This is a genomic window from Arthrobacter sp. zg-Y750 (genome assembly GCF_020907365.1).
Taxonomy (GTDB): Bacteria; Actinomycetota; Actinomycetes; order Actinomycetales; family Micrococcaceae; genus Arthrobacter_B.
Genome location: NZ_JAJJOC010000013.1, coordinates 56,209 through 113,879 on the forward strand (window position 1 = coordinate 56,209; position 57,671 = coordinate 113,879).

46 protein-coding genes, 1 tRNA gene and 2 pseudogenes are annotated in these 57,671 nt (G+C 66.1%); 15 read left to right on the top strand and 34 right to left on the bottom strand.

Annotation, left to right across the window (positions count from 1 at the left end; translation table 11 throughout):
• Positions 1-489 precede the first annotated feature (489 nt).
• From LOC57_RS08140 to LOC57_RS08220, 17 genes and pseudogenes are all read right to left on the bottom strand, one after another.
• Positions 490-2,148 carry an amidohydrolase gene (locus tag LOC57_RS08140; RefSeq protein ID WP_229959074.1) on the bottom strand — a complete coding sequence of 553 codons (1,659 nt, stop codon included), beginning with the start codon at positions 2,146-2,148 and terminating at the stop codon, positions 490-492.
• 48 nt (positions 2,149-2,196) lie between these two features.
• A complete protein-coding gene (locus LOC57_RS08145) occupies positions 2,197-5,046 on the bottom strand; it encodes a DEAD/DEAH box helicase (protein WP_229959076.1) in 2,850 nt (949 codons plus the stop codon).
• A gap of 65 nt (positions 5,047-5,111) precedes the next feature.
• Positions 5,112-5,939, bottom strand: a complete 828-nt coding sequence (gene tatC / locus LOC57_RS08150) for a twin-arginine translocase subunit TatC (protein WP_227911397.1) — start codon at positions 5,937-5,939, stop codon at positions 5,112-5,114.
• A 5-nt stretch (positions 5,940-5,944) separates the two neighbouring features.
• Complete coding sequence (gene tatA / locus LOC57_RS08155) at positions 5,945-6,247, bottom strand: Sec-independent protein translocase subunit TatA (RefSeq protein ID WP_227911396.1); 303 nt, start codon at positions 6,245-6,247, stop codon at positions 5,945-5,947.
• Positions 6,248-6,280: 33 nt separating this feature from the next.
• Positions 6,281-6,616, bottom strand: coding sequence for a hypothetical protein (locus LOC57_RS08160; protein WP_227911395.1), 336 nt, complete (start codon positions 6,614-6,616; stop codon positions 6,281-6,283).
• A gap of 43 nt (positions 6,617-6,659) precedes the next feature.
• Positions 6,660-8,624 carry a helix-turn-helix transcriptional regulator gene (locus tag LOC57_RS08165; RefSeq protein WP_227911394.1) on the bottom strand — a complete coding sequence of 655 codons (1,965 nt, stop codon included), beginning with the start codon at positions 8,622-8,624 and terminating at the stop codon, positions 6,660-6,662.
• An 89-nt stretch (positions 8,625-8,713) separates the two neighbouring features.
• The gene (locus LOC57_RS08170) at positions 8,714-9,109 is read right to left on the bottom strand and encodes an FKBP-type peptidyl-prolyl cis-trans isomerase (protein ID WP_227911393.1); all 396 of its coding nucleotides are present in this window, start codon (positions 9,107-9,109) and stop codon (positions 8,714-8,716) included.
• 53 nt (positions 9,110-9,162) lie between these two features.
• The gene (locus tag LOC57_RS16510; protein WP_227911392.1) at positions 9,163-10,107 is read right to left on the bottom strand and encodes an FKBP-type peptidyl-prolyl cis-trans isomerase; all 945 of its coding nucleotides are present in this window, start codon (positions 10,105-10,107) and stop codon (positions 9,163-9,165) included.
• 125 nt (positions 10,108-10,232) lie between these two features.
• The gene (gene pafA / locus LOC57_RS08180) at positions 10,233-11,594 is read right to left on the bottom strand and encodes a Pup--protein ligase (protein ID WP_227911391.1); all 1,362 of its coding nucleotides are present in this window, start codon (positions 11,592-11,594) and stop codon (positions 10,233-10,235) included.
• Positions 11,594-12,334: a proteasome subunit alpha gene (gene prcA, locus LOC57_RS08185; RefSeq protein WP_227911390.1), complete on the bottom strand. Its 741-nt coding sequence runs from the start codon at positions 12,332-12,334 to the stop codon at positions 11,594-11,596. The genes pafA and prcA overlap by 1 nt, the downstream gene beginning before the upstream one ends.
• A 2-nt stretch (positions 12,335-12,336) precedes the next feature.
• On the bottom strand, positions 12,337-13,161 hold the full coding sequence (prcB, locus tag LOC57_RS08190; protein ID WP_227911389.1) for a proteasome subunit beta: 825 nt from the start codon (positions 13,159-13,161) through the stop codon (positions 12,337-12,339).
• Between the two features lie 3 nt (positions 13,162-13,164).
• Positions 13,165-13,362, bottom strand: a complete 198-nt coding sequence (locus LOC57_RS08195) for a ubiquitin-like protein Pup (RefSeq protein WP_227911388.1) — start codon at positions 13,360-13,362, stop codon at positions 13,165-13,167.
• A 40-nt stretch (positions 13,363-13,402) separates the two neighbouring features.
• Positions 13,403-14,998: a depupylase/deamidase Dop gene (gene dop, locus LOC57_RS08200; protein WP_227911586.1), complete on the bottom strand. Its 1,596-nt coding sequence runs from the start codon at positions 14,996-14,998 to the stop codon at positions 13,403-13,405.
• Positions 14,999-15,012: 14 nt separating this feature from the next.
• Positions 15,013-16,704: pseudogene (gene arc, locus LOC57_RS08205) on the bottom strand (proteasome ATPase); the annotation flags it as partial.
• Positions 16,705-16,873: 169 nt separating this feature from the next.
• Positions 16,874-17,929 carry a tRNA (adenine-N1)-methyltransferase gene (locus LOC57_RS08210; protein ID WP_227911386.1) on the bottom strand — a complete coding sequence of 352 codons (1,056 nt, stop codon included), beginning with the start codon at positions 17,927-17,929 and terminating at the stop codon, positions 16,874-16,876.
• Between the two features lie 81 nt (positions 17,930-18,010).
• A complete protein-coding gene (locus tag LOC57_RS08215; RefSeq protein ID WP_229959078.1) occupies positions 18,011-19,165 on the bottom strand; it encodes a site-2 protease family protein in 1,155 nt (384 codons plus the stop codon).
• Complete coding sequence (locus LOC57_RS08220; RefSeq protein ID WP_227911384.1) at positions 19,162-19,890, bottom strand: HAD family hydrolase; 729 nt, start codon at positions 19,888-19,890, stop codon at positions 19,162-19,164. Before LOC57_RS08220 ends, LOC57_RS08215 begins: the two co-directional genes overlap by 4 nt.
• Before the next feature lie 103 nt (positions 19,891-19,993).
• On the opposite strand from LOC57_RS08220, the gene LOC57_RS08225 reads away from it, so the two are divergent.
• On the top strand, positions 19,994-20,878 hold the full coding sequence (locus LOC57_RS08225) for a PAC2 family protein (RefSeq protein WP_442860713.1): 885 nt from the start codon (positions 19,994-19,996) through the stop codon (positions 20,876-20,878).
• Positions 20,879-20,884: 6 nt separating this feature from the next.
• Here LOC57_RS08225 and mshC read toward each other — a convergent pair whose 3' ends face one another.
• The 3 genes from mshC to LOC57_RS08240 all read right to left on the bottom strand — a co-directional run bounded on the left by mshC (position 20,885) and on the right by LOC57_RS08240 (position 23,419).
• Positions 20,885-22,165, bottom strand: coding sequence for a cysteine--1-D-myo-inosityl 2-amino-2-deoxy-alpha-D-glucopyranoside ligase (gene mshC / locus LOC57_RS08230; RefSeq protein WP_227926285.1), 1,281 nt, complete (start codon positions 22,163-22,165; stop codon positions 20,885-20,887).
• Between the two features lie 62 nt (positions 22,166-22,227).
• Complete coding sequence (locus LOC57_RS08235) at positions 22,228-23,052, bottom strand: undecaprenyl-diphosphate phosphatase (RefSeq protein ID WP_227911382.1); 825 nt, start codon at positions 23,050-23,052, stop codon at positions 22,228-22,230.
• A gap of 49 nt (positions 23,053-23,101) precedes the next feature.
• Entirely contained in the window at positions 23,102-23,419 is a 318-nt protein-coding gene (locus LOC57_RS08240; RefSeq protein ID WP_227911381.1) for a hypothetical protein, read from the bottom strand.
• A 41-nt stretch (positions 23,420-23,460) separates the two neighbouring features.
• On the opposite strand from LOC57_RS08240, the gene LOC57_RS08245 reads away from it, so the two are divergent.
• The gene (locus tag LOC57_RS08245) at positions 23,461-23,694 is read left to right on the top strand and encodes a DUF5703 family protein (protein WP_227911380.1); all 234 of its coding nucleotides are present in this window, start codon (positions 23,461-23,463) and stop codon (positions 23,692-23,694) included.
• 3 nt (positions 23,695-23,697) lie between these two features.
• Here LOC57_RS08245 and LOC57_RS08250 read toward each other — a convergent pair whose 3' ends face one another.
• Positions 23,698-24,846 (bottom strand): acyl-CoA dehydrogenase family protein, encoded by a 1,149-nt coding sequence (locus tag LOC57_RS08250; RefSeq protein ID WP_229959080.1) that lies wholly within the window; start codon positions 24,844-24,846, stop codon positions 23,698-23,700.
• A gap of 36 nt (positions 24,847-24,882) precedes the next feature.
• The gene (locus LOC57_RS08255) at positions 24,883-26,247 is read right to left on the bottom strand and encodes a M20/M25/M40 family metallo-hydrolase (RefSeq protein WP_229959082.1); all 1,365 of its coding nucleotides are present in this window, start codon (positions 26,245-26,247) and stop codon (positions 24,883-24,885) included.
• Positions 26,248-26,440: 193 nt separating this feature from the next.
• Between LOC57_RS08255 and LOC57_RS08260 the strand changes: the two genes are divergently transcribed.
• The 4 genes from LOC57_RS08260 to LOC57_RS08275 all read left to right on the top strand — a co-directional run bounded on the left by LOC57_RS08260 (position 26,441) and on the right by LOC57_RS08275 (position 29,977).
• Positions 26,441-26,523: transfer RNA gene (locus LOC57_RS08260), tRNA-Leu, on the top strand.
• A gap of 205 nt (positions 26,524-26,728) precedes the next feature.
• Positions 26,729-28,027, top strand: a complete 1,299-nt coding sequence (locus tag LOC57_RS08265) for a hemolysin family protein (protein WP_227911377.1) — start codon at positions 26,729-26,731, stop codon at positions 28,025-28,027.
• A 98-nt stretch (positions 28,028-28,125) separates the two neighbouring features.
• Positions 28,126-29,529 carry an APC family permease gene (locus LOC57_RS08270; RefSeq protein WP_229959084.1) on the top strand — a complete coding sequence of 468 codons (1,404 nt, stop codon included), beginning with the start codon at positions 28,126-28,128 and terminating at the stop codon, positions 29,527-29,529.
• A gap of 52 nt (positions 29,530-29,581) precedes the next feature.
• Positions 29,582-29,977: a universal stress protein gene (locus tag LOC57_RS08275; protein ID WP_227911375.1), complete on the top strand. Its 396-nt coding sequence runs from the start codon at positions 29,582-29,584 to the stop codon at positions 29,975-29,977.
• A gap of 1 nt (position 29,978) precedes the next feature.
• On the opposite strand, the gene LOC57_RS08280 is transcribed toward LOC57_RS08275, so the two are convergent.
• From LOC57_RS08280 to LOC57_RS08295, 4 genes are all read right to left on the bottom strand, one after another.
• Positions 29,979-31,196 carry a kynureninase gene (locus LOC57_RS08280; protein WP_229959085.1) on the bottom strand — a complete coding sequence of 406 codons (1,218 nt, stop codon included), beginning with the start codon at positions 31,194-31,196 and terminating at the stop codon, positions 29,979-29,981.
• A gap of 144 nt (positions 31,197-31,340) precedes the next feature.
• On the bottom strand, positions 31,341-32,282 hold the full coding sequence (locus LOC57_RS08285; RefSeq protein ID WP_229959087.1) for a MaoC family dehydratase: 942 nt from the start codon (positions 32,280-32,282) through the stop codon (positions 31,341-31,343).
• Positions 32,279-33,619, bottom strand: a complete 1,341-nt coding sequence (locus tag LOC57_RS08290; RefSeq protein WP_229959089.1) for a 3-oxoacyl-ACP reductase — start codon at positions 33,617-33,619, stop codon at positions 32,279-32,281. The genes LOC57_RS08285 and LOC57_RS08290 overlap by 4 nt, the downstream gene beginning before the upstream one ends.
• 2 nt (positions 33,620-33,621) lie before the next feature.
• Positions 33,622-34,953, bottom strand: a complete 1,332-nt coding sequence (locus LOC57_RS08295; protein ID WP_227926293.1) for an acetyl-CoA C-acetyltransferase — start codon at positions 34,951-34,953, stop codon at positions 33,622-33,624.
• Positions 34,954-35,049: 96 nt separating this feature from the next.
• Here LOC57_RS08295 and LOC57_RS08300 point away from each other — a divergent pair, with 96 nt between their 5' ends.
• Positions 35,050-35,748, top strand: a complete 699-nt coding sequence (locus tag LOC57_RS08300) for a TetR/AcrR family transcriptional regulator (protein WP_229959091.1) — start codon at positions 35,050-35,052, stop codon at positions 35,746-35,748.
• 31 nt (positions 35,749-35,779) lie between these two features.
• The gene (locus tag LOC57_RS08305; RefSeq protein ID WP_227911369.1) at positions 35,780-37,891 is read left to right on the top strand and encodes an acyl-CoA dehydrogenase family protein; all 2,112 of its coding nucleotides are present in this window, start codon (positions 35,780-35,782) and stop codon (positions 37,889-37,891) included.
• 86 nt (positions 37,892-37,977) lie between these two features.
• Here the strand turns inward: LOC57_RS08305 and glgA are convergent, their stop codons facing one another.
• Positions 37,978-39,174 carry a glycogen synthase gene (glgA, locus tag LOC57_RS08310; RefSeq protein WP_227911368.1) on the bottom strand — a complete coding sequence of 399 codons (1,197 nt, stop codon included), beginning with the start codon at positions 39,172-39,174 and terminating at the stop codon, positions 37,978-37,980.
• Positions 39,175-39,256: 82 nt separating this feature from the next.
• On the opposite strand from glgA, the gene glgC reads away from it, so the two are divergent.
• Both glgC and LOC57_RS08320 read left to right on the top strand, forming a co-directional pair.
• Positions 39,257-40,513, top strand: a complete 1,257-nt coding sequence (glgC, locus tag LOC57_RS08315; protein WP_227911367.1) for a glucose-1-phosphate adenylyltransferase — start codon at positions 39,257-39,259, stop codon at positions 40,511-40,513.
• Between the two features lie 152 nt (positions 40,514-40,665).
• Entirely contained in the window at positions 40,666-42,129 is a 1,464-nt protein-coding gene (locus LOC57_RS08320; protein WP_229959093.1) for an SDR family NAD(P)-dependent oxidoreductase, read from the top strand.
• On the opposite strand, the gene LOC57_RS08325 is transcribed toward LOC57_RS08320, so the two are convergent.
• Positions 42,118-44,874, bottom strand: a complete 2,757-nt coding sequence (locus tag LOC57_RS08325) for a cation-translocating P-type ATPase (RefSeq protein WP_229959095.1) — start codon at positions 44,872-44,874, stop codon at positions 42,118-42,120. The two genes, LOC57_RS08320 and LOC57_RS08325, sit on opposite strands and share 12 nt — an antisense overlap.
• A 105-nt stretch (positions 44,875-44,979) precedes the next feature.
• On the opposite strand from LOC57_RS08325, the gene LOC57_RS08330 reads away from it, so the two are divergent.
• The 3 genes from LOC57_RS08330 to pepN all read left to right on the top strand — a co-directional run bounded on the left by LOC57_RS08330 (position 44,980) and on the right by pepN (position 50,400).
• The gene (locus LOC57_RS08330; RefSeq protein ID WP_229959096.1) at positions 44,980-46,053 is read left to right on the top strand and encodes a YeiH family protein; all 1,074 of its coding nucleotides are present in this window, start codon (positions 44,980-44,982) and stop codon (positions 46,051-46,053) included.
• Between the two features lie 67 nt (positions 46,054-46,120).
• The gene (locus LOC57_RS08335) at positions 46,121-47,782 is read left to right on the top strand and encodes a hypothetical protein (RefSeq protein WP_229959098.1); all 1,662 of its coding nucleotides are present in this window, start codon (positions 46,121-46,123) and stop codon (positions 47,780-47,782) included.
• Positions 47,783-47,790: 8 nt separating this feature from the next.
• On the top strand, positions 47,791-50,400 hold the full coding sequence (pepN, locus tag LOC57_RS08340) for an aminopeptidase N (protein ID WP_229959100.1): 2,610 nt from the start codon (positions 47,791-47,793) through the stop codon (positions 50,398-50,400).
• A 68-nt stretch (positions 50,401-50,468) separates the two neighbouring features.
• On the opposite strand, the gene LOC57_RS08345 is transcribed toward pepN, so the two are convergent.
• The 5 genes and pseudogenes from LOC57_RS08345 to LOC57_RS08365 all read right to left on the bottom strand — a co-directional run.
• Positions 50,469-50,807, bottom strand: coding sequence for a cupin domain-containing protein (locus LOC57_RS08345; protein WP_227911361.1), 339 nt, complete (start codon positions 50,805-50,807; stop codon positions 50,469-50,471).
• 77 nt (positions 50,808-50,884) lie between these two features.
• Positions 50,885-51,964 carry a lipoate--protein ligase family protein gene (locus tag LOC57_RS08350; RefSeq protein WP_227911360.1) on the bottom strand — a complete coding sequence of 360 codons (1,080 nt, stop codon included), beginning with the start codon at positions 51,962-51,964 and terminating at the stop codon, positions 50,885-50,887.
• A gap of 113 nt (positions 51,965-52,077) precedes the next feature.
• Positions 52,078-52,335 carry a type B 50S ribosomal protein L31 gene (locus tag LOC57_RS08355; RefSeq protein ID WP_227911359.1) on the bottom strand — a complete coding sequence of 86 codons (258 nt, stop codon included), beginning with the start codon at positions 52,333-52,335 and terminating at the stop codon, positions 52,078-52,080.
• A 131-nt stretch (positions 52,336-52,466) separates the two neighbouring features.
• Positions 52,467-53,174, bottom strand: coding sequence for a hypothetical protein (locus tag LOC57_RS08360; RefSeq protein ID WP_229959103.1), 708 nt, complete (start codon positions 53,172-53,174; stop codon positions 52,467-52,469).
• Between the two features lie 383 nt (positions 53,175-53,557).
• A pseudogene (locus LOC57_RS08365) lies at positions 53,558-53,969 on the bottom strand (TrmH family RNA methyltransferase); the annotation flags it as partial.
• A gap of 199 nt (positions 53,970-54,168) precedes the next feature.
• On the opposite strand from LOC57_RS08365, the gene LOC57_RS08370 reads away from it, so the two are divergent.
• Together LOC57_RS08370 and LOC57_RS08375 are read left to right on the top strand one after the other, a co-directional pair.
• On the top strand, positions 54,169-54,786 hold the full coding sequence (locus LOC57_RS08370; RefSeq protein ID WP_231700652.1) for a recombinase family protein: 618 nt from the start codon (positions 54,169-54,171) through the stop codon (positions 54,784-54,786).
• 127 nt (positions 54,787-54,913) lie between these two features.
• Positions 54,914-55,510, top strand: coding sequence for a hypothetical protein (locus LOC57_RS08375; RefSeq protein WP_229959107.1), 597 nt, complete (start codon positions 54,914-54,916; stop codon positions 55,508-55,510).
• Between the two features lie 188 nt (positions 55,511-55,698).
• Here LOC57_RS08375 and LOC57_RS08380 read toward each other — a convergent pair whose 3' ends face one another.
• Positions 55,699-57,546, bottom strand: coding sequence for a DUF4209 domain-containing protein (locus LOC57_RS08380; RefSeq protein WP_229959109.1), 1,848 nt, complete (start codon positions 57,544-57,546; stop codon positions 55,699-55,701).
• Between the last annotated feature and the right edge of the window lie 125 nt (positions 57,547-57,671).

The following is a 57,671-nucleotide window of genomic DNA, read 5'->3' on the forward strand; positions in this document are numbered from 1 at the left end:
GTTGCTCCCCCGGCTGACTACCTAGTATATGGGAGCGCGCGGCCGGCGTGCTCCGGCGGGAGCCCGGTCACCGCCGGGCCCGGACCGGGGACAGGCGGTGCGGCACGCACAATCGGGCGGGTCCTGCCGTCTTCGGGCCAGTACCGGACGGCGCCGGGCCTGTTTTCTACTGACGGTTGAACCCACCCGATTGCTGTGGTGCAAGGCCCTGTCACCAGCCGCCCGCGGAACTTTCGCCCCGGCACGCGCTGAACGGGGCCGTGGCAGCCGAAGAACCGGAAACGCGTAGGGGCAGTGCACAGGGCCCGGGCTGGAACAGGTCCAGCGCCGTGCCCGGCATGTCCCCCAAACGGCCGGTCCCGACTGCAGTAGTCATAGCCTACGTCCTCGCTTCCCGCTGTCAATGCGGCCGCTGACTAGGACGTTTCCGGTATCACCGCAGGTCAGGGCCGGGTCGGCCCCGCCCAGGCGGGACCGTGAATTTACCGCCTAGGCCAGGTCCGGGGCGCGGTAGAGCTCGTTGCCGTTATGGACCGTCTGCAGGCACCGGGGTTCGTCACCGTTGTCCAGTGCGGGCAGCAGCGGAGTTCCGGCCCGCGGATCGGTGCTCCAGGCCGACACATTGGCGTCCGGGGTCTGGACCATCAGTTCCTGCACCTCCCACAGCGCGAAGGAAGCCGGTGCGCCGGGAGCCAGCTGGCCGCGCATGAAGTTCTTCTCCCCCGCTGCACGCCAGCCGGCACGGGTGTGCCCGATGAATGCGGCCCGGGCGGAAACGCGTTCACGCGGATTCGAGTGCGCCACGGCAGCACGGACCCCGGACCACGGATCGAGAGGAAGGACGGGAGTGTCGGAGCCCAGTGCCACCGGCACTCCTGCCGACAGCAGGGAAGCCAGGCGGTTCATGCCCTCACGGCGCGGACCCACCCGCTGCTCGTAGAGGCCGCCCGGGTGGCCCCAGGCGGCGTCGAAGCCGGGCTGCAGGCTGACCGTGACACCGAAGCGCAGCAGCTCGGCGATGGCCGCGTCATCAGTCATTTCAGCGTGCTCGAGCCGATGATGGGCGGCGCGCAGGGCCGCTTCGCCGCCGGCGTCGGACAGTGCCTCGGCGGCCAGGCGCAGGCCTGCCAGCGCGGTATCCATGCCCGCGTCTCCGATCACGTGGAAGCCGCCCTGCAGTCCGGCCCGCGTCATCAGTTCCAGGTGCCGGCCCACCTGTTCCGGTGTGAGGTACAGCGTCCCGCGGGTATCGGACCGGTCGGTGTACGGCTCCCGCAGGGCCGCGGTGCGGGCACCGAAGGACCCGTCAATGTTCAGGTCCCCGGCCAGGCCCAGCAGCCTGCCCTCGAAGAACTCCATCAGCCCGGTGGCCTGGGCTTCTGTTTCCACCAGCTGGCCCCAGTAAGGCAGCACCTGCGGCATCGGCTCCTCGGACGGGGCACCGTCCAGGCCCAGCAGTTGCCGCAGGTCCTCCGGAGGAGCAATGTGCGGTGCGGCCATTTCAGTGACGGCCACCACGCCGCGGGAAGCGGCGTGCTTCAGGGCAGCCCGCTGGAACGCCGAGCGCTGGGCCGGGTCGGCGCTCCGCGACACGGTGCGCGCAGCCTCATGCGCGGCGCGGACCACAAAACCGTTGTCCCATCCGTCGTACTCCTGCAGGCGCAGATTGGCCGCCAGGGTTCCGGATACGGCGGCGCAGTGCACGTCGCTGCGGGAAAGATAGACGGGCCGGTTGCCGGAGGCGGCATCCAGTTCCGCCGCCGTGGGGAAACGGCGTTCCGGCCAGCGGGACTCGTCCCAGCCCGCACCCAGGATCAACCCGCTGCTGGCCGAGGCATAGCGGCTGACGGCCTCCAGCAGGTCCGCCAGCGATGTGCAGCCGCTCAGGTCAAGGGTCGCCAGGGACATGCCCAGTTCGGTGGCGTGCACGTGGGAGTCCACAAAACCCGGGGCCACCAGCGCTCCGTGCAGGTCCACCACATCCATCTTGCTGTCCTGGATGGAGGTGGCGGCCTGCTCGGACCCCACCCAGGCGATGGTGTCGCCGTCCACGAGCATGGCGGTGGCAAAGGGATCGCCGGCACTGTAGACCGAGCCGTTGCGGTAGAGCGTCAGCTTCGGGGCGCTCGGGATGGTACTGCCGTTCAAGGACTCACCTGTTTTCTGTAGAAACTGTTGGGGGAAGCGGAAAGGAGGCTAGTCGCCGACGTTTGAATAGGCGACGACGCCGCGGCGCACCAGGCCAATGGCCTCGCGGAGGCGCCGGTACATTGCGGAGGGAAGGTCGGGCACCTTGGCGAGCTGGTCGAGCAGGTCGATCACCTGCTTGGCCCAGCGTACAAAGTCACCTGCCGCCAACTCGGTGCCGTTCAGGGCCACCTGGAGGTGCTTGCCCTTGACCCACTTGTACATGGGCCAGACCAGGCCCAGCTCGGGCTCGCCCGTGAGCGGCAGCTTCGAGGCTTCTTCCAGGTCCGTCAGCTCAGACCACTGCCGGATGACGGCATCCACGGACACTTCGAGCGAGACGCTGGGCATTTTCGGGCGCAGGCCGCGCTCCTCGCGCTTGGCCTGGTACACCAGCGCGGTGGCCAGGCAAGCCAGCTCTGCAGCATCCAGTTCGTCGAACGCGCCGTTTTCCAGGGCGAGGGCAACCAGGAGGTCCTTTTCACCGTAGATGCGCCGCAGTTTCTGCCCGGCGGGCGTGACCCCGGCGGTCCCGGATCCGTCCACCGCCACGTATCCGTACCGGCTCAGCACATCGCACACCCGGTCGAAGGTTTTGGCGATGGTGTTGGTGCGTCCGCGGATCTGTCCCACCAGGTTGTCCGTCTCCCGGCGCAGCTTCCACCAGCGCTCGGCCCAGCGGGCATGGTCTTCGCGTTCGCTGCAGCCGTGGCAGGGGTGGGCCCGCAGCTTCCGGCGCAGTTCGGCGATGGCCTTCTCCTGCCGTTCCGTTCCGGCCGTGCGCAGCTCGTTGGCCCGGGCGGCGGCGGGGCGCGGCGGCCGGTGGTCATGCAGGGCGTTCCGCAGCGACGCGGAGAGGTCCCGGCGGTCCTTGGGTGAGCGGGAGTTGAAGGACTTGGGGATCCGGATGTGGGACACGGATTCGAGCGGACCATCCAGGTCCCCGGAGCTGATGCGCCGGATCTGCTTGTCCTCGGTCAGTACCGCCGGCCGTACCTCGCGGGCGGAAGCATCCACGTCCAGCACCACGGCATGGCCGAAATTACGCCCGCCGGGGATGTATACAATGTCGCCGGGCCGCAGGTTTTCCAGCGACGCCGCGGCGGAGCTGCGCTTGTTCCGCGCCCGGACCTTGGACGCCGCGTCTTCCAGGTCCGACAGCTGGCGCCGCATGGCAGCGTATTCGCTGAAGTCGCCCAGATGGCAGGTCATGGCTTTTTCGTAGCCGGCCAGCGACTCCTCGCGGGAGCGCACCTGCTTGGCCAGGCCCACCACGGAACGGTCCGCCTGGAACTGTGCGAAGGAAGACTCAAGGATCTCCCGTGCACGTTCGCGGCCGAACTGGGCGATCAGGTTGATGCTCATGTTGTAGGTCGGCCGGAAGCTGGAGTTCAGCGGATAGGTGCGCCGGGACGCGAGGCCGGCGACGGCGGCCGGGTCCGTGCCGGGCTGCCACAGCACTACCGCGTGGCCTTCAACATCGATCCCCCGCCGCCCTGCGCGGCCCGTCAGCTGGGTGTATTCACCGGCGGTGATGTCAACGTGCGCTTCACCGTTGAACTTATCCAGTTTCTCCAGCACCACGGACCGGGCGGGCATGTTGATGCCCAGCGCCAGGGTTTCCGTGGCGAACACGGCGCGGACCAGGCCGGCGGCGAAAAGGCGTTCCACCACTTCCTTGAACGTGGGCAGCATCCCCGCGTGGTGGGCGGCGAACCCGCGGACCAATCCCTCGCGCCAGGTCCAGAAGCCCAGCACCTCCAGATCGTCTTCGGGGATGTCCTGGGTGGCTTCATCCACCACCCGCGCTATCTCGTGGCGCTCTTCTTCATCGGTGAGCCAAAGGCCCGAGTCCACGCACTGCCGGACGGCGGCCTCGCAGCCGTTGCGCGAAAAAATGAAGGTAATGGCCGGCAGCAGGCCGTTGCGGTCCAGCTGGGCGATGACCTGCGGGCGGGAGGCACGCTGGATCCGGGTGATCGGGGGTCCGGCCTGCCCGTGTGCGCCGGGACGGCCGCCGCGGTGCCGGTCGCTGCGCCCGCCGCGCGCGCGGGCTCCGCCCCAATGGCCGCGCTGGCTGACCCGTGACTCAGCCCGGGCCAGCTCCATCAGCTCGGGGTTCACCCGGTAGCGTTCCTTGATGCCGGGTGATTCGTCTGCCGCCTCGTCAAAGGACACGTCGGATTCGAACAGGTCGAAGATCTCCCGGCCCACCATCACATGCTGCCACAGCGGAACAGGACGGTGCTCGGAGACCACCACATCGGTGGAGCCGCGGACGGTGTCCAGCCAGGCGCCGAATTCCTCCGCATTGGACACGGTGGCACTGAGCGAGACCACCTGGACGTCGGAGGGCAGGTGGATGATGACTTCCTCCCAGACCGCGCCGCGGAACCGGTCGGCGAGGTAGTGGACCTCGTCCATGATGACGTAGCCCAGGTCCATCAGGGTCTCCGAGTTGGAGTAGAGCATGTTGCGCAGCACTTCGGTGGTCATCACCACGACGTCGGCGTCGGGGTTGATGCTGGTGTCACCGGTGAGCAGGCCCACCCGTTCGCTGCCGTACGCTGCTGCCAGCTCGGTGTATTTCTGGTTGCTCAGGGCCTTGATGGGGGTGGTGTAGAAGGCTTTCAGGCCCTTCTGCAGGGCAAGGTAGACGGCGAACTCCCCCACCACCGTCTTGCCGGCACCGGTGGGTGCAGCTACCAGGACCCCGCGGCCGGCCTCGAGGGAGCGGCAGGCCTCGGACTGGAAAGCATCCAGTTCGAAGCCCAGCGACTGCTCAAAGACCCCCAGCTCCGTCTTGGCGTGTTCGGAACGTTGTTTTGCGGCAAGGTACCGCTCCGAAGGAGAAGTCATGTACCCAGCCTATGCTCTATGCAAACTGCCCGATGCCATATCGCCGGTGGGCGAACACGGCGGCCCTACAGTTTGTCGATGGGGGTGGCTTTGTCCGCGTCGGCTTCGACCGCGGCTTCACGTTCGGTCTCCCGGCGGGCACGCCGGCGGTCGTTGATCAGGCACAGGACCACGGCCAGTGCGAACAGGGCAAGCAGCGGGGCTGCCAGATAAAACATGCTCAGGGCATCGGCACCCGGCGCGGCCATGGCCGCGAAGAGGCAGATCACGAAAACGGTGATCCGCCAGTACTTGATGATGGTCCTGCCTCGCAGCAGCCCGGCGATATTCAGCCCGACCAGGAAAACGGGGATCAGGAACGCGATGCCGAAGGCCAGCAGGAGCCGCAGGACAAACGCCAGGTACACCGACGCGGTTATAACGTTCGAGCCGCCTTCGGGCGTGAACTCGGTCAGCACCCGCACGGCGTTGGGGAGGATCAGCCAGGCCAAGTACACGCCGGCAAGGAAGAGCGGAACGGCTGCTGCCAAGAAGCCCAGGGCCGCCCGGCGTTCCTTGCGCTTGAGGCCCGGTGTGATGAAGGCCCAGGCCTGGTACAGCCAGACCGGGCTGGAGACCAGCAGGCCGACGAAGACGGAGACTTGGATCATCTGGTCGAACGGGGTGGCTACACCTTCGAAGTTGATCGTGGTGAAGCGGCCGTCGCTGTTGCCCGCGTCAATGAGCGGCTTGGTCAGGGCCTCGAAAACAGGGAGGTACAGGAAAAAGCCGCCCACGGTGCCAAGCACCACGGCGATGGCGGATTTGAAGAGCCGGTTGCGGAACTCCCGCAGGTGCTCCTTGAGCGCCATCCGCCCTTCGGGGTTGGATTTGCGCCCTTTGCGCAGCGCCACGGCTGCTAGCGGCTGGTTGGCGGGTTACCCGCGGGGCCGGCGGAACCGCCCGGAGTACCCGACGGCGGGGTCTGCCCGGGGAAGAAGGTCTGATCGGCAGCCTTGGGCTGCTGCTCGGGGTTGACCACCCGGCCTTCCATCGGATCCGCGGGGGCCTTGGGATCGTCGTCCTTCATCTGGCGGACCTCGGATTTGAAGATGCGCAGGGACTGGCCCACGCTCCTTGCCAGTCCCGGCAGCTTCGGAGCGCCGAAGAGCAGGATGGCCAATACGATAATGGCAATAAGCTGCCAGCCTTCAAGCCTCATGGCGTTGTCCTTTCGTTAAACAACAATCCTATGTCAGAGTTCCGGGAAGTCGCGCCATGCACGGGGCTGCCCTTTGGCTGTGCGGCGCTCAACCCGGCGCTGCCGGCGCGCCTGGCGGCGGGCGGTCTTGCCCGCTTCGTAGGACTTCCGGGCGGCGGCCGGTTCCGTGAAGATGCCAGGCTTTTCATCCTCGACCACCATGGACGGAACGGTGTCCGGTGTGCGCAGGGAGAACTTGGCCGTGGCGGTTTCGACTTCCCGGAGGACACTGAGGAACCGCTGGAACAGCCGGTAGCCAATGAGGGCATAAAAGCCCGCCGCGCCTGCCGCGAGGGCAAGCCAAATCAGTATCCAGGACCACCAAGGCATAGTTCCAGCATAGTGGAGTATGTATTCCGTGTCGGACTGCCCGTTAGCCGGCCGGATAGTTTCCGGCAGCTTCCTCAAGCCAGGACTGCGCCGCCTCGCGCAGTTCAGCCGGTGCAGCAACCGCCGCCCCGCCGCCAAGCCTGCCCATAAAGGAGGGAATCCAGGCGGCGTCCGCCGTCCGCAGTTCCACCGCGGTGCGCCCGTCCGGCAGCGCGGCCCGGCGCTCGGCGTCGTACGCCTCAGCCACCCACAGGGAGGCCGGGTCCAGTACGAGTGTGACCAAGGTGTCCTGCGGGCCGGGCGTGAACAGGCTGTCCGGGAAGGACGCATCCGTCTCGGGTGCATGGGTGAGGGCAGGGCCGGTGTCCCGGACACCGAGGATCCGGTCAACACGGAAATTGCGCAGCGCTTCGGCCCGGTGGCACCACGCTTCCACGTACCAGATGTTGTCCACGGAGAACAGGCGGCGCGGATCAACCGTGCGGAGGGTGACTTCGTCCCGGCGCGGAACCAGGTACCGCAACTCAAGCTGACGGGCACCGGCAATGGCCTGCTGCAGTTCAACCAGCACGTCTGCCCCGGCGGTGTCGTCAAGGCGTGCCGCCACGGCCGTGCCCACGGCCCCGGCTTCGCCCGCAGCTTCCGTCAGTTTCCCGACGGCGCCTGCCACTGCGGCCGAGGAACCAATGCCCGGCAGCGCGGACAGCGTGTCCAACCCGACAATGAGCGCTGCGGCCTCATCCATGCCGAAGCGCACCGGCTCGGAGAGGTTGTCTGCGTTCTCGATATAGATCCGGTCGTCATCGAAACTGACGTCCATCAACCCGTTGGGGTAATGCCGGGGCCCGCTGACAAACAAAAGGTCCAGGTCCTTGGCCAGCTGTTCCTTGCTCACTCCGAAGGCGGCAGCTGTTTCGTCCATGTCCGCACCCTGGTTGGCCAGGACGTACGGGACCAGGTCGAGCAGCCGGGTGAGGTGGTCCTGTGCGCCGTATCCCGGCCGGCGGGCCGGTGCGGACTGTTCCGCCAGGGTGAATTCCGGCAACGGGCGGCGCTGGGCTTCGAGGGCGCCGGTGAGCGCGTTGCGGACTGCGTCCACGTATTCGGGCGGGTCGACGGCGACGGCGGCCGCCCCGAGCGCGGCGGTGTCGGCGGCAAGCGAGTCGAGGTCGCGCACCTGCAGCAGGAGCCTGTCCCGGCCTCCCGTACCGGGAACCACCGACTGTGCCTGGAGCCGCAGGGCCGTGCCGGTGCCGGGAAGCAGCTCCACCTCAGCCGGGCGGACGGTGAAGACATCATCGAGGGAAGCAAGCGAAGCATCGATGTCAAAGTCTTCGGGCACGGTGTAGCTGCCCGGACGCAGCCGCACTGGTGCCTGCATGCGGGATAGCCGGAAGATCCGCTCGGCACGGCGGTCAAGGTCGTACCCCACTAGGTACCAGTGCCCGAAGCGGCTGCCCATCCCCCAGGGCTGGACCCGGCGGACCGAAACGGTGTCGGACCCGGACGCGCGGTAGCTGAAGGTTACCGGGACCCGGGTGGTGGCGGCACGCCAGATGTCATCGAAGTACGGGTCATTGGTCCGGATGCTCGGCTGCAGCGGGATGCGGCCGGCGTCGTCGGGAAGGACCCCGCGGGCCTGGAGCTTGCGCAGTGCCCGTGCTGCCGCGGAGCCGAGCGAGGCCTGGTCCCACATCCGGGCGGCCAGGGCCAGGACCGCGGACTCTTCCGGGGTGAACTGGACGCCGGGAAGCCGGTACGCGTCGTGCCGGATCCGGTAGCGCTGGACGGTGTTGTCCTCGTATTCCTCGCTGGCGGACTCCACCGGGATGCCCTGCTCGCGCAGGAAGGCCTTGTCCCGGTCAAAGAGTTTTTCGCGGGCCTCGGGCGTGGCGGCTTCTCCGTACAGTTCGATCTCCTCGAACAGTTCATGCTTGGTGAAGCCCCTGCGGGTGGAGAGCAGCGCAATAACGAGATTGAGCAGGCGTTCGGTTCTCTTGGCGGACACGGAGCTAATCTACCTTCCTTCCGTGCCGGCGGACGAAGAAAGGCGGCGCCGGCCTCCATGTCGGAGGCCGGCGCCGCCGGAACGCAGGGCTAGCGGACGCCGAGCAGGTCCACCACAAAGATCAGCGACTCGCCCGGAGCCACGGCGGAACCTGCGCCGCGGTCGCCGTAAGCCATGGATGCCGGGATTTCCAGCCGGCGGCGGCCGCCGACCTTCATGCCCAGCAGGCCCTGGTCCCAGCCCTGGATGACCTGGCCCACGCCTACCCGGAAGTCCAGCGGAGCGCCGCGGTTCCAAGAGGCATCGAACTCTTCGCCGGTGGAGAAGGCCACGCCCACGTAATGGGTGGAAACCGTGTCTCCGGCCTTCACTTCCTGGCCGTCGCCGACTACGAGATCCTCAATCACGAGGTCCGTGGGTGCGTCGTGGGCCGGAAAATCGATCTCCGGCTTCTGGCGGTCGTATTCACGCTTTCCGAATGACATTGGTGCTCCTCGCATCGGTACAACTGGTGTGTCTGGTGAGTCAGGTGTTAAGGCTACTTGACTTCCTGGATGTCCACTACAAAGGCCAGCGGGCCGGAAGGGCCGCTCTGGGCTGGGTCGCCGTAGGCCAATTCGGACGGCAGGACCAGGAGGACCTTTGAGCCCGCCTTCTGGCCGGCCAGGCCGTAGGTCCAGCCGGACACCACGTTGGCCAGCGGGAACTCCACCGGCTCACCGCTTTCGTAGCTGGAATCAAAGGTCTTGCCGTCCCGCAAGCCCACGCCCAGGTAGGCGGCCTTGACCGTGCCGGTGGATTCGAGCACCGGACCGTCGCCCTCTTCGAGGACCTTCACGATGAGGCGGTCGGGTTCCTCCACACCCTCGGGAATGGTGATCGACGGCGTGCCGTCTTCTCCGAAGCTGACCTGCGGGAGCTTTCCTTCGCTGTCCAGGGCTGCAACGTCTTCGGGACTCATGAGCAGCGTGCCTTCGGCATTGCGTGCTGCCGCTTCATCCTGGCTGAGGGAGGGCACGGTATCCACGGCGTCCATGACCGTGAAGACCAGGAAATTGGTTTCAAGTCCGGCTTCTTCGTCGCCCGGAACGTAGTAGGCGAAGTCGGAGCCGACGTGGGCGCCGAGCAGGGCGTCGTAGAGCTGGGAGTTGGAGGATTTCAGGGCCTCGTCCACGGCGATGCCCTGGGCATCCTCCGCGGTGTAGCTTTCATCGACGAGCGAGCCGTCTTCGGGGTTGATGATCGCCAGGCGAAGCATTGCGGTCTGGTCCGCTGCCACTTCCTTGCCGTCACCATCGTTGATGCGTGTCAGGGTGGGTTCGTCCGCGCTGAGCGGCTTGTCGAAATCGACCGTGGGTGCGGTGCCTTCTTCGCCCCCCTGGATCTTCACGGAGGACAGCGGGCCGCTGTCATTGCCGTCGCCGCCGGAGCAGGCGGTCAGGAACAGCAGGAAAGGCAGGAGTATCGCTAGTACTTTACGCACAGTACTTCTTTCAGTGGTGGACATGATCAGTGTGGAACCGGGGCATGGCGCTATCCGGACCGCAACAGGCCCCACACTAACCGGTCCGCCTGAATGAATCCTAGGTGGCGCAGGCGGCAGGCGCGTCACAGGGTCGAGAGCAGGGCCTCCACCCGTTCATCGACTGAGGCAAAGGGGTCCTTGCACAGCACGGTCTGCTGCGCCCGGTCGTTGAGCTTCAAATGCACCCAGTCCACCGTAAAGTCCCGGTTCGCGGCCTTGGCCCGGCGTACAAAGTCACCGCGGAGCTTAGCCCGGGTGGTCTGCGGCGGCTGGTCCACGGCTTCCTTGATGTCGCTGTCCTCGACCACCCGCGCCGTTTCCCCGCGTGCCTGCAGCAGATAGAACAGGCCGCGGCGCCGGGAGATGTCATGGTACGTCAGGTCCACCTGGGACAGGCGCGGGGAGTTCATTTCCAGCCCGTTGCGCTCACTGTACCGGTCCACCAGCTTCTTCTTGATGGCCCAGTCGATCTCGGTGTCGATGCTGGAATGGTCCCCGGACTCAATGGCGTCCAGCGTGCGTTCCCACAGGTCCACCACCCGCCCGGTATGCCGGTTGTGTTCCCCGTTGGCGGAGACGAAGTCCTTGACCCGCTGCAGGTAAATCCGCTGCAGGTCCAGCGGGGTCATGGTGGAACCGTTGGCCAGCTTCAGCGGTTGCCGGCCGGAGAGGTCATGGGATGTTTCCCGGATGCTGCGGATGGGGTTTTCCAGCCGCAGGTCACGCATCAGCACTCCGGCTTCGATCATCCGCAGCATCAGGTCCACCGAGCCGGCCTTGAGCAGCATGGTGGTTTCGGACATGTTCGAGTCCCCGGCGATGACGTGCAGGCGCCGGTAGTGCTCGGCGTCGGCGTGGGGTTCGTCCCGGGTGTTGATGATGGGGCGGGAACGCGTAGTGGCGGAGGAGACACCTTCCCAGATGTGGTCCGCGCGCTGGGAGAAGGCATAGAGGGACCCGGACTGGGTCTTGAGCACCTTGCCGGCACCCACCAGCAGCTGGCGGGTGACCAGGAACGGGATGAGGACGTCAGCCAGCCGGGAGAACTCCAGCCGGCGCGGAATCAGGTAGTTTTCGTGGCTGCCGTAGGAGTTGCCGGCGGAGTCGGTGTTGTTCTTGAAGAGGTAGACGCTGCCGTTGAAGCCTTCTGCCCGCAGCCGTTCCTCCGCCTCGTCCACCAGGTCGTCCAGGATCAGTTCCCCGGCCCGGTCGTGGGCCACCAGCTGCGCCAGGTCGTCACATTCGGCGGTGGCGTACTCGGGGTGGGATCCGACGTCGAGGTACAGCCGGGAGCCGTTGGTGAGGAAGACATTCGAGGAGCGTCCCCAGCTGACCACCTTGCGGAAGAGATAGCGTGCCACTTCCTCCGGGGACAGCGGGCGTGAGTCCGGGCCCGAGTAGGCGATGCCGAACTCGGTTTCCACCCCGTAGATCCTGCGGTCCATCAGTCTCCTTCCGCGCCGGACAGCAAGCGGTCCAGCTCAACGGTGTTTATCCTGCGGAACGCCCTGACGGTGCCGCGGGTCGAGAGCGGGTCCCGGTCCAGCACTGCCACTTCCAGCAGCCCGGCCCCCAGCCGGTCCGGAGGCTGGCCCCCGCCGTTGCCCTCCGGGGTCCGCGTGGCGGAGAGGGCGGTAACAGCTGTGCGGATGGCGGAGACGAAGCCGGCGTCCTGGTTCCAAGACCGGGCCAGGGCCTCTTTGACAATGTCGGCCTGCCCGCCCATCACGGTGTAGTTGCTTTCGTCGGCGATGGCACCGTCGAAGTTGAGCCGGTAGAGGCGGTCCGAATAGGGGTCCTCCCCCACCTCCACCACGGCTAGTTCAACTTCGAAGGGCTTGCCCTCGGTGGTGAACACCGAGCCCAGGCTCTGCGCGTAGACGCTGGCGAGGCCCCGCGCGGACACATCCTCGCGGGAATAGGAATAACCGCGAACGTCCGCGAACCGGATGCCGGCCTGGCGCAGGGACTCAAACTCGTTGTACTTGCCGACGGCGGCGAAACCGATGCGGTCATAGATTTCGCTGAGCTTGTGCAGGGACGGCGAGGGGTTTTCGGCCACCAGCGCAATGCCTTCCCTGCAGGTCAGCACCACCACCGACCGTCCCCTGGCAATGCCTTTCCGGGCAAAGTCTGCCCGGTCCTTCATCAGCTGTTCGGGCGACACATAGAACTGCTGGGTCACGGCTACGCCTCCAGCCCGGCGGCGGAGCGCCGTTGAACGAGCTCACGGGCAAGTTCCTGCAGTTCCCGCTCGGGGATTTCCCGATTGCCGGCGCTGTTGACCACGTAGACCACCGGCCACAGCCGGCGCACCATGTCCGGTCCGCCGGTGGCAGAGTCGTCATCGGCGGCGTCGTAAAGGGACTCCACCGCCACGGCCACCGCCGACTCTTCGTCCAGGTTCGGCTGCCACAGCTTTTTCAGGGCGCCGCGGGCAAAGACCGAACCGGAGCCCACGCTGTGGTGCTCATATTCCTCGTACCGGCCGCCGGTGACGTCGTAGGAGAACAGCCGGCCCGCCCGGCGCTGGGTGTCGTACCCGGCGAACAGCGGAACCACTGCGAGCCCCTGCAGGGCCAGCGGCAGGTTCGAACGGACCATGGCAGCGAGCCGGTTGGACTTTCCGTCCAGGCTCATGGGCGTGCCCTCGATCTTTTCGTAGTGCTCCAGTTCCACCTGGAACAGCCGGATCATATCCAGGGCCAGCCCCGCGGTGCCGGCGATGCCCAGCACCGAGTAGTTGTCCGCGGGAAAGACCTTCTTGATGTGCCGGGAGGCGATCATGTTGCCCATGGTGGCCCGCCGGTCTCCGGCCATCAGCACCCCGCCGGCGTAGGTGAGCGAGACGATGGTGGTGGCCTGCGGCGCCAGCGAAGCCGCGGAACCCTGCGATGAGGGCCCCAGCGACCGGGCGGAGGGCAGCAGGCCGGGGTTGTGGCGTTCCAGATGGTCGGTGAACGATGCGGAGGCGGCGGTGTCGATGGCGGCGGCGGGGTCCCGGGGGGCCATCCGTCACTGACCGCCCTTCTGGATGAAGCCGCGGACAAACTCTTCGGCGTTGCTCTCCAGCACGCCGTCGATTTCGTCCAGCAGATCGTCCACGCCTTCGGTTTCGGCGGATGCTTCCGCTTCGGCGGCAGGCGGCGGGGCGGTTTCGGTTTCTTCTTCTACGGGATGCGTTCCGGTGTTTTTGCGGTCCTGGGTTGCCATGATGCTTAGCCCTTTCTTGCCCGGGGGTTGAATCCTAGTCCTATGGTGCCACGGTGCCCTCTGAACCGGTCAGGAGTCTGGCCACAAAATCCTCGGCATCGGCCGAAGCGCGGAACAGTTCCTCCGTAAGCTCGCGGGTACCGCGCAGCGGTTCGCGGGTAGGGATGCGCTGCAGCCGCCGGCGGGAGGGCAGTTCGAAGATGATCGAGTCCCAGCTCGCACCGATGACTTCCCGGGGGAACCGGGTCAGGCAGTTCCCGCGGAAATACGCGCGGGTATCCTCCGGCGGGTGGGTGACGGCACGGGCAATTTCCGCATCCGTCAGGATCCGCTCCATCTGCCCGCGGGCTGCCAGCCGGTAGTACAGTCCCTTTTCCGGCCGCATGTCCGCGTACTGCAGGTCCACCAGGTGCAGCCGTGCATCGGACCAGGACAAACCGTCGCGGTCCCGGTAGGCCTGCAGCAGTTTGAGCTTGGCTGCCCAGTCCACTGAAGCGGACGCCTCCAGGGGGTCCCGCTTCAGTGTTCCCAGCAGGGCGGACCAGCGGGCCAGGATGTCCTCGGTGTCGGCATCGGTTCCGCCGGTGGCGCGGGCATGCTCCGCGGCAGCTTCGAAGTAGATCTCCTGGAGGTCCAGCCCGGTGACCATACGCCCGTCCTTCAGCTCCACCAGCTGTTCCAGGGCCGGATCATGGCTGATGGCCTGCAGCGAGCCCACCGGGTCCCGCAGTTCCAGGTCCGGGGCGGTACCGGCCTCGATCATGGACAGCACCAGGGACGTGGTGCCGGTCTTCAGCAGCGCGGACACCTCGCTGAGGTTCGCGTCCCCGATTATCACGTGCAGGCGCCGGTATTTCTCCGCCACGGCATGCGGCTCGTCACGGGTGTTGATGATGGGACGCCGGATGGTGGTTTCCAGCCCCACCTCCGTTTCGAAGAAATCCGCCCGCTGGCTGAGCTGGAAGCCCTGGCGCTGGTTGTTGGTGCCGATGCCCACCCGCCCGGAACCGGCAATCACCTGGCGCGAGACGAAGAACGGCACCAGGCCGCGGACCAGGGCACCGAAGGGAACGCTCCGGGGCACCAGGTAGTTCTCGTGGGAACCGTAGGACACCCCCTTGTTGTCGGTGTTGTTCTTGTACAGGTGAACCGGCGCGAACCCGGGCATCCGGCCAATGTGCCGCATGGCCGCCAGCACCACGGCGTCGCCGGCCTTGTCCCACAGCACCGCATCGCGGGGGCGCGTGACTTCCGGAGAGGAGTACTCGGGATGGGCATGGTCCACGTACAGCCGCGCCCCGTTGCCGAGCACCATGTTCATCAGCACCGGGTTGTCAGTGGTCTGCTCGCCATACAGCGCCGCCGGTCCCCCGCCCTCCATGGCAATCTGTTCGGCGTCCAGTACGGGCGGTTCGTCCGTCAGTTGGGTCGGGTCCGCGGCCGCCCGGGGCACGGCGTAACCCCGGGCGTCGTTCAGCGGCGCCTCGTCGGTATAGTCCCACCGCGTGCCGGAAAGGTTGCCCGCCCCGGAGCGCAGCGTGGCCGCGTAGGCGTTGACGATCTGGCTGGACAGGACGGTGGCATTGGCGGAGGGCAGGGACGGAGCGAGCACGCCGTACTCGGTCTCCGTCCCCATCACCCTGCGGACGGTCACAGATACTGTCCCGGGTTGGCCGCGGTTTCGATGGTCCGGCCGGGTTCCTGGCCGGCCTTGCCCTGGACAATGGTGCGGATGTAGGTGATGCGCTCGCCCTTCTTCCCCGAAATCCGTGCCCAGTCGTCCGGGTTGGTGGTGTTGGGCATGTCCTCGTGCTCGCGGAACTCGTCCACCACGGCGCGCATCAGGTGCTCAATGCGCAGGCCCCGCTGGTGCAGCTGAAGCAGGTCCTTGATGGCGTACTTCTTCGCCCGGTCCACGACGTTCTGGATGACGGCGCCGGAGTTGAAATCCTTGAAGTAGAGCATCTCGGTGTCGCCGTTTGCGTAGGTGACCTCCAGGTACTCGTTTGCCTTGTCCTCGGCGTACATTTTTTCCACGGTGCGCCGGACCATTTCCCCGACTGTTGCCACCGGGTCGTAGCCGTGCTCCGCGAGGTCTTCCCGGTGCAGCGGAAGGTCCGGTGTGAGGTACTTGCCGAAGATTTCTGCGGCGCCTTCGGCGTCGGGACGCTGGATCTTGATTTTGACGTCCAGCCGGCCCGGCCGCAGGATGGCCGGATCGATCATGTCCTCCCGGTTGGAGGCACCGATCACTATGACGTTCTCCAGCTTCTCCACGCCGTCGATCTCGCTGAGCAGCTGCGGAACAATGGTGGTCTCGACGTCGGAGGACACCCCGGTGCCGCGCGTGCGGAAGAGGGAGTCCATTTCGTCGAAGAAGACCACCACGGGGCTGCCGTCCGAAGCCTTCTCCCGGGCGCGGCCGAAAATCAGCCGGATGTGCCGCTCGGTCTCCCCCACATACTTGTCCAGCAGTTCCGGGCCCTTGATGTTCAGGAAGTAGCTGCGGGCGCCCAGTGTCCCGTTCTGTTCCATGACACGGGCGGCCAGGGCGTGGGCCACGGCCTTCGCGATGAGCGTTTTGCCGCACCCCGGAGGGCCGTAAAGCAGGATCCCCTTGGGCGGTTTCAGCCCGTGCTCGCGGTAGAGGTCCGGATGCATGAACGGCAGCTCCACGGCGTCGCGGATCTGTTCGATCTGCGGGCCCAGCCCGCCGATATCGGCGTAGGAGATATCCGGAACTTCCTCCAGGACCAGGTTCTCCACTTCGCTGCGCGGAATTTTCTCCAGCGCGTAGCCGATGCGGGTATCCACGGTCAGCGCGTCCCCCACCCGCACCTTGTCCCTGCTGAGGGGGCCGTTGAGCCGGACCACCCGTTCGTCGTCGGCGCGTCCGATGACCAGGACCCGGTCCGGGTCCAGCAGTTCCTTGACCGTGAACAGTTCGCCGGCCCGTTCAAAACCGAGCGCCGCGATGACGGTGAGGGACTCGTTAAGCAGCACCTCCTGGCCCGGGACGATTTGTCCCAGGTCCAGGAGCGGTGAAACCGCCACCCTCAGCTTGCGCCCGGACTGGATGATGTCCAGGCTTTCCTGCACCGATGCCGTGGTGGTCACTCCCGGCTCGGCGTCCCGGCGCTGGTTCACTCCGATCACGGTGCCGAAGCTGAACGGTGTGGCGCCCTCATTCTCCAGTGCATCCTTCAACCGGATGATTTCGGATTTTGCGGTTTCAAGCATGGCTACGAGCCGCGCGTTGTTGTGCGTCAGGGCAGCAAGCTGCCGGTCCAGGTTCCGGAGTTTATCCCGGAGCACATTCAACTGGCGTGCTTCGGCCGCTGTTCCGGCAGAAGCCGGAACAGCGTGGGATTCCCCGGTCCCGGGTGCGACGTTTTCGGGTTCAGCCATGGTACCGACCGCCTTCACATAGCTCTGGGTCTGTCCTTCGACAGTAACCCAGCGCTGCGTGAGATACACGGGGTCCGGCGTCTTGTGTTTCGCCGGCTACCCGTTAAGGGGTGTCGGTCTCCTGCTGGAACTTTTCGGCGTTTTCGAGGGCTCCGCGCTGCACTGTGGAGCTCGCGTCCTTGGCCGCCCGGCGCAGCTTGTGGGCTGATACTTCGCGTTCCCCCACTGCTGCGGGTGTCCACGCGTTGAGGTCCTCTTCGCTGAAATTGGTCTTGGAGGCGCGGCGCTTGGCCACCAGTCCGGTGGCGCCTTCGGCCAGCCGGCGGGCGGTCAGCAGGAAGCCCGTGTGGGCCACCATCCGGTGGTCCGGGCGGACTGCGAGGCCTTCAAGGTGCCAGCCGCGGACCATGGACTCCCAGCCGTCCGGCTCGGTGAAGCGGCCGTCGGCGCGGATGGCCTCCGCCGTGCGGGAGAGCTGGGTGACCGTGGCAACGTAGGAGATCCACACCCCGCCCGGGGCCAGGACAGTGGCGACGGCGTCGGTGCACTCCCACGGGGCGAGCATGTCCAGGACCACGCGGTCCACGCTGCCCGGCTCTTCGGCCTTGACCACTTCGTCCTGGAAATCCCCCAGGGTGATGTTCCAGGCCGGGTGCGGGCCGCCGAAGAAGGTTTCCACGTTGCCGCGTGCGATCTGCGCGAACTCCTCCCGGCGCTCGAACGAGTGCAGGCTGCCTTTGTCGCCGACGGCGCGCAGCAGCGAGATGCTCAGCGCACCGGATCCAACGCCGGCTTCGACTACCCGTGCACCGGGGTAGATGTCCGCCATGGTGACGATCTGCGCGGCGTCCTTTGGATAGACCACTGCGGCGCCGCGGGGCATGGACAGTACGAAGTCCGAGAGCAGCGGGCGCAGGACCTGGTACTGGTGGCCGGCGGTGTTGGATACTACGGAACCTTCGGGCAGCCCGATCAGGGTGTCGTGCTGAAGGTACCCGCGGTGGGTGTGGAAGGCGCCGCCTTCGGTGAGGGTGATGGTGTTGCGCCGGCCCTTTTCGTCGGTGAGCTGGACCCGTTCCCCGGGCTTCAGCGGTCCCCTGCGGATATCGGCGCCGTGGGGTGCAGCGCCGGCGGCCTGCTCCTGGTTATCGGAGTTCATGGATCTTCCTTTGGTTCTCTTGCGGGTATGTAACGGGCAACGGCGGTGCCGGGCCCGTAAGGAGGTGTGTGGCGGCCGGCCCTAGCGGGGCGGGCGGGCGGGTTTGCCGGTCACGGCGGTGACGACGGCGGCCTGGCGCAGCAGGCCCGTGACGGCGCCGTCACTGTCAATGACCGCGTATTCGCTTCCCTGCAGTTTGGCCAGGTAGGAGACCAGTTCCTGGCCGGCCGCGGCTTCGGGCACATAAGCGCCGGGCGCCAGCGGGCGGGCCACGGACTGCACGGGTATCTGTTCGGCCGTGCCGGGGGGAACGGAGGCCAGGGCATCCCGGTCCACCACCGCTTCGGGCTGGCCGGTGGCGGCGGTGACCACCACGGCGGTTCCCGGGTGCTGTTCGGCCAGATGCCGGGCGGCAGCCGCCGTAGAACCGGCGGGCAGGGAGACCGCAGGTTCCATCAGCGCGGAGGCAGCAACCCGGGGCAGGCGCAGGCGCAGCCGGGCATTGGTGATGGCCGCTCCCGCCCCCATCCACAGGAAGCCTGAGAGCAGGGCAGCCACCAGGACCAGGCTGAGGGTGGGCGTATCGCCGCGCATATAGGGCGGAATGAACAGCAGCCCCAGGATCAGGACAACAATGATCCGGCCGGCCCAGCCTGCCGCAATCGTGCCCCGTTCCTGCGAGCCGGTGGCTTTCCAGACGGCGCTTTCCACAATCCGGCCGCCGTCCAGCGGCAGGCCCGGAAGGACGTTGAAAACGGCCACGAGGAGGTTGGCGTAGGTGAAAACGGCTGCGACCAGCCAGCCCACCGTGCCGGAGGGAAGGATCCTCAGTACCCCGTAGCCGGCCAGGGCCAGCAGGAAATTCGCAGCCGGTCCGGCCAGCGCCACCAGCAGGGACCTGCCCGGTGTGGAGCGAAGGTCACCGAACTGGGTGTGTCCGCCCCACAGGGTCAAGACGATCTTCGTGGTGGGCCAGCGGTAGGCACGCGCAATGAGTGCGTGGGCAACCTCGTGCGCGAGTACCGACAGCAGGAGCAGGATGGCGTAGCCAAAGGCAACAGCGTAGGCGCCGGCCCCGAGGTTCGGGAAGAACTGCCGCACCTGGGGCCCGAACACGGCCACAATGAGCGCGGCAACCAGGAACCAGGAATAGGCCAGGATGATCGGCACCCCGGCAATGCTGCCCAGCGCGATGCCTTCCCGGCGGGCGGTGCCGCCGGGCCCGCTGCTGCTCACCTGGCGGGCTCCGGAACGGGACCCGAAAGCAGGAGCAGCAGGTCGCGGATGCCGCGCCCGGCCAGGGTGTCCCATTCATGCCGGACGGTCCCTGCCGGCAGCGGTACGAAGTTGGGTACTCCCAGTGTGGAAAGTCCGGCCGCCTGTGCGGAGGCGGCACCGGGCAGGGAGTCTTCGACGGCCACGATGCCGGTTTTCTCCAGTCCGGGAAGGGCTGCCGCCATGGTGTCGAAGGCCAGCTGGTAGGGCTCGGGGTCCGGCTTGCCTGCGCTGACCATGTCTCCGGTGACCACCACATCGAAGGTGCCTGCCGGCAGGGCCCGGACAATTTCCCGGGCCAGGACGGGTTCGGACATGGTCACCATGGCGCAGGGAATATCCGCCTGGCGCAGTTCTGCCAGCAGCTCACGCGCGCCGGGCCGCCAGGGTACAGCGAGGCGGACCTGCTCGGTGACCTGCCCGATCAGCCGGTCGATGATCTCCCGCACAGCCAGGGGCACGCCGGCGTTGCGGAGCATTCCGGCTGAGAATTCAAGGGCCTGGCCCACCATTGCCTCCGCCTGCGCTTCGGTCCACTCGATGCCGTAAGCGGCCGTGAGGTCTTTTTCGGCGGCGATCCAGTAGGGCTCTGTGTCAACGAGGGTGCCGTCCATATCCCAGAACACGGCCTGCAGGGTCGGGGCGGCATGGCTGCGGGCGGAATGGTCTGCGGGAAGTGTGGGCATGCCCTAAGTCTAAGGGGCGGCGCGGACCGGCGTTTCTTTTGCTCTGCGCGAAGCGCCCTGACCCGGTCCTGACACAGGGTGAAACGGGGCATAGTGTGATTGTGTGAGCACTACCGACGGCTTCCCGGCAACCGGGCTGCAGGACTTTTTTGGCGATGAGACTTCCTCCGAACGCGTCACCGTGATGCTGGCGGCGTTCGAGGGCTGGAACGATGCAGGTGAAGCTGCCTCGGACGCGCTGAAATTCCTCCACCGGCACTGGGACAGCGAAAAAATTGCCAGTATCGACGCCGATGAGTACTACGACTTCCAGTTCACCCGGCCGGCCATCAAGCGAACGGCCTCCGGCGGTCACCGGATCAAGTGGCCGACCACCCGGATCTCCCGTGCCGAGGTCCCGGACAGCAACCTTGACGTCATCTTCGTGACCGGGGTGGAGCCCTCCTATAAGTGGCGGGCCTACACCGCCGAACTTATTGCCTTAGCCAAGGAACTGGACGTGGACTGCATAGTGCTTGCCGGCGCACTGCTGGCCGATGTGCCGCACTCGCGTCCCATCCCGGTTACGGCCACCTGCGAGGAACCGGACCTGCAGGAAAGCCTGAGCCTGGAGGAGTCCGCCTACGAGGGACCCATCGGCATTGTGGGCGTGGTCTCGGAGATGGCTAACCTCGCGGACATTCCCTCCGTCTCGCTGTGGGCGGCCGTGCCCCACTATGTGGGGCAGGCGCCCTCGCCCAAGGCGCAGCTGGCACTGCTCAACCGGATCGAAGAGCTCCTGCAGGTTCCCCTGGACACCCGCCTGATCACCGAAGAGGCCGAGGCGTGGGAACGCGGGGTGGACGAGCTGGCCACCGAGGACCCCGAAGTGGCCGCCTACGTCCGCCAGCTGGAAGAGGCCAAGGACACCGCCGAGCTCCCCGAGGCCAGCGGTGAATCCATTGCCCGCGAGTTCGAGCGTTACCTGAAGCGGCGCCGGCGGGACTGACCTGCGCTAGAGGCGGATGCCCAGCAGGGCATCCAGTGCGGCGGAGACCAGCTCTCCCCCGGCCGGTGTCCCCGCAGGGACGGTGGCCAGTGCCGCCGCGGCCCAGGCATCGGCGGCCTGGAGTGCGGCAGGGGCATTAAGGTCATCGGCCAGTGCTTCGCGGATCCGTGCGAGCAGGCCTTCGGCCGCGCTCTCGTCCGTGAACTCCAGTGCGTGCCGCCAGCGGCTGAGGCGTTCCTCCGCCGACCGCAGCTGATCTTCGGTCCAGAACCAGTCGGTGCGGTAGTGGTGGGAGAGCAGGACCAGGCGGATGGCAGCCGGTTCCACCCCCTCGGCGCGCAGACGCGAAACCAGGACCAGGTTGCCCAGGGACTTGCTCATTTTCTCGCCGTCCAGGCCCACCATGCCCGCGTGCGCATAGTGGGAGGCCAGCGGGGTTCCGGCACTGGCGTAGGCGTGCCCGGCACTCATTTCGTGGTGCGGGAATACCAGGTCCGAGCCGCCGGCCTGAACCGTGAAGGGGCGGGGCAGGAACCGCTGGGCAATGACCGAACACTCAATGTGCCAGCCAGGCCGGCCCTGGCCGAGCCGCCCGCCGTCCCAGGACGGTTCCCCGGTCCGGGCCTGGCGCCACAGCAGCGGATCCAGGGCGTTGCGCTTGCCCGGACGGTCCGGATCTCCGCCGCGTTCGGCGAACACCGGAAGCATGGCTTCGCGGTTCAGGTGCGAGACCTGGCCAAGCCACCACGCATCGGGGTCTTCCGGGGCGAGCCGGGAGGCGGCGTCGACGTCGAAGTACAGATCGCCGTCGGGCTCCCCCGCGGTTCCGGGAACCCGGTAGGCCAGGCCGCGGTCCATCAGGTCCTCCACCACCGGAACAATCCACTCCACGGCCTCGACGGCACCAATGTAGTGGTCCGGGGCCAAAACGTTCAGGGCCTCCATGTCATCACGGAAGAGCTGGGTCTGTTCCTGGGCCAGCTTGCGCCAGTCGGCACCGGTGGCGTTGGCGCGTTCCAGCAGCGGATCGTCGACGTCGGTGACGTTCTGTACGTACCGGACGGTGTATCCGGCGTCGCGCCACTGGCGGTTCAGCAGGTCGAACGCAACGTAGGTGGAGGCATGGCCCATATGGGTCGCGTCGTAGGGGGTGATCCCGCAGACGTACATGCTCGCGTCTGAATCCGGCTGCACGGTCACCGGCGCCTGCGCGGCGGTGTCGTAGAGGCGGACGTTGGTCGACGTACCGGGCAGAGTGGGCAGGGAGGGGGATTTCCAGGCAATCACGCTATCAACTCTACTGGGCGCGGCCTCCGGCCGCTGACGGTCCCGGACCGGCCGGGCGGCCGTCAGGCGGCAATAAAGCCGAAGCCGAGAAGCAGGTAGATCAGCACGCCCAGCAGGATGCGGTACCAGACGAAAAGACTGTAGCTGCGGGTCGAGACGTAGCGAAGGAACCAGCCGATGATGACGAATCCCACAACGAAAGCGACAACGGTGGCAGCGCCGGTCTGGGCCGCCGAGTACGGCATCGGCTCATCCAGCGCCTTTACCAGCTGGAACAGTCCGCTGCCGAAGACGGCGGGAATGGCCAGGAGGAATGCGTAGCGGGCCGCGGCTTCGCGGGTGTAACCCATCAGCAGCCCCGCCGTGATGGTGCCGCCGGAGCGGGAGACGCCGGGAATCAGGGCCAGCGCCTGGGCGAACCCGTAGAGGATGCCGTGCTTGTAACTGAGCTGGTCCAGGGAGCGCTGCTGGCGTCCGACGGCGTCGGCGATGGCCAGGATGATGCCGAAGACAATGAGCATGGTGGCCACAAGCCACAGGCTCCGGAACGTGCTTTCGATCTGGTCCTGGAAAAGCAGGCCCAGCACCACGATCGGGATGGTGCCGATAATGATGAGCCAGCCCATGCGCGCATCGGGATCGCTGCGGGGCACCCTGCCCGTGAGGGAACCGAACCAGGACTTGATGATCCGGACAATGTCCTTCCAGAAGTACACGGCCACGGCCGTCTCGGTGCCCAGCTGGGTGATGGCGGTGAACGCCGCCCCCGGATCCCCGGCACCGGGCAGCAGTTCCCCCACAATGCGCAGGTGCGCGCTGGAGGAGATGGGCAGGAACTCTGTCAGGCCCTGGACCAGGCCCAGGAAGATCGCTTCAAACCAATTCACACTAAGACTCTATGGCACCGGAGGGCGTCTCCCGGGCACTGCGGTTCGGTCAGCGGCTGGCCGGGCGCCCCAGCGGATTGCCGTTTTCATTCCCGTCATCCCCGGGAATCCCGTCCGGGGTGATCGGGTCCGTGTCGTCCTCGAGGGCCTCGTAGTCGTCTTCGTCGTCTTCGTAGATTTCCAGCGGGGTGACCTCCCCGTAGGCGTCATAGAGCACTTCCTCGTAGACTTCGAAGGCATCGGCGATCGCGAGGTACGCGCTCTCGACGACGGGATCCTTTTCGCCGCGGCGGCTGGCAGCCGCCGCAAGGTGCTCCTCGAAGGCCGTGACCAGGGACTGGAGCGCGATGCGCGGATCTATGCTCATTCCCTAGACGTTAGCGGTAAAGTAGGCAAAATTGGAGGGAAATGCGCGAACAAATTCTTGCACCAGATGTCTCCCGCCGGCGCGAAAACACCCGGGACTATGAATACCTGGTGGTCTCTGTTGAGCCCACCGAATCCCTGCCCGAAGCCCGGCGCCGCCTGATTGAACACGCCGAGTACGGCAAGTGGGAACTGCACCGCAGCCGCATCTACAGCGGCGGCGGACGGCGGTTCTGGCTGCGCCGAAGAATCCTGCGAGTCCAGCGGACCGCCTAGGGCCTACTGCACCGGGCCCAGGACGGCATTGGCCACGGAGGCATGCACCGAGTCCTCGCTCGAGGGATGGAACATGCCCGCCAGTACATCCCGGTACAAGCGCTCCAGCTCCTGTCCCCGGGAGTAGCTCCGGCCGCCCGCCACCCGCATGGCGGTTTCAACGACGCCGCGGGCGGTTCCGGTGCTGCGGTACTTCAGGCCCGAGAGCAGCGGGAACCAGTAGCTGCCGTGGTCCGTGCCCTCTTCCAGGTCCCGGGCGACGGCGTCCAGCTCCAAGCCTGCGCCGTCCATCCGCAACGCGGCGTCGGCAACCTTCCACCGGGTGTCCGGATCAGCCGACGCCGGAACGCCGTCCGGTGAGCGGCGGCCACGGGCTGCGTCAGCGGCCAGCTGCACGGCGCGGTCCCCGATCCCCGTGTAGACCGCGGACAGCAGCGTCTCGAAAAGGCTGAAGATGCCGAAGACGAACGCGTCGCGGTGCGGGCCCACCGGCGTCGTGCGGACCATCCGGGCTGCCGGTACCATCGCGTCATCCAACCGTGTGGTGCAGGACTGGCTGGCCCGCATGCCCATGGTGTTCCAGTCATCGGCGATGGTGATTCCTGCGGTCCCCCGGTCCGCGAAGCCGAAAACCAGCCGCGGGTCTTCCGGGGCGGAGGTGTCCTTCCCGAAGATGCCCAGCCGGGTCCACGCCGGGGAAAGGCTGGTGAAGATCTTGGTGCCCGTGAAGGCGTAGCCGCCGTCCCCCGTGGGCCGTGCCGCTGTGTGGGAGTCAAAGAGCACGGCGGGATTGCCGGGCTCGGAGACGCCGAAGGCAAACAGCTCCCCCGCTGCAGCTTCCTTCAGGACAAAGGCCAGGGAGTCATCGCCCTGCCGGGCCAGCAAGTGGGCTACTCCGCACCAGACCTGGTGCATGTTCACGGCCAGCGCGGTGGCCGGGGCTGCTGCCGCCAGCAGGCGCTGGCTGGCAACGACGTCGGGAATGCCCAGTCCCGCCCCGCCCTCGGCTACCGGCGTGAACAGGGCGAGATACCCTGCTGCCCGCAGCTCTTCCAGGTCTTCGGTGAAGAAGCTGTTGGTTTCGTCGTAGCCTGCGGCGCGGGACCGCAGGCGCTCAAGCAGATCCGGGGTGAGGATGTCGGTGGCGGGCACGGGGGTTCTCCTTGTTGGGTCAGCAACCGGGTGCGGTCAGTAACTTGTGAGCAGCCGCGACAGGACCCGGGTGCCGAACTTGAGTGAATCCACCGGCACCCGCTCGTCCACGCCGTGGAACATGCCGGTGAAATCCAGGTCCTCGGGCAGGCGGAGCGGGGCGAAACCGTAGCCCGTGATGCCCAGCCGGCTGAGGGACTTGTTGTCCGTGCCGCCCGAGAGTGTGTAGGGAAGCACGGGCGCGCCGGGATCCTCGGCCTGCAGCGCACCGACCATGGAGTCCACCAGGTTGCCCTTGAACGGCACCTCCAGGGACACGTCCTGGTGCTCATAGCTGATGTCAATGCCGTCGCCGGCCAGTTCCCGGATGGTGGCCAGCACCTGTTCCTCCTGCCCGGGCAATGTGCGCGCATCAATCAGCGCCTCGGCAGTCCCGGGAATGACGTTGTGCTTGTAACCGGCCTTCAGCACGGTGGGGTTGGAGGTGTTCTGCAGGGTGGCACCCACAAAACGCGCCACGGTGCCCAGTTCGGCCAGGATGCGGTCCGGGTTGTCCGGATCGAACTCGACGCCGGTCAGTTCCGTCACACCGTCAAGGAAGGCCCGCGTGGTGTCCGTCAGCTCAATGGGCCAGGGGTGGCTGCCGATATTGGCGACGGCGCGCGCCAGCCGCGTCACGGCGTTGTCGGTGTTGATCTGGGAGCCGTGCCCGGCGCGCCCGTGGGCCACCAGCCGGAGCCAGGAGATGCCCTTCTCCGCCGTCTGCAGCAGATAGGTCCGCCGGCCACCGATGGTGGCCGAGAAGCCACCCACCTCGGAGATAGCCTCCGTGGCGCCGTCGAACAGTTCCGGCCGGTGTTCCACAGCCCAGCGCGCTCCGTAGTCACCGCCGGCTTCCTCGTCAGCGAAGAACGCGAAAACAATGTCCCGGCGGGGCTTGGTGCCCGTGGCTGCCATGGAACGCATCACGGACAGGATCATGGCGTCCATGTCCTTCATGTCCACGGCACCGCGGCCCCAGATCAACCCGTCGCGCTCTTCGCCGCTGAACGGGTCCACGCTCCAATCCTGTTTCTGTGCCGGCACCACATCCAGGTGCCCGTGCACCACCAGGGCGGGCAGGGATGAATCACTGCCCGCCATCCGGGTCACCACCGACGCGCGGCCGGGCGCGGACTCAAAGAGATCCGCCGAGAGCCCGGCTTCCTCGATCAGCCCGGCCGTGTATTCAGCCGCGGCGCGCTCCCCCGGTCCGGAGTTGTCGCCGAAGTTGGAGGTGTCGAACCGGATCAGCTCCCGGCAGATCCGGGCCACCTCGTCTTCGGCGCGTACTGCTGCGCCGGACCGGACTGCACGGGAGTCGTCCCCGGCGGAGGAATTGGAGCGGGCGTCTTCAGGCATGGTGTCCCCTTCGGTAAGCTGTGCTGCCAGCTTAGCCAGAGAGGGCGTGAGGTGCGCCGCATTTCGCCTTCCGGCGACACCCAACCTGCCTGCGGCTTGGGTCGATTCGTTGTTCGGTGCGAAACCGTGTTAGAGTTTTTCCCGTTGCTTCCACAGGTTTTGAACAACACCGGAACCTGTGGAGATCACCCAAGCGCGGGTGGCGGAATGGCAGACGCGCTAGCTTGAGGTGCTAGTCCTCTAACGAGGGTGGGGGTTCAAGTCCCCCTCCGCGCACAGACAAACCCCCGGAATCTTTCGATTCCGGGGGTTTTTTGTTGGCTGTGAAAAGCATGTTGATGTGATGTTCGGCACCACTGGACGAACGGCTTGGATGCTAGGTGCCGGGAACGGAACAGTATCCGTTCCGTTTGCGGGTCAATCATCGCAGGGCCGCTGCGGGGCGTGTTGCCCGGATGAACGCACCGGTACCCTCGATGCCATGGACGGCGGCGCGGTTTTCAATCTCCTGCTGGTTGTGTTCTTCATCCTGCTGGGCGGAGTTTTTGCGGGTGCTGAAATGGCCCTGGTGTCCCTGCGGGAAAGCCAGATCAGCGGCATTGAACGCAGTGGCCGGCAGGGGGCGCGCACCGCGCGTCTGGCCCGCAACCCGAATCTTTTCCTCTCCGCCATCCAGATAGGCGTGACGCTCACCGGTTTCTTCTCAGCGGCCTACGGCGCTTCCGCCCTGGCACCGGCGGTGGTGCCGCTGCTGCGCCGGTGGGGACTGTCCGAGGCGGCCGCTGACACTACGGCCTTTATTGTGCTGACCCTGTTCGTGGCCTACCTGTCCCTGGTGCTTTCGGAACTGGTACCCAAGCGCCTGGCCATGCAGAACGCGGTACGGTTCGCCAGGATCCTTTCGCCCGCACTGAACCTGTTCGCGGTGCTGATGCGCCCGGTAATCCGGTTCCTCTCGGTCTCCACCGATACCGTGGTGCGCCTGCTGGGCGGCAACCCCAACGTGAAGACGGTACCGGTGAGCAGCCAGGAACTTTGGGACATGGTGGCAGCCAGTCCCATGCTTGCCGAGGACAGCAGGCGGATCCTGTCCGATGTGTTCGGAGCCGGTACGCGGTTGGTGCAGGAAGTGATGCGTCCGCGCACCGAAGTGGTTTTCCTCCGCGCGGACCTGTCGCTGGAGCAGGCCCGGGAACAGGTGCGCGAACTACCGTACTCGAGGTACCCGGTCATCAGCGGGTCCGTGGACGACGTCGCCGGGTTCATCCACGTCCGTGACCTGATGCCGGATCCGCAGGACCCGGAACGGGACGTGCGCACCGTGGCGCAGATCCTGCGGCCCATCCTGTTTGTACCCGGCACGGCCACGGTGCTGCCCTCCCTGACCCGGATGCGGCGGGAAAACAGCCACATAGCCGTTGTGGCCGACGAATACGGCGGTACGGACGGGATCATCACCTTGGAGGACCTGATCGAGGAACTCGTGGGCGAAATCTACGACGAATACGACACCGGCCGGGACCCGGAGGACCGTTACCGGCGCGAGAAAGGCCAGCTGGTGGTGGACGGCGCGCTGATCCTCCAGGAGTTCGAGCGGCTCACCGGCGTCGCCCTGCCGGAGGGGCAGTACGAGACACTTGCCGGCTACATCCTCGAACAACTGGGCCGGATGGCCCGCCCCGGCGACACTGTCCAAGGGCCCGGCTGCCGGTTGGAGGTACTGGGCGTGCGCAGGCGGCGGATTGGTGCGGTGCGGGTAATTCCCGAAGCCGCCCACTGAACGGCGTCCACTGAACGGCGCCCCCGTTGCCTTTACCGGGTGCCACCGCGCACAATACCGAGCAACGTGGTTTGGACCGATTGTCCGGGAGGGCAGACATGGCCGATATCAAGTCTGAAACGGACCGGACCGAACTCAAACGGGTCATGGGCACGAAACTGCTGCTGCTTTTCATTGTGGGCGACATCCTCGGCACTGGCGTTTATGCCCTGACCGGCCAAGTGGCCGGGGAAATCGGGGGCGCGGCGTGGGCGCCCATCCTGCTGGCCTTCGCGGTGGCCACCATTACCGCCCTGTCCTATCTGGAACTGGTCACCAAGTATCCGCAGGCCGCCGGAGCCGCCCTGTACACGCATAAAGCCTTCGGCGTGCATTTCCTGACGTTCCTCGTGACCTTCGCGGTCCTCTGTTCCGGGATCACCTCGGCCTCGACCGCTTCCAAGTTCCTGGCTGAAAACTTCATGGTCGGGTTCAATCTGGGCTGGGGGCAGGCCGGCGTCACCTGGGTGGCGGTGATCTTCATGCTGCTGCTGGCGGCCGTCAACCTCCGGGGTGCGGCCGAAAGCGTGAAGTTCAACATTGTGCTGACTGCCATCGAGCTGACCGGCCTGCTGATTGTCATCCTGATCGGGTTCTGGGCCATGGGGCAGGGAAACGCCGACTTCTCCCGGGTGGTCGTGTTTGAAACCGAAGCGGGCAAAAGTGTTTTCCTGGCCCTCACCGGCGCAACCTCGCTGGCGTTTTTCTCCATGGTCGGGTTCGAGGACTCAGTGAACATGGCCGAGGAAACCCATGACCCCGTACGGATCTTCCCCAAGGTAATGCTGACCGGCCTGAGCATCACCGTCTCCGTCTACCTGTTGGTGTCCATCGCAGCCGTGGCCGTGGTCCCGGTGGGACAGCTGTCCGAAAGTGCCACGCCGCTGCTCGAAGTGGTGCGCGCCGGCGCCCCCAACCTGCCCGTCGACGCGGTCTACCCGTTCCTGTCCATCTTCGCCGTGGCCAACACCGCCCTGATCAACATGCTGATGGCCAGCCGCCTGCTGTACGGCATGGCCCGGCAGGACGTCCTGCCGCGCGGGCTGTCGCTGGTGCTGCCGGGACGGCGGACCCCGTGGGCGGCGATTGTGTTTACGACGGCGATCGCAGTGGGGCTGATCATTGTGGTCACCAACTTCATGGGCAAGGGAACGGTCACTGCGCTTGGCGGGACCACCGCCCTGCTCCTGCTGGGTGTCTTCACGGTGGTGAACATCGCCTGCATCGTGCTGCGCCGTACGCCGATTGACCGGCCGCACTTCCGCTCCCCCACCGTGATGCCCTTCATCGGTGCCATCACCTGTGCCTTCCTGGTGGGTCCGTGGGCCCAGGATGCTGTGGAGTACCGCATCGCGGGCATCCTGCTGCTCCTGGGCCTGGTCCTTTGGGTTCTGACCTGGTTCTGGAACCGCGCCGTCAAGGCCCGCAAAACCCGCTTCAGCGACCCGTCCCAGCTCAGTTGATGCTTCGCCGGCGGCACGCGGCCGGCGAAGAACCGCCAGGAAGAAGGAGACCATGACCGTCGTCGTCGGATATGTACCCACACCGGAGGGGGAAACAGCACTGCGTGCCGGGGTGCGGGCAGCCCGGGAACTGGCCATGGGGCTGGTAGTGGTGAACGTGGAGAGCACCCGCGGGGCCCGGGACCCGGGCGAATCCCCCGGCTACCTGCAGGAGCTGGCCACGGTCCTGCAGGAAAGCCGGCTGCCGCATACCCTGCTGCATCCGGTGGGTGATTTTGACGCGTCGGAAGAGATCCTGAAGGCCGCCGAGGGCCATGGCGCCCAGCTTGTGGTGCTGGGCATCCGGCACCGGACACCGGTGGGGAAACTGTTCCTCGGCAGTACGGCCCAGCGGGTGCTCCTTGAAGCGGACTGCCCGGTCCTGGCGGTGAAGGCCGGGCAGGCGTGAGCTACAGCCTGGCCAGCACCGCTTCGATTCCGGTGAAGGTCTCCGCGAAGGACGTGGACAGCGGAGACAGGCCGATGCGGATGCCGTCGGGATTGCGGTAGTCCGGAATGACCCCCTGCTCCCACAGGGCGGCGGTGACCGCCTTGAACGCGGGATGGTCAATGGTGATGTGGCTGCCGCGGCGTTCCGGATCGCGCGGCGAGGCCAGCACGACGCCGCGCGGTGCCAGCAGTGCGTCCACAGCGGCAACGGCGTATTCGGTCAGCGCCTGCGACTTTGCCCGGACGGCTTCCATGCCGGCCTCGCGGATCAGGGCCACCATGTCCTGCATGGCAAGCATGCCCAGAATGGGCGGGGTGCCGGAGACCAGGCGCCGGATGCCGCTTGCCGGGACGTACCCCGGCGCCATCCCGAACGGGTCCTCGGAGCCGAGCCAGCCCTGGATGGGCTGGGTGAACTCCGCCTGGTGGCGGGCGGCGACGTAACCCCAGGCAGGTGCGCCCGGGCCGCCGTTGAGGTACTTGTAGCTGCAGCCGACGGCGTAATCCACACCCCACGCGTCCAGTTCGGCAGGGACCGCGCCGACGGAGTGGCACAGGTCCCACAGCACCAGCCCGCCGGCGTCGTGCACCAGCGCGGAAATGGCTGCGGCATCGGCGAGGTAGCCGGAGCGGTAGGCGACGTGGCTGAAGACGGCCAGCGCGGTATGCGGGCCCACGGCCTCGGCCACGGCTTCGGCGCTGACTCCGCCGTCGTAATCCGCGCGCACCCAGCGCAGGGTCAGCCCGCACTCGCGGGCAACCCCCTCCAGTACGTACCGGTCCGTAGGGAAGTTGTCGGCATCGAGCAGGATCTCGGTTCGGCCCGGCCGGGCGGCGACGGCCGCCCGGGCCAGCTTGTACAGCAGCACGGTGGTGGAATCCGCCACGATGCACTGGCCCGGTGCCGCACCCAGCACCACCGCCCCCAGTTCGTCGCCAATCCGCCCGGGAAGCTCCAGCCACTCCTCGTCCCAGCCGCGGATCAGCCGCTGGGCCCACTGTCCGGTGACAAAGTCCTGCAGGTGTTCGGCGGTCGCCCGGAGCGGCCGGCCCAGGGAGTTGCCGTCAAGATACGCGCTCACCTCCCCGGCCGGAAGGAAGCGGTCCCGGTAACCCGCGAGGGGATCCGCGGCATCCAGTTCCTTGGCGGTAACCAACAGGGAGGCGGCATCAATCATGGGAGGAACCTTAGCAGTTGGGGAAGTGCCGGATTGGCGGCGGGACGGGAAGGGCCCCGCCGAGCTCCGCTGCTGCGGAGGCCGACGGGGCCCGGGGTGCTGCTGGGAAGTACTGCGGAGCCTGGGGAAGCCAGGCCCGGCCAATCAGGCCCGGGTGGCGGCAGCGAACCCGTCCCCGGGGGCGGCTGCCTCCAGCGGACGGACGGTGCCGGCGAAGTGCCGGCGCATCGAGCGCGGATTCCAGCCCGTGAAGGTGGAACCGGCCCAGCTGCTGCCCGCCTCGTCGTCGTGGATCGACACTGCAACAGTGGCCGGCAGGAACACCGGGGACTCAAAGTCGATGGTCCACTCGAAGGGGCCCTCCTGAGTCTGCACCGCATCGGAAACCACCCGCGAGGCCAGGTACATGCCGTGGGCCAGGGACCGCTTCATGCCCAGCGCCTTGGCGGACAGGCGGCTCAGGTGGATCGGGTTGAAGTCCCCGGAAACGCGGGCATAGTTGCGGCCCGCGTCGGCACCCAGCCGCCACATGGCGGTAGGCAGCGGCGGAACGAACTCGGGCCGCCCCGCGGACTCACCGGGCCGGTCCGTCTTGGGAAGGAAAACACCCTTCGCCAGGTAGGTGGAACGCCCGCGCCACAGCACTTCGCCGTCCGCCCCCGTAACCTCGGCTACCAGCTCCACAGAGGTGCCGGACCGGTGTCCGCCCAGGTTCTCTGCCCAGGCGGTGACCGTCAGCGGCTCGCTGTAGTGGATTGGACGGTAATGCTGCACCACGTTGCGCAGGTGCACCATGCCCAGCAGGGGCAGCGGAAAGTCATCGCGCGCCATGAGGCTCATGGCCACCGGGAACGCGAAGGTGTGCACGTAACCGGTGGGCAGGTAATCCGTGGCACTGTGCAGGACCAGGCGCTGGAAGTCGGTCAGCTTGGCCAGGTCGACGGCGGCGCCGGACACCACGTGCCGGTCCGCCGGGAGGGTCGTGCTGCCTTTGGCGGAGGACATCCTGGCCTTGGCGGCACTGCCCAGTGCGCCGGCATAAAGCTTGCCGAGGGCCGGGATTTCACGCAGCTGGGTGGAGCTCATGCGCCCACCATGTTCTGCCCGCATACCCGAACCACCTGGCCGTTGACCCCGGCCGCGGAGTCCGAAGCCAGGAAGGAAATGGTTTCGGCCACATCCACCGGCAGGCCGCCCTGCTGCAGGCTGGACAGGCGGCGTGCCACCTGCCTGGTCAGGGCCGGAATAGCAGCAGTCATGTCCGTTTCGATAAACCCCGGAGCGACGGCATTGATGGACCCGCCGCGCGGAGCCAGCAGGGGTGCGGTGGCCCGGACCATGCCGATGACGCCGCCCTTGGAAGCGGCGTAGTTCGTCTGGCCGCGGTTGCCGGCAATACCGCTGGTGGAAGCCAGCGACACGATCCGGCCCTCGGGGCTGAAGCCGCTGGAGGCCAGGAAGGCCTGGTTCATGCGCAGCTGGGAGGCGATATTAACGGCGATGACCGAACCCCAGCGGGCTTCGTCCATGTTGGCCAGCAGCTTGTCGCGGGTGATCCCGGCATTGTGGATCACGATGTCCAGGTGCCCGTAGCGCTCGGCGGCATGGGCAAGGATGCGCTCTGCCGCGTCATCGCGGGTGATGTCCACCTGCAGCGCGGTGCCGCCGATTTCGTTGGCGACCTTGGCCAGCTGTTCGCCGGCGGCCGGCACGTCCACCACAATCACGGTGGCGCCGTCGCGGTGCAGCACCTTGGCAATGGCTGCGCCGATGCCGCGGGCGGCACCGGTTACCACGGCCACCTTGCCGGCCAGGGGTGCGTTCCAATCCGCCGGCAGCGAGCCTGCGTCGGAGCCGACGGTGATGAACTGGCCGCTGACGTAGGCGCTTTTGCCCGAGAGGAGGAAACGCAGGGCAGCGGCCACTGAGGGGGCCGACGCCTGCACGCCGTTGGCGAGCACGATGCCGTTGGCGGTGGCGCCGCCGCGCAGTTCATGCGCGATGGAACGCAACGTACCGTCAATGCCCTGGCGGGCGGCGGCGGCGGCCGGATCCTGCGCTTCTGCTGCGGGCCGGGACACTGTGAGCACCCGTCCGCCCGGGGCGAGGTCGCGCAGGGCGGCGCCTGCCGCCAGTGTGGGTTCGGCCAAATCGGTGGGATCGGCGGCGTCGTCCAGGACAATCAGGATGGCGCCGAGCTTTTCCTTCGGAGTGGCATGCCGGCGTACGTCCTGGTCCCAGGCAAGCAGCAGCTGTGAGAGGTCATCCGCGGTTTCGCCCTTGCCGAGCACCAGCACCGGCCCTGGTACCAGCGGCTTGGCCGGGTCGAAGCGGCGCAGGATGGCCGGCCGGGGCAGGCCGAGCTTCTTGGACAGGTCTTTGGTGAAGCCGGTATTGACCAGCTTGAGGTAGGTATCAGTCATGGCTAGCGCGCCTCCAGGATCGCGACGAGGCCCTGCCCGCCGGCAGCGCAGATCGAAATAAGGCCGCGGCCCGAACCCTTTTCATGGAGCATCTTGGCCAGCGAGGCCACGATGCGTCCGCCGGTGGCAGCGAAGGGGTGGCCGGCGGCCAGCGAGGAACCGTTGACGTTGAGCTTGCTGCGGTCGATGCTGCCCAGCGGTGCATCCAGGCCCAGGCGGGTGCGGCAGAACTCTTCGTCTTCCCAAGCGGCCAGGGTTGAGAGCACCGTGCCGGCGAAGGCCTCATGGATTTCGAAGAAGTCGAAGTCGTCGAAGGTGAGGCCGTGGCGGGCCAGCAGGCGCGGGACGGCGAAGGCCGGAGCCATCAGCAGTCCGTCCTTGCCGTGCACAAAGTCCACGGCGCCGGCTTCGGCGTCCACAATGTTCGCGAGCATCGGCAGATCGTGTTCGCGGGCGTAGTCCTCCGAGCCCAGCAGCACCACGGAGGCACCGTCGGTCAGCGGAGTGGAGTTGCCGGCGGTCATGGTGGCGGCATCCCCAAGGGACTTGCCGAAGGCGGGCTTGAGCTTGGCGAGCTTTTCCATGGTGGTGTCCGGACGCAGGTTCGCGTCCTTGGACAGCCCGCGGTACGGGGTGACAAGGTCATCGAAGAAGCCACGGTCGTAGGCGGCAGCCATATTGCGGTGGCTGTTGTAGGCCAGCTCGTCCTGTGCCTCGCGGGTGATCTTCCACTGCGCGGTGGTCAGGGCCTGGTGCTCGCCCATGGAAAGGCCGGTGCGGGGCTCGCCGGTGGACGGGGCATTCGGGGACAGGTCCTTGGGGCGGATCTTCGCGACGGCGGCCAGCTTCTGCTTGGTGGTGCGGGCGCGGGAGAGGTCCAGCAGGGCCCGGCGCAGGCCTTCACTGACGGCAATAGGGGCGTCCGACGCGGAGTCCACGCCGCCGGCAATAGCGGATTCCAGCTGGCCGAGCTTGATCTTGTTGGCCAGGCTGACCACTGTTTCCAGTCCGGTGGCGCAGGCCTGCTGGACATCGTAGGCGGGGGTCTCAGGCGACAGTGCCGAGCCCAGGACCGCTTCGCGGGTCAGGTTGAAATCGCGGGAGTGCTTCAGGACGGCGCCGCCGGCTACTTCGCCGATCCGCTCGCCCTGCAGGCCGAAGCGGGCAATAAGCCCGTCAAGGGCTGCCGTGAGCATGTCCTGGTTGGAGCTGTAGGTGTACTTTCCGCCTGAACGGGCGAAGGGGATTCGGTTGCCGCCGATCACCACGGCCTTGCGTACCGCGGGTGCGGTCTCGTTGGGCCGGGCGGTGAGGGGTTCGGGCTGTGCAGCCATTCGTCGTTCTCCTTGGGAGTGCTTGGGGGTTGGGTGGCACGGTGGGGTGTGTGACGGTAGTTACTGTTACCCAGCGTACCTGATACGCTCAGTATCGTGAACAACGCACTAGAGGACTCCTCCGCGGCCGCCCCCGCCGGTGACGGCCGCGCGCTTCGCTGGGAAGCGCACCGGGCCGAACGCCGCCGTACGCTCATTAAGACCGCGCGCCGTGCCGTGCACTCGCTGGGCTACTCGGCCTCCATGGAAGAGATCGCGGCGGCCTCCGGTACCTCCAAATCGGTGTTCTACCGCTACTTCGGAGATAAGGCCGGGCTGCAGAAGGCCATGGGCGAAATGGCCGTGGCCCGCATGCAGGAGAAAATCCTGGCGGCCGGCCGCACCGCTTCCTCAGCGCGCTCCGGGCTGCGGGCCATGGTCTCGGCGTACCTGCAGATGGCGGAAACCTCACCCAACGTGTACCTGTTCGTCACCGGCCGGCTGGCCGAGGGCGGCCCCGACCAGCAAGTGGACACCACACTTTCGCACTTCTTCGAGACCATCACGTCAATGATGGATTCGGCCATGCGGCACTACCTCGCCGGCCGTGAAGTGCCGCCGGAGGCCAGCGCCACCGCGCAGTACTGGCCCACAGCTGCGCTGGGCATGATCCGCGCGGCCGGAGAACGCTGGATCGCCGCGCCGCCGGGCGAAGGCAAGCCCACCGAAGAACAAATGACCGAGCAGCTGACCGTCTGGCTTTTTGACGGCATCGGCTACGACCAGGGGCACACCCCCCTCCCCCGGATTTCCTGAGCACGCCCCACCACCACAAGAAGGAAAAGCAATGACGCAAACACTTTCCCCCGCCGAACGCCAGCTGCCGGCCAGCGCCACGATCAGCGACAACGATGCCGCTGTGGTGGACACCGCCTCCCTGGGCCGGGCACTGCTGGGCAAGTGGGCGGACATCCGCCTGCAGGCCCGCGAGCTTGCCGGCCATGATGAGCTGCACACCCCCGCCGGATTGAGCCACACCGAGCACCGCGAACGGGTTATGGGCCAGCTGAAGGTCCTGGTGGACACCAAGGCCGTTCACCGTGCCTTCCCCAAGTATGTGGGCGGCGAGGACAACCACGGCGGCAACATTGCCGGGTTCGAGGAACTCGTGGTGGCCGATCCGTCGCTGCAGATCAAGGCCGGCGTGCAGTGGGGCCTGTTCGGGTCCGCCGTCCTGCACCTGGGCAACCGGGAACACCATGAGAAGTGGCTGCCGGGCATCATGAGCCTGGAAACCCCCGGCTGCTTTGCGATGACCGAAACCGGCCACGGCTCGGATGTCGCCAGCATCGCGACCACCGCCGAGTACGACGCCGCAGCGCAGGAATTCATCATCAACACGCCGTTCCGCGCAGCGTGGAAGGACTACATCGGCAACGGTGCCGTCCACGGCAAGGCGGCCGTTGTGTTCGCCCACCTGATCACCAAGGGCGTGGACCACGGTGTCCACGCGTTCTATGTGGAACTGCGCGATGACAACGGTTTCCTGCCCGGCGTTGGCGGCGAGGACGACGGCGTCAAGGGCGGACTGAACGGCATCGACAACGGCCGGCTGCACTTCTCCAACGTGCGCATCCCCCGGACCAACCTGCTCAACAAGTACGGCGACGTAGCCGAAGACGGCACGTACACCTCCGCCATCGCCAGCCCCGGCCGGCGCTTCTTCACCATGATCGGCACCCTGGTGCAGGGCCGCGTCTCCCTGGACGGTGCGGCCGTTGCCGCCAGCAAGATGGCGCTGAAGACCGCCATCCAGTACGGCACCGAGCGCCGGCAGTTCAACGGTGCATCCGACATCAAGGAAGAGGTGCTGATGGACTACCAGCAGCACCAGCGCCGCCTGCTGCCCCTGCTCGCCACCACGTTCGCGGCCGCCTTCGCCCACGAGGAACTGCTGCAGAAGTTCGACGACGTCTTCTCCGGCGCGCACGACACCGACGCGGACCGCCAGGACCTTGAGACCCTTGCCGCCGCGTTGAAGTCCCTCTCCACCTGGCATGCCCTGGACACGCTGCAGGAATGCCGCGAAGCAACCGGCGGTGCGGGTTTCCTTGCCGAGAACCGGTTCACCGCACTGCGCGCGGACCTGGACATTTACGCCACCTTCGAAGGTGACAACACGGTGCTGCTGCAGCTGGTCGCCAAGCGCCTGCTGGCTGACTACGCCAAGGAATTCGCCGGCGCCGACTTCGGCGTGCTGGCCCGCTACGTTGTGGGCCAGGCCGCCGACGTCACCGTGCACCGCACCGGCCTGCGCCGCATTGTGCAGACCGTGGCCGACTCCGGTTCGGAGAAGAAGTCCGCCGTGGCGCTGCGTGATCCCCGTGCCCAGCATGACCTGCTGGCTGACCGGGTAAGCACCATGGTCGCCGAGGTGGCCGGCGCGCTGAAGGCCGCCCGCAACATGCCGAAGGAAAAGGGCGCGGCGGTCTTCAACGAGAACCAGCACGCCCTGATCGAAGCAGCGCGCGCCCACGCCGAACTGCTGCAGTGGGAAGGCTTCACCCGGGCGCTGGACCGGATTGACGACGCCGGCACGCGCCAGGTCATGACCTGGGTCCGCGACCTGTTCGGCCTGTGCCTGATCGAAAAGAACCTGGGCTGGTACCTGATGAACGGCCGGCTCTCGGCGCAGCGGGCCCGGACCCTTGGCCCCTACATCAACCGCCTGCTGGCCAAGATCCGCCCGCACGCCCTGGACCTGGTCGATTCCTTCGGCTACGGCCAGGAGCACCTGCGAGCCAAGATCGCTTCCGGTGCGGAGAAAGCCCGCCAGGACGAGGCGATGGAATACCAGCGCCTGCTGCGTGCCAGCGGTGCCGCTCCGGTGGATGAGAAGGTGCTGATCGCCCGCGAAAAGGCTGCCTCGAAGGCGTCGAAGAAGTCCGGGAAGAAGTAAGCCCGAAGTACGCCGGAAAACACAAAGGCGCTGCCGCAGAAATGCGGCAGCGCCTTTTGCGTGTCCGGGCTTTTTGCGTGTCCGGGCTAGGCCAGCACGGACCGGTAGACATCCAGGGTGGCTTCGGCAATGGATTCCCAGGAGAACTGGTCGGTGGCGCGGAGGCGCCCGGCCTCCCCCATGCGGCGGGCCAGGTCCGGATCGGCCACCACAGTAGTCAGGGCTGCGGCGAAGTCGCGGACAAAGGCTTCCGGGTCCAGCGGGGTGCCGGTGCCGTCGGTGACCTGGTCAATGGGTACCAGCAGCCCGGTGACGCCGTCCTCGACCACCTCCGGGATGCCGCCCGTGGCACTGGCGACGACGGCGGTGCCGCAGGCCATGGCTTCAAGGTTCACGATGCCCAGCGGTTCGTAGACGGACGGGCAGGCGAAGACGGTGGCAATGGAGAGGATCCGGATCAGCTCGGCCCGCGGCAACATCCGCTCGATCACGATGACGCCGGTACGGGTGCGCCGCAGGTCCTCAATCAGGGCGGCTGTTTCGGCCGCGAGCTCGGGCGTATCCGCGGCACCGAGGCAGAGGACCAGCTGGACCTCCGGCGGCAGCAGCGCTGCGGCGCGCAGCAGGTAGGGCACGCCCTTCTGCCGGGTGTTCCTGCCCACAAAGACCACGCTGGGACGGTCCGGGTCAATGTCGAAGGAGCGGACGCCGTCGGGGTCGATAACCGGCTGCCACTGCTCAACGTCAATGCCGTTGTGGACCACCTTGACCTTGGCCGGATCCACGTCCGGGTAGCTGCGCAGGATGTCCTGGCGCATGCCCTCGGAGACGGCGATGATCGCGGCGGCGGCCTCGTAGGCGGTTTTCTCCACCCAGGAGGACACCGCGTAGCCGCCGCCCAGCTGTTCGGCCTTCCACGGCCGCAGCGGCTCCAGGCTGTGCGCACTCAGGACATGCGGGATGCCGTGCAGCAGCGAGCCCAGATGGCCGGCCATGTTGGCGTACCAGGTGTGGGAATGGACCAGGTCGGCGCCGGCCAGCCCGCCCAGGATTTCAAGGTCCGTACCCAGGGTCTGTACGGCCGGGTTGGCGCTGTCCAGCTCCGCCGGCACGGGGTACGCGGTTACTTTCGCTCCATGGAAATCCTCCGGGCGTTCGGCCCCGAAACAATGCACATGGAGATCTACTTCTCCGGCCAGGACACGGCTAAGCTCGGCGACGTGAACGCCTGCTCCTCCGTAGATTTCCGGCGGGAATTCCTTCGACACAATATCTACTCGCACTAAACCAACGTAGTGCACCGGGCAACGTGTGATCTAGTGTGAAGTCAGTAGACTTATTTTTTTGCGGAAGAGGTTCAAGACAATGGCGCCTAAGAAGGTCCTGGCAGTAGTCCTTGCAGGTGGGGAGGGCAAACGGCTGATGCCGTTGACGGCGGACCGCGCAAAACCCGCGGTTCCCTTTGCCGGGCGGTACCGGCTTATCGACTTCGCACTGTCAAATCTGGTGAATTCCGGGTACCTGCAGATAGTGGTCCTCACCCAGTACAAGTCGCACAGCCTTGACCGGCACATTTCCGAGACCTGGCGGCTGTCCACGCAGCTGCAGAACTATGTGGCCTCGGTTCCGGCGCAGCAGCGCGTGGGCAAAAGCTGGTTCCTGGGCAGCGCGAACGCCATCTACCAGTCCATGAACCTGATCGATGACGCCCAGCCGGACATCGTCGTGGTGATCGGTGCGGACCACGTGTACCGAATGGACTTCTCGCAGATGGTTGAGGCGCATATTGCCTCCGGAGCCTCGGTCAGCGTGGCCGCCGTGCGGCAGCCGCTGCATCTGGCGGATCAGTTTGGCGTCATCGAAACGGACCCGGCGAATCCCGGCATGATTTCCGCGTTCGTGGAGAAGCCCGAGACCACCCCCGGGCTGCCGGATGATCCGGGCAGCTTCCTTGCGTCCATGGGCAACTACGTCTTCAACACCGACGCCCTGGTCGAAGCCCTGCAGGCCGACGCCGAGCGGCTGATCACCAAGCACGACATGGGCGGGGACATCATCCCCTACTTCGTGGAGCGGCAGGACGCGGCCGTATACGACTTCACCCAGAACGTGATTCCCGGTGCCACCGGCAGCGATCACCAGTACTGGCGGGACGTAGGCACCCTGGACTCCTACTATGACGCCAACATGGACCTGATCTCGCCGCTGCCCGCCTTCAACCTGTACAACCTGAAGTGGCCCATCTACACCCGGCAGAGCGTCTCCCCGCCGGCGAAGTTCGTGCGCAGCGCCTCGGAGCAGGCCGGTACCGCGTTTGATTCGATTGTTTCCGACGGCACCGTGATCTCCGGCGGCACCGTCACCGGATCCGTGCTGGCGCAGGACGTCTATGTGGACCACAACGCCGTCGTCACCGACTCGGTGCTGATGGACAAGGTGTATGTGGGTGAGGGTGCGGTGGTCCGCCGCGCGATCATCGATAAGAACGTGCGCATTCCGGCCGGCGCCACCGTGGGTGTGGACCGGGAGCTGGACCTGCGCCGCGGGTTCACTGTGACCGAGTCCGGACTGACCGTGCTGAGCAAGGGCCAGCGGGTGCCGGTGGAGGCTCCGGCCGAATAGGTCCTGCCGGCCTCCGGGGGCACCGGGTGTGAGATACGCCCGGTGCCCCCGCGTCCGATACGGGGACGGGACTGCTTCTCCGGTATCCTCGAAGTGCGCACCCAATGCGCCGGTCCCGTGTATCCGCCGGGGCCGATGAGCAGAAGGTCCACATGAGCACCCCAGAAGTCCCGGAAGAATTCAGCCCGGAAGAATTCAGCCCGGAAGATATTGAAACCGCCCTGAAGGTCTTGGCCTCCATCCATGTCCTGGATGAGGAAGACCCCGACTACGTTGCGGTCCGGCGGGCCACCGCCAAAATGTTCAAGTCGGTGAAGAAGCACCGGAAGAACGAGAAGCGTTCGGCCGTGGCGGACGCGGACCGCGCCGTCGTCGCCCTCACCGCCACCGGCGCAGCAGACCGGATTGATGACGAGACCCGCGGTGCGCAGCTCACCAGTGCAGCGCATGGTCCGTCCGCCGGGACGCTGCTGAAGCCGCGCAACTGCTACATCTGCAAGCAGCCCTACACCGTGGTGGATGCCTTTTACCACCAGCTCTGCCCCGAGTGCGCCGCGTTCAGCCACACCAAGCGCGACGCCCGCACCGACCTCACGGGCAAGCGGGCGCTGCTGACCGGCGGTCGGGCGAAAATCGGCATGTACATTGCCCTGCGGCTGCTGCGGGACGGCGCGCACACCACCATCACCACCCGCTTCCCCAAGGACGCCGCCCGCCGTTTTGCGGCCATGGAGGACTCCGGGGACTGGCTGCACCGGCTGCGCATTGTGGGCATTGACCTGCGCGACCCGGCGCAGGTGATCTCCCTGGCCGAATCCGTAGCCGAGGCCGGGCCGCTGGACATCCTGATCAACAACGCCGCCCAGACCGTGCGGCGCTCGGCGAACGCCTACCGGCCGCTGACCGACGCCGAGCTGGCGCCGCTGCCGGACGGACCCATGCCGGAGCTGGTCACCTTTGGCCACACCTATGACGCGCACCCCACCGCCCTGGCCGGGTCTGTCGCAGCGCATCCGGTGCTGGCCGCCGACGCCGTGACCTCACTCGCGCTGACTGCAGGCTCCTCCTCGCTGGCCCGGATGGAAGCCGGAACCGCCATCGATGCCGGCGGATTGGTGCCGGACACGGCGCCGATCAACAGCTGGACCCAGGTTGTGGACCAGGTGGACCCGCTGGAAATGCTCGAGGTCCAGCTGTGCAACGTCACCGCCCCGTTCCTGTTGGTTAACCGGCTGCGTCCGGCCATGGCAGCCTCGCCCGCCCGGCGCAAGTACATCGTGAACGTCTCCGCCATGGAAGGGCAGTTCTCCCGGCGCTACAAGGGCCCCGGGCACCCGCATACGAATATGGCCAAGGCCGCATTGAACATGCTGACCCGCACCAGTGCCCAGGAAATGCTGGATACGGACGGGATCCTGATGACCGCGGTGGACACCGGCTGGATTACGGACGAGCGCCCCCACCCCACCAAGGTGCGCCTGGCCGAGGAGGGCTTCCACGCCCCGCTGGACCTGGTGGACGGCGCAGCCCGGGTGTATGACCCGATTGTGATGGGCGAGAAGGGTGAGGACCAGTACGGGGTCTTCCTGAAGGACTACAAGCCCTCACCCTGGTAGGCGCCGGGCGGCAATCCGCTGCACCGCCTTGCCGAGCTCCGAGAACACCAGCACAGTGGCACCCACTGCCAGGCAGAGGAACCACTGTGCGGAGGTGAGCGGAACGGTATCGAAGAATCCCTCGAAGATGCTCAGCTGAACCACCAGCACCTGCAGGACCACCACGGCGGCCAGGGACACCCAGACAGCACGGTTGGTGAAGGTGCGCAGCGAGAACACGCTGCCGGTCTCGGAGCGGACGTTGAGCAGGTTGAAGACCTGGTAGAACACGAACGTGGTGAAGGCCATGGTGGTGGCGAAATTGGTGCTGCCGGCACTTTCGGGGAACCAGTGCGGTGCGCCGACCAGCACGATGCAGGTCCCGGCTGCCATCACGATGCCCAGCAGTGTCAGCACGGCGATCCGCCGCCCGGTCAGCAGCGGCTCGTCCGCCCGCCGCGGGGGCCTGTTCATCACCTCTGGGTCGGTACGGTCCACCCCCAGCGCCAAGGCCGGCGGTCCGTCCATGATGATGTTCACCCACAGGATCTGCAGGGCAGTGAACGGCGCCCCGCCGCCAAAGCCGAAGGTGGCAGCAGCCAGGAAGATCAGCACGAACCCCCACGCAGTGGTCAGCTGGAACCGGACGAACTTGAGGATGTTGTCATAGATCCCCCGGCCCTCCTCGACAGCGGCCACAATGGTGGCGAAATTGTCATCGGTGAGGATCATCTTCGCCGCACCCTTGGACACGTCGGTGCCGGTGATGCCCATGGCGATGCCGATGTCCGCACGCTTCAGTGCCGGTGCATCGTTGACGCCGTCGCCGGTCATGGCAACCACGTACCCGTCTGCCTGCAGCGCCTTGACGATGCGGATCTTGTGCTCGGGCGAAACCCGGGCCAGAACCCCGAGCCCGGGGGCTTCCCCGCGCAGCTGCCCGTCATCCATGGCATCGAGGGCTGTGCCGGCGACGGCGCGGCCCCCGATCCCCAGGTCCCGGGCGATGGCTGACGCGGTAACCAAGTGGTCTCCGGTGATCATGCGGACGTCTATGCCTGCGGCGTGGGCCCGGGCGATCGCCTCGCCGGCCTCTTGCCGCGGCGGATCCATGATGCCCGCGACGGCGTACAGCACCAGGTTCGCTGCCTCCGCCGACAGCGCCTCGGGACCGGCCGGCAGCGGTGCATCCATTACCCGTCCCGCCACTGCCATGGTGCGCAGCCCCGCCGTGGCGAGGGCATCGACGTCGTGCCTGATGCGTGCCCGTTCCTCTGGACCCAGGGGAACGGGACCGTCCGCGGTCATAAGGAACGCCGCACGGTCCAGGACCACGCCGGGTGCGCCCTTCACGTTGCAGTGCACGGCGGTGCTGTCGGAGGTCCGGTTGAAGGTGGCCATGAACTTGTAGTCCGAGTCGAAGGGCACCTCGGCAAGGCGCCGGTGCGTGGCGCGGGCGCCGGCCACGTCGATGCCGCCCTTTTCCGCCAGCACCACCAGTGCCCCTTCCGTGGGGTCTCCCGTCAGCCGGCCGTCCTCCACCGACGCGTCGTTGCACAGCGCCATCGCCAGGTACGCCTCGGTGAGGACGGGGACGGGCTGCCCGTCCGGGCTGAGGATCTTACCGTCCGTGGAGTAGCCGGAACCGGTGACCCGGAAGCGGCGGCCATCCGGAGCATAGAGCCGGCGGACCGTCATTTCGTTCAGCGTGAGCGTGCCGGTCTTGTCGGTGCAGATCTGCGAGGTGCTCCCCAGCGTCTCCACTGCTGCCAGCTGCTTGATGATGGCGCCGCGCGCGGCCAGGCGGGAGGCACCCATCGCCAAAGTGAAGGCGACGACGGCGGTAAGTCCCTCCGGGATGGTGGCCACCGCCAGGGACACCGCCGTCAGGAACAGGTCCTCCCAGCTGTCCCCGCGCAGCAGCCCCAGCACGAACACCAGGGCGACCACGGCGAACGCAGTGTAGGTCAGGACTTTCGCCAACTGGTCGATGCTGCGCTGCAGGGTGGTTTTTTCCTCGGTGGTGCTGCCCAGCAGGTGGGCGATGGTGCCGATCTGGGTGTCCATACCGGTTCCGGTCACCAGCAGCTCGGCCCGCCCGCGCGTGACGTCCGTGTCCATGTACAGCAGGTTGGTCCTGTCCCCCAGAGGCAGCCGGGGATCCGCCAGCACCCCTGTCCCCTTATTGACGGGCTTGGACTCCCCCGTCAGCGCGGCCTCGGCCACCTGCAGCCGCACGGCTTCGAGCAGCCGCCCGTCGGCGGGCACGCTGTCACCGGCTTCCAGCAGCACGACGTCGCCGGGTACCAGGTCAGTTCGTTCCACCGTTGCCGGGGTTCCCCCGCGCAGCACCCGGCAGGTGTCCACGGATGCACTGCGCAGCGCCTCCAGGCTGGACTCGGCTCGCTGCTCCTGCACGTAGTTCAGGACGGTGTTCAGGATGATCACCAGCAGGATCACCACCGGCGTCTCCCATTCGCGGGAGACCACCGCGCTGACAACTGCGGCAATGATCAGGACAACGGTCAGCCGGTCGGACAGGAGCCGGAGGATTTTCCGCCAGACGGGCACCCGTTTTCCTTCAGCAAGCTGGTTGGGACCGTAACGCTCCGCGCGCTCCCGGACCTGGCCGGCGTCGAGGCCGGCGCCCGGATCGGTGCCCAGGGCGGACGCCACCTGGCCGGCGGGAAACAGCCAGGGGGCGGACAGCTCGTTTGGGGCGGCAGGAGTGTCACCGGGACCGCTGCCGTTGGCCTGCAAACTCATGGGCGCTCCCCCGAGGGGTCTTGAAGATGGTGCCACCCATGGTAGCAACGCGGGCAGGGCGGCGGACGCTTTGGCAAAGCATGCATACTGCGGCAGGGTGTAACCGTGCCATCCTCCGCTCCTCCCCCGCCCGTTCCTCAGCCGCCGGCCGGCCGCGCCGCCCTGGTCCCCGGACTCATCGCCGCCGGTACGGCCGTCGCCGCCGCCTATCTGATCTCCGCACTGGTGCCCGCTGTGCCGGTGCTGACGGCAGCTGTGCTGCTGGGGCTGGTGGCCGCCAATCTGCCGGGGGCGGCACCAAAGGCTGCCGGGACGTGGAAGCCCGGGCTGGCCCTGGCTGCCCGGAAGTTCCTGCGCACCGGCATTGTGCTCCTGGGCCTGAAGATCTCCCTGGTGGACATTGCCGGACTGGGCTGGGCCGCCCTGGGGTTGGTGGTGGCCCTGGTCCTGGCCGCGTTCGCGGGTACGTACGGGATTTGCCGGCTCTTCCGGCTGCCGGGCGAGGAACCGGTCCTGATCGCTGCCGGATTCTCGATCTGCGGTGTATCCGCCATCGGTGCCGTGGCGGCGGTCCGCCGCACCCGCACCGAAGACACGGTGGTGCCGATTGCGCTGGTCACGCTGTGCGGAACCCTGGCCATCGCGGCCCTTCCGCTGGCCGGCTCGCTGTTGCACCTGGCCCCGGAAGTCTTCGGGACCTGGGCCGGGGCGTCAGTGCACGATGTAGGGCAGGTGGTGGCCACGGCGCAGACCGCCGGTTCCGCGGCGCTGGCCGCCGCCGTCGTCGTGAAGCTGGCGCGGGTAGTGCTGCTGGCGCCCATGACCGCTGCCGCCGGCTTGCTGGCGCGCAGGGCGGGCAAGGCCGGCAAGGCGGGCGGGGATGGCAAGGCGGGCGGGGATGGCAGGACCGGCAAACAGCCGCCGCTGGTACCGCTGTTCGTCTTGGGCTTCCTGGCGCTGATCCTGGTCCGGACCACCGGATTGCTGCCCGCTGCCGCGCTGGATGCCGCGGCCGTGCTGCAGGAGCTGCTCTTCGCCGCGGCACTGTTCGGGCTTGGCGCCGGCGTGCGGGTTAAGGCACTCTTTGCCTCCGGCATCCGGGCCGTAGCGGCGGCCCTCGCGGCCTGGGCCTGGGTGGCCGGACTGGGCCTGGCGGTGGCATTCGGGCTGGGCACTTAGGCGGGCGCAGCGGCGTAAATGGCCCAAGGCCCTGTTCATGGAGCCCGCACGGTAGCTACGGTTGCGCATGCGCGCTGCAGGAAGCCATCAGCGGGACACGCAGCAGAAGAGCCGGTTTCGGTGGCTGCCACGGGTGCTCCGGGGCCCGGAGGCCTGGCCGGCAGGCATCGGACTGGTGTTCTGCGCCGTCGCCGCCTGGGCAGTGCTGGGCAATTTGTTTGATCCGCACTTCGGTTTTTCCCGCTACCGGACCGGCTGGTCGCTGGCCGCTGCGGCGGCCTTCCTGGTCCTTTCGGCGGTCGCCTACCTGGTGGTGGGCCGGACAGCCCGGTTGGCGGGGCGGCACCGCGCATGGAGGGTGCTGGCGGGCGCCCTGGTGTGGACGGCACTGTTTGCCGCTCAGATGCGCGTGGCCTACGCCGTGCGGCTTCCTCCGGACTGGGACGTGTTCGCGATCCACGAGTCCGCCGCCGGACTGGCCGGCGGAACACTGACCGCGGTGACTCCGTACTTTCAGATCAACCCCAACAACCTGCTGCTGACACTGCTGCTTGCGGCGTATTACGCCCTGGTCCTCGCCTTGGGGCTTACTGACCTGGCCATGGCCGCGGCATTCCTTAACAGCCTGGTCCTGTTTGCTGCCACCGTCCTGACTTACTGCGCCGCACGGCTGCTGGCCGGTCCGAAGGCGGCCGCCCTGACCATCCTCCCCGCAGCCGTGTTCCTGACCTTCTCGCCATGGGCCGGCGTGCTGTACTCGGACACTGCGGGAGCGCTTTTCCCGGTCCTGGTCCTATGCCTGCTGCTGGCCTCCTGCCACACCCGGCGGGTGTACCTGAAGGCGGCACTATGGATCCTGGCCGGAGGCCTGGGTGCCATAGGAACGGGCATCAAGCCAACAGTTGTCTTCTGTTTGATTGCCGCCGGCATAACCGTCCTGTGCATGCTCGCCCGCCGGAGGAACACCGCCGTCCTGCTGGCAGCGGTTGCCGTGGTTGCGGGCAGTTTCCTGATCGGCAACCGGCTCATCTTCGCCTTTATGCAGCACACCCCGGTGGTAGCCTTCGACCTCTCCAACAACCCGGATGCCATGAATCCCGGCCATTTCCTCAAAGTCGGGGCGCAGACCGCCGACAGCCCCAACGGGCCCTATTACGGTTCCTATAACCAGTCCGATTATGAGGACACCGTGGCGATCCACGGCAGCAGCGCCAAGTTCCAGGCGGGCCTGGACACGTACCTCGAACGGGTCGACGCGATGGGCGCCGGCGGCTACGCAGAATTCATGGCTGACAAACTGCTCTGGGTGACCGGGGACGGATCCTTCTTTGCCTGGGGTGAGGGCCGGCTGACGGGCGCGGATTTCCTCTCTAACCTGGGCGCGGACCGTGCCCTTCAGGATCTTTTGGGCAACACCGGTGCGCATTTCCAATGGATGCTCTCCATCTGGCAGGGAACATGGTTTGCCGTCCTGGCACTGGCCGCCGTGCCGCTGCTGCTGCGGACACGGCACCTGCTGAGGCCTGAATTTTCCGCCATGCGCATTTGCCTGCTCGGACTACTGGTCTTCCTTCTGTTCTTTGAGGGAAGAGCACGCTTCCTCTACCTATACGTGCCGTACTTCATCATCTTGGCGTCCGTCTCCTGCGCGGCGGTACTGGAATGGCTGCGGCAGTGGAAGCACCACGCAAAACCCGCCGCTGCCGGTGACCGGCGCGGAAGTGATTGAATGGGCAGGTGCCTAACCAGAACCTGAGCCGCGATGAGGCTGCCCTGCGGTCCCGCCTGTTGTCCGTGACCTCCTATGACGTCCACCTCGATCTGGGCAATGCCGAAGATCCGGATGCTGAAGGCTTCCGCTCCCGGAGCACCATTGCCTTCAGCTGCTCCGAGCCCGGAGCCGCAACTTTCCTGGACTTCATCCACGGCGGGGTCAGCTCCGTAGTGCTGAACGGGAAGGTGCTGGACCTGTCCGAAGCACTGGAAGGTTCCCGCATCCACCTGCCGGCCCTGCAGCCGCAGAACACCGTCACCGTGGACGGCACCGCCCTGTACAGCCGCAGCGGTGAGGGCCTGCATCGGTTCCGCGACCCTGCCGACGGACGCACCTACTTGTACACGCAGTATGAGCCCGCAGATGCCCGGCGGGTTTTCGCTGACTTCGAGCAGCCCGATCTCAAGGCATCCTTCGGCTTTACGGTGACCGCCCCTGCCGGCTGGCAGGTGGCCTCCAATGGTGTTGAAACCGCCCGCACTGAGCTGGACGGCGGTAGCCTGGCCCGCTGGGAATTCGCTCCCACCCAGCGGATTTCCACCTACATCACCACTGTGCTGGCCGGCCCGTACCACCGGGCGGAGGACGAATGGTCCCTCCGACTCGACGACGGTACGGACCTGCACGTGCCGCTTGCCGCTTACTGCCGTGCTTCGCTCGCAGAGCACTTCGATCCTGAGAACATTTTTGCGGTCACGAAGCGGGGCCTGGACTACTTCCACCGCCTGTTCGCGTACCCGTACCCGTTCGGCAAATACGATCAGGCTTTTGTCCCCGAATACAATCTCGGCGCCATGGAAAATCCCGGCCTGGTCACGTTCACCGAGTCCTATGTTTTCCGCTCCCGGGCCACCGAGGCGCAGTATGAAGCCCGGGCCAACACCATCCTGCACGAGATGGCACACATGTGGTTCGGCGACCTGGTGACCATGAAATGGTGGGACGATCTGTGGCTTAAGGAATCCTTCGCCGACTACATGGGCGCGCTTGCCGTTGACCGGGCCACCGACTTCACAAATTCCTGGGTCAGCTTCGCGAACCGGCGCAAGGCCTGGGCCTACGTCCAGGACCAGCTGCCCACCACGCACCCGATCGTGGCTGACATTCCGAACCTGGAAGCGGCCAAGCAGAACTTCGACGGGATTACCTACGCCAAGGGCGCCTCAGTCCTGAAGCAGTTGGTGGCCTATGTGGGGTTCGAGACGTTTATCGAAGCCGCGCGTGCCTATTTCCGCGAGCATGCCTTCGGCAACACCACCCTCGACGACCTGCTGGCCGCCTTGGCCGACGCTTCCGGCCGCGACATGGGTCTTTGGGCACGCCAGTGGCTGCAGACCGCCGGCGTGCCTGTCCTGGTTCCGGAGACTGAAACCGACGACGACGGCGCCTACACCTCAGTGGTGATCCGCCAGAACGCACCGGACCCGGTCAGCGGGGAACAGGTCCCCCGCCCGCACCGGCTCCGCATCGGGCTGTACGACTTTGACGGCGCCGGGTTCCTGGCCCGCACCGACACCGTTGAACTGGACGTAGCCGGGACCCGCACCGAGGTGCCCGAACTGATCGGGCGGAAGCGTCCTGCGGTGCTGCTGCTCAACGATGAAGACCTGACCTACGCCAAGATCCGCTTTGATCCGGCGTCGCTGGCCGTTTTGGTGGAGTCGCTGCACCTGCTCGCCGATCCCCTGGCCCGGGCCATCGCCCTGTCCGCGCTGTGGAACAGCGTCCGCGACGGTGTGCTCAGCGCCCGGGACTATGTGCACCTGGTGCAGAGGGTGGCCCCGCATGAGACCGGTGCAGGCGTGCTGAACGTACTGCTGGATAACGCGCGCAGCGCCATTGAATACTACGCACCGGCTTCGCGCCGCGAAGAGCTGCGCAGGGAGTTCGGTGCCTGCATTACCGAGCAGCTGCGTGCGGCACCGGCGGGCAGTGACCGGCAGGTTATCTGGGCACGGGCGGCTGCCGCCGCCGGGCAGCGCAGTGCAGGCTCCGCCGAGCTGCTGCGAAGCCTGCTGGAGGGCAGCGCCGGGATGAGCGGGCTCACCGTCGACACGGACCTGCGCTGGCGGCTGTGGGTTGCCCTGGCAGCCACCGGATCCGCCACCCGGGCGGAACTGGATGCGGAGCTGGAACGCGACAACACGGCGTCGGGCCGGGTGGGACACACCACGGCAGCCGCGGCCTTCCCGGATCCGGCGGTGAAGGACGCTGCGTGGCAGGCCGCCGTCCACTCGAACGGACTGTCCAATGAACTGCTCTCCGCCACCATCACCGGGTTCGGACTCGGCAGCCACGAGCTGCTGGACGGCTACATCCCGGACTACTTCGCCTCCCTCACGGGTGTATGGTCCAGCCGCAGCATCGAGCTGGCCTCCCGCGTAGTGGGCGGACTCTACCCCGGCGGCCAGGATGCGGCTCCGGGAACCGCACCGGCTGACCACCCGGTGGTGCAGAAATCCGTGGAATGGCTGGAGCAGCACCCGGACGCGCCGGGTGCCCTGCGCAGGATCATCATTGAACAGCAGGACCAGCTGCTGCGCTCCCTGCGGGTCCAGGCAGCCGGCCTGTAGGCCCCGTCACTGCTGGGCCCCGTCGCTGCTGGGCCCCGTAGGGACGGGGCCCAGTTGGGGTATGTTCCTCAGGCCAGCTGCGGTTTGGCGACGGTCAAGAGGATGGCCGAGTCCTCCAGGGCCCGCACTGAATGGCGGGCCTGCGGCACAATCAGCAGGTCTCCGGCGGAGCCGTCCCAGGTTGCGCCGTCGGAGACCAGGCTGACTCGTCCCTTGAGGACGAAAACAGTGGCTTCGCCCGGGTTTTCATGTTCGTCCAGGACAAACCCTGCCCGCAGGGCAATCACGGTCTGCCGCAGCACATGCTCGTGCCCGCCGTAAACCGTGGAGGCGCTGCGGCCGCTGGCGGCCGAGTGAGCCCTTTCCATCTGCTGGCGGACAAGGGCGGTAAGGGACTTTTTCTCCATGCCCGCAGTCTAGGCACTCCGGACGCGGCAGGGTAACCGGGCTGCCGCGCCCCGGGTGCTGCCGGGTGCTGCCGGGGTCAGGGAACCCGGTTCAGCCACTCGGCGGTGTCGAACTTTTCCTTGACCTTCTGCTCCGCCAGGTCCATCTCTTCATCGCTTATTCCGGCCTGGACTGCGCCGTAGCGGGCGGTGAAGGTGTCGATCATCGTCGCAATGATCTCCTCCCGCGAAAGCCCGGTCTGCCGCTTGAGCGGATCAACGCGTTTCTTGGCGCTGGTGGTGCCCTTGTCGGACAGCTTCTCCTTGCCGATGCGCAGCACCTCCACCATTTTGTCGGCGTCGATGTTGTAGGACATGGTGACGTGGTGAAGCATTCCACCGCTGCTGAAGCGTTTCTGTGCGGCACCGCCGATCTTGCCCTGGTCCGTGGCCATGTCGTTCAGCGGCACGTACCAAGCCTGGATGCCCAGCTTCTTCAGGGATTCCATCACCCAGGCGTCAAGGAAGGGATAGGAATCGGCGAAGCTCAGCCCGTCCACCAGGGACTGGGGCACGTACAGGGAGTACGTGATGGCGTTGCCGTGTTCCATGAACATGGCACCCCCGCCGGTGATCCGCCGCACAACGGTCACGCCGTGGCGTTCGGCACCGGCCGGATCCACCTCGTTTTTCAGTGACTGGAAGCTGCCGATCACTACGGACGGAGTTTCCCACTCCCAGAACCGCAGCGTCGGGTTCCGGTGGCCTGCGCCCACTTCCTCGGCCAGGACTTCGTCCATGGCCACGTGCATGTGCGTGGACAGCGGGGTGGGCGGGATGATTTCCCACTGGTGGTCGCCCCAGCCGGTGGCCTTCCCCAGTGCGCGCCGCACTGCCGTCGCCACGGCTTCCGGAGAGAAGCCAAAGAGCACGGCGTCCGGGCTCAGCCTGGCGTGCACGGCAGCGGCTATGTCGCCGAAGCCTGTTTCCGCGGGCAGCCCCTCGAGGGCGGCGTTGATGTCGAGCAGCGCCTCATCGGGTTCCAGGAAAAAATCACCGCCCAGGGACACATCTGCAAGGCGTCCGTCACGGACGTCGAGGTCCACCACAACGAGCTTGCCGCCGGGGACCTTGTACTCGCCGTGCCGCCGGCTGAAGCTTCCATCCGCGCTTGCCATCACAACTCCTCATCTTGACCGGTGCCGGGACCGGGCGGTCCCCCACTACGGGGAAAGGCCCGCCGGGCTGATGCCGGCGGACCTTCCTCCAAGTACTGCTGTTCTTCCGAACGTTACTTCTTAGCGCCGAAGCCCTTGAAGCGGGCGTTGAAGCGCTCGACGCGGCCGGCGGAGTCCATGATGCGCTGCTTGCCCGTGTAGAACGGGTGCGATGCGGAGGAGATTTCCACCTCGATGAGCGGGTAGGTGTTTCCGTCTTCCCACTCGATCGTCTTGGAGGACGTGGCGGTGGAGCTCGTCAGGAAAGCGGTGTCGGACGCGAGGTCACGGAAGACAACCGGAGCATACTTGGGGTGGATATCAGACTTCACAGTTTTACCTTCTTTTGGTGCCTGGATTTTGCCAGGCACAGGTGGGTTAAAAGCTTTATTGGCCGGTGTTTCGACCAGCAATCCATACTACCGCACTTACCGGGCCGGCAGGAAACACCTGCAACCGCGAGTCAGGACAGCGGCTGCGTGCCCCACTGTGTGTTTACCGCCGTCAACAGCGAGGGGATGCCCTGGTTCAGGCCTGCAATCTCGATCCGGGACGGTCGGTAGTAGTCATCCAGATACAGAGAGAACGTGCCCTCGGGGATCACCGCCAGGGAAGCCGGTTCCGCGCCGTCGGACGCAGCATTGCTGAAACTGCCGCTGATGCGCGTGTACGCGGCCCCCGCCAGCACGGCCCCGTACTCCACCTCCACCGTTTCCGCCGCCGACAGCATCGCAGCCACGCGCTCGGGCCGGACCGTCAGCTCGGCGGCATCGGCCAGCACGGCGGCGTAGGCCTGTTCCGGGGAGCCGCGCCGGTCCGCAGAAATATCCTCCCCGCCCTGCCGCACCACCCGGTTGTCCCCGCGGATTTCGATTTTCAGGCCTGCGCCGTCAGGGGCCGCACCGGTTGCCGCACTGTCCGTGCCTGTACTGCCGGGCACAGCACCGGCGGCCGCGGGACCGTGCAGGTCCATGGTGAAAGCGGGAACCGTGCCGAAGGTGACGGTGTACTCCCCCGCGGGCAGCCAGCTGGTGCCGGTGGACAGCGTCTGCACACCGCCGCCGCCGGCCGTGATGGCCGCGGCCACGCAGCTTGCCGCTTCAGTGCCGGACATCGGTTCGGGATCACCGCGCAGCAGCCACTGGCAAGCATCCTGCACTGCCGGGGGCATGCCTATCTGGTTTCCGGCTACGCCCACGCGTGCCGGCGGCGGGCTCTCCGGTGCCGGTGCCTGCGGTGGTGGCGGCGGGCTCTCCGGGCCCGGGGCAGCTGTCCGTGGCGGTGCGGTGCGGGCCGGCTGCGGAGTAGCGGAAGGGGAGGCAGCGCGCTCCCGGAGCTGTTCCGCCGTCGGTCCGCATGCTGAAAGCGGCAGCAGCAGTACCGCGCACAGTGCAAGGACCGTGCCCGGTCGGGTCCGGGATTCCATGGCGGCTCCGGTGGATGCTCAGGGGGATGGTGGCTGGGCACAGTCTGGCACTTGGGGCGCGCGAGGGTAAGAGCAGTTCGGGTCCGGCGTGTAGCTAGAGCCGGTGTGTAGTTAGGGCCGGCGTGTAGTTAGGGCCGGCACTCCCAGAAAGCGACAGCGCTGGCGGCTGCCACGTTGAGCGAGTCCACGCCGCCGCTCATCGGAATCCGCACAGCCAGGTCCACAGCGGCCAAGGTGGATTCGGCCAACCCGTCCCCCTCGGTCCCCAGGACCAGGGCCAGGCGTTCGTGCCGACGGGCACTGAGTTCGTCCAGGGTCAGGGAATCCTCGCGCAGCGAGGGCGGCGGTCACGAATCCGGCCGCGCGGAGCTGGTCAAGCTGGCCCGGCCAGTCGGTCAGGCGTACCCACGGCACCTGGAAGACGGTTCCCATGCTGACGCGGATGGCGCGGCGGTACAGCGGGTCGGCGCAGCGGGGCGTTACCAGCACCGCATCCACCTGCAGGGCTGCGGCGGACCGGAAGATCGCACCGATATTGGCAGACGTTACAACATGCTCGGAACTCGCTGAGGGTTCAATCCTGGCCGTTGATACTCAAACACCAGGCTCAGCAGTCCACGTCTTCCCTATGTGCTGGCAGGGAACGGGGCGCTCTTCGGCGTAGTTGGATCACCTTCTCGGCGTTCAAAAACCTATGCGCTCGGAGACCAAAGATGCGACCGGATAATCCCAGCCAAGTATGAGGCGTGAACGCAGACAAGTTTTGTGGACGGTGCAAATCACGTTGACTCACATAGGTCTGATTCGGGTGAGCATCGATGTCCACGACGTTAAGCGCCAGCGTGACGCACTGGATCCGATCTGCGCGCGAGTCTTCGAGGAAACGGCAAGCCGAAAGCGTTTGATCAAGAACCGGCCAGAATTACTGACAGCCTTAGATTACCTGGGGCCAAATGATGTGCTCGTGATCATGAAAGCAAATCACCTGGCACAGTCCATGATCGACGGCCTCGATGTGCTCAACCAGTTGTTTGAACAGGGTGTTGTGGTCAAAGTGCTCGAAGGCATCGCAACTGGTACTCACATCGAACGCTCATCCATCTTGGACGCAGGGCAAGAAATTGCTGAACTTCGTCGCAGCATGCTGAGCTGGCGAATCAAGACCGGCCTAAACCCGGCAAAGGGGCGTGGGAGCGTCGGCGGACGTCCTCGTCTGATTGACGACGAAAAGCGCGCTATGATCCTGTCGCGCAGTGAGAAGGGCGAATCCATACGGGCGATCGCGCAATCGCTGGGCGTCTCCGTCGGAACTGTACATAACCTGTTCGAGAACATGGAACGCGTAAGCCGTATGTAACCGGGGCCCAGCGGCGGGACATGCACGGTCGCTACGTGCGCCTGTATGCAGGCAAAGCAAGCGAGTCAGTCGGGCAAACTCGGATCCATAGCGCCAAGTTGCCTTGAGGCGAGCGGTTAGAAGGAACTTGGCAATCTTCACCCATCTGACGGCAGGAACTCCAGTGAAAGATGAAATAGGAGGTGGGAAAATGGTCGAGGAAGAGTGGTACCAGTCGCTTCGCGAACGGTGGAAGCCGTCCCATATTCGGCTCTTGCTCATCGGTGAGTCAGCACCCGATGATGGTGGCGTCCCAAGCAACCGTCGGTTCTTTTACTCTGAGCCGGTGGACCAGAGGGATAATCTCTTCAGATCCGTCGTTGCAGCTCTCTACGACAGTGGCAAGCTGACCAAAGGAGATACTAAAGAACCTTGGCTAGCGCGCCTTCGTGATGACGGCGTTTACCTGATTGATCTCGTATCACGACCGGTCAACGCGGTTTCTCCCGCAATACGCCGGGCGACCCTCAGAGCGAGCGTTGGTGATTGCGTCCAGCGCGTCCGTCAACTTGATCCTGACGGAATTGTCATATGTCATACCCCGACTTTTGAGCTCCTCGCCGGCCCACTCAAAGTTGCACGTCTTCCGCTACTCCATGAAGAAGCGATCCCCTTTCCGCTCGGCAACAAACGCAGTGAGTTTGTCGAGAAAGTGCGCCAAGCGGTTCCGGGGCTTCCGCGGTAAGGAAGCAAGCACGAAACCTGTGTTAGGCCATTCTCGGTCTGCCGTTGGCTTCTTCCCGAGCCTCGACGTACATAGTCCAAAGCTGCGTAACGCAACGTGTTTGATCCACTTGCCATGGCCATCAGCCCCAGGGTGTCGCGCTTCCGAAGGCGCAACGCAGGTCGGGCGGGCCATTGATGCCAACAGTCTCAGTCAGCCTTCTGATTTCCTTTGACTCCGCTCTTACCGCTTGCCCAAAAAGGGAGAATCACGAGGTACAAGCACAGCCACCAGGCAAAGACCGAGTGCACTCCCCCGGCCCCAGTTTCTCCGATAAGGCCATGGGCTTGGACATTTCGAAAGTTAGGGCCGTGCGGGTTCACCAGGAAGGCGTCGAATAGGAAGGTCATGTTTGGGCCTAAAATGTCTGCTGTCTGTTCCATCTCCAGCAAAGTTCCCAATGAAGCCTCCGTATGGATACCCTCAAGATTGAGAACGGTTGTGTCCCCGCCCCTGCCCCTGATGTGATAGCGCAAGAATGCTTCCAGCTGCGGTACTAGCAGATGAGAACTGCTCATAAAATCCCAATCGAAACCTGCAGCTAACCCCTTCGTAAAGAAGGCTTCGCGTCCAGGAGGAACTGCTGCCGACTCTGCAACCAGGGGCAGCAACTCTCTCTCCCTTATGCAGTGCTCCTGATTGAAGGCTTCTAGTCCAGGAATAATGGCACCCCGCACGACTATCTCGATCCTACGAGAGTAGTTCTCAATCGCGCGAACTAAGATGACCTCCTCATCATTAGTCGAGTCAGCTGCCGGGACTCTTGCTATCACGCGCCCATCTTCGTGCAAAATGGACTTAGGAAAGATGCTTGACAAAGACCCCTCCGCCGCCTGCTCCCGTTCCGCGCTCAGAAGTTCCTCGCGTGTAGGAATCGGAAAAAGAGAGATTAAGCCGTAGAGTGCGTCGAGGACCGGTTTACCGGAGACTCTAGACTTCGCTTCTTCAGCCAATTCCGACAGGTCAATGGGATCCGATTCAATGAGCGACATCTCCTCGACCGCCCGTGCCCCAGCGGCCGCATGGCGCTGCCGTAATTCAGCTAGGCTCGTTTCGAAGCCTTCTGCGCGAAACTGGCGAGGTATCCTCCTGTATTGCTGTATCGCTTGCTCAAGCATCGTCGCGATGCGAATGTAGCTGGGTTCCGCCGATTCTTCTTCTTGGGTTGCTTCCAATTCATGCGAAAGAGCGAGAGCCTGGACTATGTTCCAGTAGTCACCGCTACGCCCATTGGCAGCTTCCCAATCCGAAGCTGCCTGCAGAAATACTCGTTCTGCGAAGTGTCCGCTTTCGTCCCGAAGCTTATTAGCCATCGCCCGAAACGCTTGCGACCGATCTTCTCGCTTATCCGCATCCAAGCCGTAGCGAATAGAAAGCAAAGACAATTCGCGAGCGATAGTATTGAAGTCGATCAGTGCTTGGCTCAGGGCGTCGCTGATTTTCGCTTCAAGGGGTTCTATAACTGCAACGCCGGCCCCGCGAATCGTACGAGCCAGGCTAAGCGCCCGATCCCAGCAGTCCACGATGGAATGGCTTCTCACAGTTTGGGAAGCCGGAAGGTTAACCGCGGAGTAGGCCTCGATGGCAGCTAACGCTGTACGGATCCCCAGATCTCTTCTTTTCAACCAAAGAATGTCCCAGACTCTGCCGCGGAGGTCAGGGCGCACGATTCGGGGAGCGGCGGAAACGAGGAACGCCAAGCTTTGAGGGGTCAAGTCATCGAGCGAAAAGGAGCGCCGGTCGCCGAGTTGAATGGCCGGCGTATACGGCATATTGCGACTGGCAGCAGCAAAATGCAGAAAACAGATCTCAGACAAGAGGTGAAAGATCCTCTTGTCATGTTCTGCCATGTCTTCGTCTACGTCTGTTGATCGAAGAGCCTTATGCATCTCGTAATAATCCGCTGTTGCGCAATCTATTAGCGCGTCATCAAGCGCACTCCAGTCAAAAGCCTCAGCGTTCAGAGCAAGTGTCTCCTCGCGCTCCTTGTCAGACATAAATCGTCCTATCCTCAGGCCCCTGCGTTTTCCTGCGACTTCCTAGACTATCGGCGCTGTCAGCGAGCAGCTGAGAGCCACGCCCTGGTACCACTGACTCACCTGCTAATGGCTTCCTGTTCGCA

Bases quoted from the DNA above. Each gene is read 5' to 3' on its own strand.
- LOC57_RS08145 (WP_229959076.1), bottom strand. From the start codon at position 5,046: ATGACTTCTCCTTCGGAGCGGTACCTTGCCGCAAAACAACGTTCCGAA.
- tatA (WP_227911396.1), bottom strand. From the start codon at position 6,247: ATGAGGCTTGAAGGCTGGCAGCTTATTGCCATTATCGTATTGGCCATC.
- LOC57_RS08160 (WP_227911395.1), bottom strand. From the start codon at position 6,616: ATGCCTTGGTGGTCCTGGATACTGATTTGGCTTGCCCTCGCGGCAGGC.
- LOC57_RS08170 (WP_227911393.1), bottom strand. From the start codon at position 9,109: ATGTCATTCGGAAAGCGTGAATACGACCGCCAGAAGCCGGAGATCGAT.
- pafA (WP_227911391.1), bottom strand. From the start codon at position 11,594: ATGGACCGCAGGATCTACGGGGTGGAAACCGAGTTCGGCATCGCCTAC.
- prcB (WP_227911389.1), bottom strand. From the start codon at position 13,161: ATGGCCCCCCGGGACCCCGCCGCCGCCATCGACACCGCCGCCTCCGCA.
- LOC57_RS08195 (WP_227911388.1), bottom strand. From the start codon at position 13,362: ATGGCAACCCAGGACCGCAAAAACACCGGAACGCATCCCGTAGAAGAA.
- dop (WP_227911586.1), bottom strand. From the start codon at position 14,998: ATGGGGACGGAGACCGAGTACGGCGTGCTCGCTCCGTCCCTGCCCTCC.
- LOC57_RS08210 (WP_227911386.1), bottom strand. From the start codon at position 17,929: ATGAACTCCGATAACCAGGAGCAGGCCGCCGGCGCTGCACCCCACGGC.
- LOC57_RS08220 (WP_227911384.1), bottom strand. From the start codon at position 19,890: ATGCCCACACTTCCCGCAGACCATTCCGCCCGCAGCCATGCCGCCCCG.
- LOC57_RS08240 (WP_227911381.1), bottom strand. From the start codon at position 23,419: ATGAGCATAGATCCGCGCATCGCGCTCCAGTCCCTGGTCACGGCCTTC.
- LOC57_RS08245 (WP_227911380.1), top strand. From the start codon at position 23,461: ATGCGCGAACAAATTCTTGCACCAGATGTCTCCCGCCGGCGCGAAAAC.
- LOC57_RS08255 (WP_229959082.1), bottom strand. From the start codon at position 26,247: ATGCCTGAAGACGCCCGCTCCAATTCCTCCGCCGGGGACGACTCCCGT.
- LOC57_RS08265 (WP_227911377.1), top strand. From the start codon at position 26,729: ATGGACGGCGGCGCGGTTTTCAATCTCCTGCTGGTTGTGTTCTTCATC.
- LOC57_RS08270 (WP_229959084.1), top strand. From the start codon at position 28,126: ATGGCCGATATCAAGTCTGAAACGGACCGGACCGAACTCAAACGGGTC.
- LOC57_RS08275 (WP_227911375.1), top strand. From the start codon at position 29,582: ATGACCGTCGTCGTCGGATATGTACCCACACCGGAGGGGGAAACAGCA.
- LOC57_RS08280 (WP_229959085.1), bottom strand. From the start codon at position 31,196: ATGATTGATGCCGCCTCCCTGTTGGTTACCGCCAAGGAACTGGATGCC.
- LOC57_RS08285 (WP_229959087.1), bottom strand. From the start codon at position 32,282: ATGAGCTCCACCCAGCTGCGTGAAATCCCGGCCCTCGGCAAGCTTTAT.
- LOC57_RS08290 (WP_229959089.1), bottom strand. From the start codon at position 33,619: ATGACTGATACCTACCTCAAGCTGGTCAATACCGGCTTCACCAAAGAC.
- LOC57_RS08295 (WP_227926293.1), bottom strand. From the start codon at position 34,953: ATGGCTGCACAGCCCGAACCCCTCACCGCCCGGCCCAACGAGACCGCA.
- LOC57_RS08305 (WP_227911369.1), top strand. From the start codon at position 35,780: ATGACGCAAACACTTTCCCCCGCCGAACGCCAGCTGCCGGCCAGCGCC.
- glgC (WP_227911367.1), top strand. From the start codon at position 39,257: ATGGCGCCTAAGAAGGTCCTGGCAGTAGTCCTTGCAGGTGGGGAGGGC.
- LOC57_RS08320 (WP_229959093.1), top strand. From the start codon at position 40,666: ATGAGCACCCCAGAAGTCCCGGAAGAATTCAGCCCGGAAGAATTCAGC.
- LOC57_RS08325 (WP_229959095.1), bottom strand. From the start codon at position 44,874: ATGAGTTTGCAGGCCAACGGCAGCGGTCCCGGTGACACTCCTGCCGCC.
- LOC57_RS08335 (WP_229959098.1), top strand. From the start codon at position 46,121: ATGCGCGCTGCAGGAAGCCATCAGCGGGACACGCAGCAGAAGAGCCGG.
- LOC57_RS08345 (WP_227911361.1), bottom strand. From the start codon at position 50,807: ATGGAGAAAAAGTCCCTTACCGCCCTTGTCCGCCAGCAGATGGAAAGG.
- LOC57_RS08350 (WP_227911360.1), bottom strand. From the start codon at position 51,964: ATGGCAAGCGCGGATGGAAGCTTCAGCCGGCGGCACGGCGAGTACAAG.
- LOC57_RS08360 (WP_229959103.1), bottom strand. From the start codon at position 53,174: ATGCCCCCGGCAGTGCAGGATGCTTGCCAGTGGCTGCTGCGCGGTGAT.
- LOC57_RS08370 (WP_231700652.1), top strand. From the start codon at position 54,169: ATGAGGCGTGAACGCAGACAAGTTTTGTGGACGGTGCAAATCACGTTG.
- LOC57_RS08380 (WP_229959109.1), bottom strand. From the start codon at position 57,546: ATGTCTGACAAGGAGCGCGAGGAGACACTTGCTCTGAACGCTGAGGCT.